General features: G+C 38.8%; 63 protein-coding genes (1 of these 63 running past the window's edge). 5 read left to right on the top strand and 58 right to left on the bottom strand.

Translation table 11 applies throughout. The annotated features are described in order from the left end of the window. Positions 1 to 416, top strand: the 3' portion of a protein-coding gene (locus BM102_RS02490; protein WP_044934793.1) for an ABC transporter permease. The gene continues 373 nt to the left of window position 1, outside the view; 416 of the gene's 789 nt are visible here — the last part of the coding sequence; the start codon falls outside the window, past its left edge; it ends in the stop codon at positions 414 to 416. After that, positions 413 to 1480: an ABC transporter substrate-binding protein gene (locus tag BM102_RS02485; protein WP_090478641.1), complete on the top strand. Its 1068-nt coding sequence runs from the start codon at positions 413 to 415 to the stop codon at positions 1478 to 1480. Before BM102_RS02490 ends, BM102_RS02485 begins: the two co-directional genes overlap by 4 nt. Here BM102_RS02485 and BM102_RS02480 read toward each other — a convergent pair. The 19 genes from BM102_RS02480 to BM102_RS02390 form a co-directional block, all read right to left on the bottom strand. Beyond that, on the bottom strand, positions 1477 to 2112 hold the full coding sequence (locus tag BM102_RS02480) for a DUF5688 family protein (RefSeq protein ID WP_143085453.1): 636 nt from the start codon (positions 2110 to 2112) through the stop codon (positions 1477 to 1479). The two genes, BM102_RS02485 and BM102_RS02480, sit on opposite strands and share 4 nt — an antisense overlap. Before the next feature lie 141 nt (positions 2113 to 2253). After that, positions 2254 to 3933: a DNA repair protein RecN gene (gene recN / locus BM102_RS02475; protein ID WP_090478639.1), complete on the bottom strand. Its 1680-nt coding sequence runs from the start codon at positions 3931 to 3933 to the stop codon at positions 2254 to 2256. Between the two features lie 57 nt (positions 3934 to 3990). Then, positions 3991 to 4443, bottom strand: coding sequence for an arginine repressor (gene argR / locus BM102_RS02470; protein ID WP_044934804.1), 453 nt, complete (start codon positions 4441 to 4443; stop codon positions 3991 to 3993). After that, positions 4444 to 5289: an NAD(+)/NADH kinase gene (locus tag BM102_RS02465; RefSeq protein WP_090478636.1), complete on the bottom strand. Its 846-nt coding sequence runs from the start codon at positions 5287 to 5289 to the stop codon at positions 4444 to 4446. Beyond that, the gene (locus tag BM102_RS02460; RefSeq protein WP_033154266.1) at positions 5289 to 6086 is read right to left on the bottom strand and encodes a TlyA family RNA methyltransferase; all 798 of its coding nucleotides are present in this window, start codon (positions 6084 to 6086) and stop codon (positions 5289 to 5291) included. The genes BM102_RS02465 and BM102_RS02460 overlap by 1 nt, the downstream gene beginning before the upstream one ends. Position 6087: 1 nt before the next feature. Beyond that, the gene (gene dxs / locus BM102_RS02455) at positions 6088 to 7947 is read right to left on the bottom strand and encodes a 1-deoxy-D-xylulose-5-phosphate synthase (RefSeq protein ID WP_090478633.1); all 1860 of its coding nucleotides are present in this window, start codon (positions 7945 to 7947) and stop codon (positions 6088 to 6090) included. Positions 7948 to 7955: 8 nt separating this feature from the next. Further along, positions 7956 to 8849, bottom strand: a complete 894-nt coding sequence (locus BM102_RS02450; RefSeq protein ID WP_090478632.1) for a polyprenyl synthetase family protein — start codon at positions 8847 to 8849, stop codon at positions 7956 to 7958. Between the two features lies 1 nt (position 8850). Then, positions 8851 to 9081 carry an exodeoxyribonuclease VII small subunit gene (xseB, locus tag BM102_RS02445; protein ID WP_090478628.1) on the bottom strand — a complete coding sequence of 77 codons (231 nt, stop codon included), beginning with the start codon at positions 9079 to 9081 and terminating at the stop codon, positions 8851 to 8853. Between the two features lie 8 nt (positions 9082 to 9089). Further along, positions 9090 to 10298 (bottom strand): exodeoxyribonuclease VII large subunit, encoded by a 1209-nt coding sequence (xseA, locus tag BM102_RS02440; protein WP_090478626.1) that lies wholly within the window; start codon positions 10296 to 10298, stop codon positions 9090 to 9092. After that, positions 10298 to 10720 carry a transcription antitermination factor NusB gene (gene nusB / locus BM102_RS02435; protein ID WP_090478623.1) on the bottom strand — a complete coding sequence of 141 codons (423 nt, stop codon included), beginning with the start codon at positions 10718 to 10720 and terminating at the stop codon, positions 10298 to 10300. The genes xseA and nusB overlap by 1 nt, the downstream gene beginning before the upstream one ends. Positions 10721 to 10827: 107 nt before the next feature. Next, positions 10828 to 11205 (bottom strand): Asp23/Gls24 family envelope stress response protein, encoded by a 378-nt coding sequence (locus tag BM102_RS02430; protein ID WP_044934828.1) that lies wholly within the window; start codon positions 11203 to 11205, stop codon positions 10828 to 10830. 41 nt (positions 11206 to 11246) lie between these two features. Beyond that, a complete protein-coding gene (gene surE / locus BM102_RS02425; RefSeq protein WP_090478621.1) occupies positions 11247 to 11966 on the bottom strand; it encodes a 5'/3'-nucleotidase SurE in 720 nt (239 codons plus the stop codon). 63 nt (positions 11967 to 12029) lie between these two features. Beyond that, positions 12030 to 12524, bottom strand: coding sequence for a preQ(1) synthase (gene queF, locus BM102_RS02420; protein WP_044934834.1), 495 nt, complete (start codon positions 12522 to 12524; stop codon positions 12030 to 12032). 14 nt (positions 12525 to 12538) lie between these two features. After that, positions 12539 to 13225, bottom strand: coding sequence for a 7-cyano-7-deazaguanine synthase QueC (gene queC, locus BM102_RS02415; protein ID WP_044934837.1), 687 nt, complete (start codon positions 13223 to 13225; stop codon positions 12539 to 12541). An 11-nt stretch (positions 13226 to 13236) separates the two neighbouring features. Then, a complete protein-coding gene (gene folE, locus BM102_RS02410; protein ID WP_090478618.1) occupies positions 13237 to 13809 on the bottom strand; it encodes a GTP cyclohydrolase I FolE in 573 nt (190 codons plus the stop codon). A gap of 12 nt (positions 13810 to 13821) precedes the next feature. Beyond that, a complete protein-coding gene (queE, locus tag BM102_RS02405) occupies positions 13822 to 14490 on the bottom strand; it encodes a putative 7-carboxy-7-deazaguanine synthase QueE (protein ID WP_090478615.1) in 669 nt (222 codons plus the stop codon). An 8-nt stretch (positions 14491 to 14498) separates the two neighbouring features. After that, positions 14499 to 14918, bottom strand: coding sequence for a 6-pyruvoyl trahydropterin synthase family protein (locus tag BM102_RS02400; RefSeq protein WP_090478613.1), 420 nt, complete (start codon positions 14916 to 14918; stop codon positions 14499 to 14501). 193 nt (positions 14919 to 15111) lie between these two features. Further along, positions 15112 to 15870 (bottom strand): SDR family NAD(P)-dependent oxidoreductase, encoded by a 759-nt coding sequence (locus tag BM102_RS02395; RefSeq protein ID WP_090478610.1) that lies wholly within the window; start codon positions 15868 to 15870, stop codon positions 15112 to 15114. A gap of 11 nt (positions 15871 to 15881) precedes the next feature. Then, entirely contained in the window at positions 15882 to 16910 is a 1029-nt protein-coding gene (locus tag BM102_RS02390; protein ID WP_090478608.1) for a glycoside hydrolase family 5 protein, read from the bottom strand. A 186-nt stretch (positions 16911 to 17096) separates the two neighbouring features. Between BM102_RS02390 and BM102_RS14150 the strand changes: the two genes are divergently transcribed. Next, positions 17097 to 17504 carry an SHOCT domain-containing protein gene (locus tag BM102_RS14150; RefSeq protein ID WP_242942893.1) on the top strand — a complete coding sequence of 136 codons (408 nt, stop codon included), beginning with the start codon at positions 17097 to 17099 and terminating at the stop codon, positions 17502 to 17504. A gap of 48 nt (positions 17505 to 17552) precedes the next feature. Here BM102_RS14150 and BM102_RS02380 read toward each other — a convergent pair whose 3' ends face one another. The 4 genes from BM102_RS02380 to BM102_RS02360 all read right to left on the bottom strand — a co-directional run bounded on the left by BM102_RS02380 (position 17553) and on the right by BM102_RS02360 (position 21465). Next, the gene (locus BM102_RS02380; protein ID WP_090478602.1) at positions 17553 to 18665 is read right to left on the bottom strand and encodes a hypothetical protein; all 1113 of its coding nucleotides are present in this window, start codon (positions 18663 to 18665) and stop codon (positions 17553 to 17555) included. 150 nt (positions 18666 to 18815) lie between these two features. After that, positions 18816 to 19766 (bottom strand): DnaJ domain-containing protein, encoded by a 951-nt coding sequence (locus tag BM102_RS02375; RefSeq protein WP_090478599.1) that lies wholly within the window; start codon positions 19764 to 19766, stop codon positions 18816 to 18818. 452 nt (positions 19767 to 20218) lie between these two features. Beyond that, on the bottom strand, positions 20219 to 21157 hold the full coding sequence (locus tag BM102_RS02365) for an IS3 family transposase (RefSeq protein WP_143085452.1): 939 nt from the start codon (positions 21155 to 21157) through the stop codon (positions 20219 to 20221). After that, on the bottom strand, positions 21091 to 21465 hold the full coding sequence (locus tag BM102_RS02360) for a hypothetical protein (RefSeq protein ID WP_090478594.1): 375 nt from the start codon (positions 21463 to 21465) through the stop codon (positions 21091 to 21093). Before BM102_RS02360 ends, BM102_RS02365 begins: the two co-directional genes overlap by 67 nt. A gap of 799 nt (positions 21466 to 22264) precedes the next feature. Between BM102_RS02360 and BM102_RS02355 the strand changes: the two genes are divergently transcribed. Further along, positions 22265 to 22651, top strand: a complete 387-nt coding sequence (locus BM102_RS02355) for a DUF1284 domain-containing protein (protein ID WP_090478592.1) — start codon at positions 22265 to 22267, stop codon at positions 22649 to 22651. 55 nt (positions 22652 to 22706) lie between these two features. Here BM102_RS02355 and eno read toward each other — a convergent pair whose 3' ends face one another. The 15 genes from eno to BM102_RS02280 all read right to left on the bottom strand — a co-directional run bounded on the left by eno (position 22707) and on the right by BM102_RS02280 (position 36532). Then, the gene (gene eno, locus BM102_RS02350; protein ID WP_044937917.1) at positions 22707 to 24005 is read right to left on the bottom strand and encodes a phosphopyruvate hydratase; all 1299 of its coding nucleotides are present in this window, start codon (positions 24003 to 24005) and stop codon (positions 22707 to 22709) included. A gap of 216 nt (positions 24006 to 24221) precedes the next feature. Then, positions 24222 to 24815: a nitroreductase family protein gene (locus tag BM102_RS02345; protein ID WP_090478591.1), complete on the bottom strand. Its 594-nt coding sequence runs from the start codon at positions 24813 to 24815 to the stop codon at positions 24222 to 24224. Between the two features lie 15 nt (positions 24816 to 24830). Next, positions 24831 to 25301: a flavin reductase family protein gene (locus BM102_RS02340; RefSeq protein ID WP_090478589.1), complete on the bottom strand. Its 471-nt coding sequence runs from the start codon at positions 25299 to 25301 to the stop codon at positions 24831 to 24833. A gap of 469 nt (positions 25302 to 25770) precedes the next feature. Further along, entirely contained in the window at positions 25771 to 26208 is a 438-nt protein-coding gene (locus tag BM102_RS02335; protein ID WP_090478587.1) for a GatB/YqeY domain-containing protein, read from the bottom strand. Beyond that, the gene (locus BM102_RS02330; RefSeq protein ID WP_143085451.1) at positions 26198 to 27778 is read right to left on the bottom strand and encodes an ABC transporter ATP-binding protein; all 1581 of its coding nucleotides are present in this window, start codon (positions 27776 to 27778) and stop codon (positions 26198 to 26200) included. The genes BM102_RS02335 and BM102_RS02330 overlap by 11 nt, the downstream gene beginning before the upstream one ends. Beyond that, positions 27775 to 28479: an energy-coupling factor transporter transmembrane component T gene (locus tag BM102_RS02325; protein ID WP_090478585.1), complete on the bottom strand. Its 705-nt coding sequence runs from the start codon at positions 28477 to 28479 to the stop codon at positions 27775 to 27777. Before BM102_RS02325 ends, BM102_RS02330 begins: the two co-directional genes overlap by 4 nt. Beyond that, positions 28479 to 29069: an MptD family putative ECF transporter S component gene (locus BM102_RS02320; protein WP_090478584.1), complete on the bottom strand. Its 591-nt coding sequence runs from the start codon at positions 29067 to 29069 to the stop codon at positions 28479 to 28481. The genes BM102_RS02325 and BM102_RS02320 overlap by 1 nt, the downstream gene beginning before the upstream one ends. Before the next feature lie 18 nt (positions 29070 to 29087). Continuing rightward, the gene (locus BM102_RS02315; protein ID WP_090478582.1) at positions 29088 to 30824 is read right to left on the bottom strand and encodes an ABC transporter ATP-binding protein; all 1737 of its coding nucleotides are present in this window, start codon (positions 30822 to 30824) and stop codon (positions 29088 to 29090) included. Then, positions 30817 to 32604 carry an ABC transporter ATP-binding protein gene (locus tag BM102_RS02310; protein WP_090478580.1) on the bottom strand — a complete coding sequence of 596 codons (1788 nt, stop codon included), beginning with the start codon at positions 32602 to 32604 and terminating at the stop codon, positions 30817 to 30819. The genes BM102_RS02315 and BM102_RS02310 overlap by 8 nt, the downstream gene beginning before the upstream one ends. 31 nt (positions 32605 to 32635) lie before the next feature. Next, positions 32636 to 33244 (bottom strand): TetR/AcrR family transcriptional regulator, encoded by a 609-nt coding sequence (locus BM102_RS02305; protein ID WP_177194883.1) that lies wholly within the window; start codon positions 33242 to 33244, stop codon positions 32636 to 32638. 150 nt (positions 33245 to 33394) lie between these two features. Beyond that, on the bottom strand, positions 33395 to 34159 hold the full coding sequence (locus BM102_RS02300; protein WP_090478576.1) for a class I SAM-dependent methyltransferase: 765 nt from the start codon (positions 34157 to 34159) through the stop codon (positions 33395 to 33397). Between the two features lie 590 nt (positions 34160 to 34749). Next, complete coding sequence (locus BM102_RS02295) at positions 34750 to 35049, bottom strand: hypothetical protein (protein ID WP_044937901.1); 300 nt, start codon at positions 35047 to 35049, stop codon at positions 34750 to 34752. Positions 35050 to 35072: 23 nt separating this feature from the next. Continuing rightward, a complete protein-coding gene (locus BM102_RS02290; RefSeq protein ID WP_044937899.1) occupies positions 35073 to 35342 on the bottom strand; it encodes a hypothetical protein in 270 nt (89 codons plus the stop codon). A gap of 17 nt (positions 35343 to 35359) precedes the next feature. Then, complete coding sequence (gene gloA2, locus BM102_RS02285; protein WP_090478574.1) at positions 35360 to 35743, bottom strand: SMU1112c/YaeR family gloxylase I-like metalloprotein; 384 nt, start codon at positions 35741 to 35743, stop codon at positions 35360 to 35362. A 51-nt stretch (positions 35744 to 35794) separates the two neighbouring features. Then, the gene (locus BM102_RS02280) at positions 35795 to 36532 is read right to left on the bottom strand and encodes a YdcF family protein (protein WP_090478570.1); all 738 of its coding nucleotides are present in this window, start codon (positions 36530 to 36532) and stop codon (positions 35795 to 35797) included. 94 nt (positions 36533 to 36626) lie between these two features. On the opposite strand from BM102_RS02280, the gene BM102_RS02275 reads away from it, so the two are divergent. Beyond that, the gene (locus tag BM102_RS02275; RefSeq protein WP_090478567.1) at positions 36627 to 37781 is read left to right on the top strand and encodes a hypothetical protein; all 1155 of its coding nucleotides are present in this window, start codon (positions 36627 to 36629) and stop codon (positions 37779 to 37781) included. Positions 37782 to 37826: 45 nt separating this feature from the next. Here BM102_RS02275 and BM102_RS02270 read toward each other — a convergent pair whose 3' ends face one another. The 20 genes from BM102_RS02270 to BM102_RS02175 form a co-directional block, all read right to left on the bottom strand. Continuing rightward, positions 37827 to 38372 carry an NAD(P)H-dependent oxidoreductase gene (locus BM102_RS02270; RefSeq protein WP_090478564.1) on the bottom strand — a complete coding sequence of 182 codons (546 nt, stop codon included), beginning with the start codon at positions 38370 to 38372 and terminating at the stop codon, positions 37827 to 37829. After that, positions 38369 to 39106: an AlkZ-related protein gene (locus BM102_RS02265; protein WP_090479061.1), complete on the bottom strand. Its 738-nt coding sequence runs from the start codon at positions 39104 to 39106 to the stop codon at positions 38369 to 38371. Before BM102_RS02265 ends, BM102_RS02270 begins: the two co-directional genes overlap by 4 nt. Positions 39107 to 39158: 52 nt before the next feature. Beyond that, positions 39159 to 40349 carry a C-type lectin-like domain-containing protein gene (locus tag BM102_RS02260; protein ID WP_090478561.1) on the bottom strand — a complete coding sequence of 397 codons (1191 nt, stop codon included), beginning with the start codon at positions 40347 to 40349 and terminating at the stop codon, positions 39159 to 39161. Between the two features lie 369 nt (positions 40350 to 40718). After that, complete coding sequence (locus tag BM102_RS02255) at positions 40719 to 41672, bottom strand: DUF4037 domain-containing protein (protein WP_090478558.1); 954 nt, start codon at positions 41670 to 41672, stop codon at positions 40719 to 40721. A 34-nt stretch (positions 41673 to 41706) separates the two neighbouring features. Beyond that, entirely contained in the window at positions 41707 to 42108 is a 402-nt protein-coding gene (locus BM102_RS02250; RefSeq protein WP_090478555.1) for a hypothetical protein, read from the bottom strand. Between the two features lie 33 nt (positions 42109 to 42141). Further along, positions 42142 to 42615: a hypothetical protein gene (locus BM102_RS02245; protein ID WP_143085450.1), complete on the bottom strand. Its 474-nt coding sequence runs from the start codon at positions 42613 to 42615 to the stop codon at positions 42142 to 42144. A 38-nt stretch (positions 42616 to 42653) separates the two neighbouring features. Next, positions 42654 to 43175: a macro domain-containing protein gene (locus BM102_RS02240; protein WP_090478549.1), complete on the bottom strand. Its 522-nt coding sequence runs from the start codon at positions 43173 to 43175 to the stop codon at positions 42654 to 42656. Positions 43176 to 43215: 40 nt separating this feature from the next. Beyond that, positions 43216 to 43698, bottom strand: coding sequence for a flavodoxin family protein (locus BM102_RS02235; protein WP_090478546.1), 483 nt, complete (start codon positions 43696 to 43698; stop codon positions 43216 to 43218). A 98-nt stretch (positions 43699 to 43796) separates the two neighbouring features. Beyond that, on the bottom strand, positions 43797 to 44663 hold the full coding sequence (locus tag BM102_RS02230; RefSeq protein WP_177194882.1) for an Rpn family recombination-promoting nuclease/putative transposase: 867 nt from the start codon (positions 44661 to 44663) through the stop codon (positions 43797 to 43799). 103 nt (positions 44664 to 44766) lie between these two features. Next, positions 44767 to 45330 (bottom strand): NUDIX hydrolase, encoded by a 564-nt coding sequence (locus BM102_RS02225; RefSeq protein WP_090478539.1) that lies wholly within the window; start codon positions 45328 to 45330, stop codon positions 44767 to 44769. Between the two features lies 1 nt (position 45331). Beyond that, positions 45332 to 45673, bottom strand: a complete 342-nt coding sequence (locus BM102_RS02220; protein ID WP_090393816.1) for an arsenate reductase family protein — start codon at positions 45671 to 45673, stop codon at positions 45332 to 45334. Between the two features lie 498 nt (positions 45674 to 46171). Further along, positions 46172 to 46456 (bottom strand): hypothetical protein, encoded by a 285-nt coding sequence (locus BM102_RS02215; protein WP_090478536.1) that lies wholly within the window; start codon positions 46454 to 46456, stop codon positions 46172 to 46174. A 103-nt stretch (positions 46457 to 46559) separates the two neighbouring features. After that, positions 46560 to 47840, bottom strand: a complete 1281-nt coding sequence (locus tag BM102_RS14230; RefSeq protein WP_177194881.1) for a hypothetical protein — start codon at positions 47838 to 47840, stop codon at positions 46560 to 46562. Positions 47841 to 47979: 139 nt separating this feature from the next. Next, positions 47980 to 48396, bottom strand: a complete 417-nt coding sequence (locus tag BM102_RS02205; RefSeq protein WP_090478534.1) for a hypothetical protein — start codon at positions 48394 to 48396, stop codon at positions 47980 to 47982. A gap of 210 nt (positions 48397 to 48606) precedes the next feature. After that, positions 48607 to 50433, bottom strand: coding sequence for a DUF1998 domain-containing protein (gene drmB, locus BM102_RS02200; protein ID WP_177194880.1), 1827 nt, complete (start codon positions 50431 to 50433; stop codon positions 48607 to 48609). Position 50434: 1 nt separating this feature from the next. After that, positions 50435 to 53500 carry a DEAD/DEAH box helicase gene (locus tag BM102_RS02195; RefSeq protein WP_090478528.1) on the bottom strand — a complete coding sequence of 1022 codons (3066 nt, stop codon included), beginning with the start codon at positions 53498 to 53500 and terminating at the stop codon, positions 50435 to 50437. 2 nt (positions 53501 to 53502) lie between these two features. Beyond that, the gene (locus BM102_RS02190) at positions 53503 to 54837 is read right to left on the bottom strand and encodes an ATP-binding domain-containing protein (protein WP_090478525.1); all 1335 of its coding nucleotides are present in this window, start codon (positions 54835 to 54837) and stop codon (positions 53503 to 53505) included. Between the two features lie 88 nt (positions 54838 to 54925). Further along, complete coding sequence (tnpC, locus tag BM102_RS02185; protein ID WP_090478522.1) at positions 54926 to 56530, bottom strand: IS66 family transposase; 1605 nt, start codon at positions 56528 to 56530, stop codon at positions 54926 to 54928. Between the two features lie 269 nt (positions 56531 to 56799). Further along, positions 56800 to 57162, bottom strand: a complete 363-nt coding sequence (gene tnpB / locus BM102_RS02180; RefSeq protein WP_072919712.1) for an IS66 family insertion sequence element accessory protein TnpB — start codon at positions 57160 to 57162, stop codon at positions 56800 to 56802. Further along, positions 57152 to 57532, bottom strand: a complete 381-nt coding sequence (locus tag BM102_RS02175) for a hypothetical protein (RefSeq protein WP_090478519.1) — start codon at positions 57530 to 57532, stop codon at positions 57152 to 57154. The genes tnpB and BM102_RS02175 overlap by 11 nt, the downstream gene beginning before the upstream one ends. Between the last annotated feature and the right edge of the window lie 139 nt (positions 57533 to 57671).

Below are 57671 nucleotides of genomic sequence, written 5' to 3'. Positions count from 1 at the left end.
CATCACTTGGAGAGTTTTCAGTTGTACTTGCTCATATAGCATTTTCAGTTCCATACGTTATTTTCAACGTTTTGCCAAAGCTTCAATCTATGTCTGATGCCTGCTACGAAGCAGCTATGGACTTAGGAGCCACACCTTGGTATGCATTTTGTAAAGTAATTTGGCCAGAAATCTTCCCTGGAGTGCTTTCAGGATTTTTGATGGCATTTACAATGTCACTTGATGATTTCACAATCACATACTTCACAAAGGGAGCCGGAGTCAACACCCTTTCAACTATGCTTTACACAGAGCTTAGAAAAGGTATTCAGCCAGAGCTTTACGCCCTTTCAACTCTCCTCTTCCTTTTGGCATTCATTATGCTTATAGCAACAAACTTTAAAGGTTCTAAAAAGGAGGTATCAGCTAAACGATGAAGAAAAAGCTTATTATTATCTGTAGCCTCCTGTGTCTCACTTTTACAAGTTGCTTTTCATTTACAGCTTGTGGCAATGATGCAGCCAGCGATGACACATTAGTTGTTTTAAATTACGGTAAATACATTGAGGCTGATGTTTTGAAGCGTTTCCAGAAGGAAACAGGAATCACTGTTAAATACGAAGAGTACGAATCAGTTGAGGATATGTACGCTAAATACAAGGCCGGATCAATCAATTACGATGTAATCTGCACTTCCGATTACATGATCGAAACACTTCGTAAAGAAGGCGAGCTTATCCCAATCGATTACAACTCTCTTCAATACTACGAAAACATTGACCCAACCATCGTCGAAGCATCAGAAGCTTTCGACCCAACTCACAAATACACTGTCCCTTACTTCTATGGTACGGTAGGTATTCTTTACAACACTGAAAAGGTTGATGAAGAAACAGTTAGCAGTTGGAATTGTCTTTGGGACCCAGCATACAAAAACCAAATCGTTATGATTAACTCACAACGTGATGCATTTATGGTTCCACTTAAGCTTCTTCAGTACAACATCAACACCACTAGCAAGGCTGAGCTTGACGAAGCATTCGATATGCTTTGCAAAGAAAAGCAATATGTTTACGCTTATCTAATGGATGAGACATACGAATGTATGGTTTCAGAAGATGCTGCAATGGCTGTATGCTACTCTGGTGAAGCTGCTATGGGTATGGAATACAATGACAAGCTTGCTTATACTGTTCCAAAAGAAGGTGGCAACCTTTGGATTGATTCATGGTTTGTTCCACGTACCTGCAAGCACTATGATGCAGCAATGAAATGGATTGATTTCATGTGTGAGGAAGAGGCAGCCACTGAAAACTTTGAATATGTTTGGTATGCTACCCCAAATCTCACAGTAGCCGCCAACGAAGACGCTGAAACACTTGCAGATGAAACAGTATTCCCTACTAAGGAAACTCTCGCTCGCTGTGATTTATACAACGCCTACGATGACGAAACATTAGACTACACTACTACTCTTTGGAAAAAGCTTAAGGCATATTAGATTATGCAAATAGCGTTGTTCTCTAAAGAATAATAATACAAACTGTCAGATAGAATATCTCCTTCAGGAACTTCATTTTGATTAACCATCGAAATCATTTCCTTTAGGTCATCGATTCCTATCTGGCAGTTTTTCATTTCTCTATAAATCAAAACCTCATGGACTGAACAAGGTATGATGAATATATTTGAATTCATCTTTTCAGCAATATCCTTAATCACATCCTTATATAAAATTGCAGATGCACCATATGTCCCCAAGCGATTAGATAACACCTGGAGTGGAATAAATCCATCCTCTATTGCGGCAGCATCATACATATCTTCTGCTCCAGTAATTTCTGCAATGGTCGAAAAAATACCCTGATATTTAAGCCCTAAAATACGCTGAGTATTAATACTTGCATTGTTCATCAAATCAGTAACGCTAAGTCCAAGCATAAGCATATGCTCATTATTTAGCATGAACCCCTTAAACTGCTCCTCATTGTCACTTGGGAATAAATAATAAAACACAATAGCCAAGTCCAAATATTCCACATGCGGTACAGTTTCTAAAAGCTCCTGATTTTTTTCCTTGTTCATGAGCTTATATATAATACGAGTTTTAGCCTCCTCAATGTCCTTAAACATAAGGGCAAAATCAATTCGATCAATATTAATTTTTTCAGTAATCATAATTAAATGATATAAAAAGTATTGGGATTTATATAAAGAAAAAATGATCCGCATGTTTCCATGCGGATACTAATATATCAAGATTCATTTTTAAAATCAAGCTTTATTTTTATAGCTGTTTGCCAACTCTTTCATTTCCCTGGCGTTTGTAAGCACAGCCTCTGTAATAGCGCTACCACCAAGCATTCTAGCAAGCTCTTCGATAGTGTCGTTGTCATAGAGCTTTTTAATACCGGAAATGGTATGGCCCTGCTCGACGTTCTTTTCAATGAGGAAATGCGTATCTGCCATTGCGGCAATCTGTGGCAAATGAGTGATACAAATAACCTGATGCTTGTCTGCTACAGTAGAAAGCTTCTCAGAAACAGCCTGGGCTGTTCTACCTGAAATACCCGCATCAATCTCATCGAAAATAAGAGTATCGATTCCGCCGCCTGAAGCAAGAACAGTCTTGATTGCAAGCATGATACGGCTCATTTCACCGCCTGAAGCAATATCCTTAAGTGGACGAAGTGGCTCACCTGGGTTTGTGCAAATCATAAACTCACCACTATCAAAACCATCAGCTGTGTAGTGATCAAGCTTTTTAAGATGCATTTCGAATTCGGAATTGAGGAAGTTTAAATCGCTCATGGCTTCCTGCATCTTTTTAGAAAGCTCTGCTGCGCTCTTTCTGCGGATATCAGAAAGCTTCTGACAAAGGTCATCAAGCTCCTTTGTAGCAACATCAACCTTGTGCTTTAATTCTGCCAGGTATTCATCAAAGGATTCAAACTTCGCTTTCTTTTCCTGACGAGCAGCAAGCTCCTCTAATACAGCCTCGATTGTAGTACCGTATTTGTCTTTGAGTCTGTTGATTTCATTGAGACGAAGCTCCACCTCGTTGAATCTGCCAGCATCAAAGGATGCATCAGACATGTAGCTTGAAAGCTCTCTGTTGAAATCCGAAATAATGCTATCTGCATCATTGAGCATTGAAAGAAATTCTGATGCTCTATCATCAATTCCTTCTATATATCGTATATCCGATATTGCAGAACTAATAGCATCTGATACACCGCCATCTCCTGCCATAGCTTCATGAGCTCTGCCAAAATATTCCATAGTGCGGCTAAAGTTTGAAAGACGCTTATACTCATCCTCAAGCTCTTCATCCTCACCAATTTTTAAATTAGCAGATTCGATTTCATTTATCTCATGCTCCAAAAGAACAATTTCTCTTTCCTTTGAAACATCACTCTGCTTTGCTTCCTCAAGCTCCGCAGTAAGTGCTTTATAATTCTTGTAAGATTCAGCGATTTTATCTTTTAAATCGCCAATTTCATTTTTAGCAAATTCATCTAAAAGCTCCATATGGCGCTTTGTGTTAAGAAGTGACTGATGTTCCTTCTGTCCGTAGATATCGAGTAACAACGCCCCAACTTCTTTCATCTTTGCAGCTGGAACCTGTTCACCATTAATCTTTCCAACGGCGCGAGATTCAGTGATTCTTCTAGACATAATCACCTCATCATCGTATGGCTCCACGCCCATTTCTCTCAGAGCTTCCTTTGTGCTTTCATCATTGATAAGGTACACAGCTTCCACAAATGCCTCAGAATCAGCATCACGAAGGAAATCCTTTGATGCCTTGTCTCCAAGACTTAAATGAAGTGCTCCCAAAATGATAGATTTACCTGCTCCGGTTTCTCCCGATAAGATATTAAGCCCCTTAGAAAAAATAATCTCCTCTTCATCAATAAGGGCTAAGTTTTTAACGTGCAAACTAGCTAGCATTTAATTCTCCTTTTCTATGCCCGCGTTTCTGTGTAAAAGGATCCTTGCACCAACCTTTTATTTCTCGATGATTCGTTTTAGTTTCCCCATTAAAACGACAGTATCATCAATGCTTCTGACAGCGCACATAATAGTATCATCACCGGCAATTGAGCCAACTATTTCTGCAAAATCCATATGGTCTAAGGCAGCCGCAACAGCCATAGCCATACCTGAAACAGTCTTGACAACTAAAATATTCTGGGCGTTGTCCATTGAAACAAAACCATCCAAGAAAATACGAATGTACTTCTCATTCATATCGTCCTCGGTAGTTTTGTATGCTACGTAACGAAGCTTGCCAGCTGCATCAGCAACCTTTGTCAGCTTCATTTCGCGTATATCTCTGGAAACTGTAGCCTGTGTGGCGTTAAATCCAGCTTCCTCAAGGCGAGCTGTAAGCTCCTCCTGAGTTCCTATTTCATTTTTTACTATTAACTCTAGTATCTTTGCCTGTCTTTCAATCTTCATTTAAATCTCCTGCATCCTAGCTCGAATACGTTCCAAGAAATTGACGTTTTCTAACATAACCATGTTGGATGTAATCTTTGAACGATGGATTTTTAAAACTTCACCCTTTTTGAGGATTTGTCTAAGTGTTCCATCGTAAATAATGTTTGCTTTTGGATCGTCCTCTTCGTGACGAGCCTCTATACTAACTTCAACCTCATCATTTGAGGCCAAAATAATGCTACGGGAATTAAGTGTATGAGGGTTAATAGGAGTCAAAACAATACAATCTGCATGAGGACTAACAATAGGACCGTTAGCAGAAAGATTGTAAGCAGTTGAACCTGTAGGTGTGGAAACAATAAGACCATCACAATTGTGGGAATACAACTGAATTCCGTTGACCTTGACTGTCAGGTTTAAAACAAAAAGCCCAGCAGCATCAGATGCAACTACAATATCATTAAGAGCTCTAAAACAATTGTCTGCATCGCTAGAACAATCTCCTTCAAGCATCATTCTCTCATCTATCTTATAATTGTCGCTAAGTAATTGATCTAAGCAGTGCTCAACATTATCAACTGTCATATCGCAAAGATAGCCCAGGTGACCGCAATTAAGACCAACGATAGGCACCTTGCGATTTGTAACATTCTGAGCAACCCTAACAACAGTTCCATCACCACCAACAGTAATGATGCACTCAATATTGTCATCAACTGTTACCTGTGTTTCAGAGCTATCCGGGCAAGTGTCTAAATCGAGAATGCACATTCCACCATGTGCCGAAATATAATCACGAATAATGTTAATATATTTTTCATGTAAATCACTAAAAGATCTTGCAACAATTAAGAAATTCTTCATTATTTGTCTAAGCTACCATGTGCAGCTGCTACTGTTGCAGCAACATCAATAGCATCCCCCTGTTTTTCCTGTGTTGATATATGAATGAGGTATTCTATGTTTCCTTCTGGTCCTTTAATTGGGGAATATTCCAAATGGAGAACATAAAAACCAATTTCTTTTACAAAATCAATAATTGTATTAATAACTTCTTCGTGAACAGCTGGATCACGGACAACGCCCTTCTTTCCAACCTTTTCACGTCCAGCTTCAAACTGTGGCTTAATAAGACAAACCATTTCAGCATCATCCTTAAGAAGTGCCTTTGCTGGACCAAGTACCTTTGTAAGACTGATAAATGATACATCAACTGAAGCGAAATCAAGCTGCTCGCCGATGTCCTCTACAGTGACATATCTGATGTTTGTCTTTTCCATGCAGACAACTCTAGGATCCTGACGAAGCTTCCAAGCAAACTGTCCGTATCCAACGTCTACAGAAAATACCTTTGTAGCTCCATTCTGAAGCATACAATCAGTAAAACCACCAGTAGATGCGCCGATATCCATGCATACCTTTCCATCTAAGGAAATATCAAAGTGAGTCATAGCCTTTTCAAGCTTAAGACCACCACGGCTAACGTATTTCAGCTGCTGTCCGTGGATTTCGATATCTGCATCTACATCTATTTTAGTGCCTGCTTTGTCCTCTCTGTTTCCTTTAACGAAAACATTGCCTTCCATAATCATGGTCTTGGCTTTTTCACGAGAAGGAGCAAACCCTCTATCTACTAATACTATATCAAGTCTTTCTTTCATATTACTTTCCTAATTTTTCTAATATACGCTGTGTAATGGACTCTGCATCCATGCCAAGCTCTTTAAACAGAAGTGTAACACTTCCATGTCTAACAAACTCATCTGGAACTGCTATTTTAAGGACCTGACCATTATAGCCTTTGTCATCAAGATAAGCCTGAACCTGCTGGCCAAATCCTCCGGTAATAACATTTTCCTCTAATGTAACGATTAAATCGTATTCATTTTTGATTTTATCCAGATATGCCTGATCAAGCGGCTTTGCAAATCTAGCGTTGCAGATACCTGCATCAATTCCATGAGCCTTAAGGAGCTCTTCCACTTCCTCAGCCTTCTTTACCATGGAACCAAGAGCAAATAGCATTACCTTTGACCCAGCCTTTATCTCCTCGGATTTGCCAAGGACGATTTCAGCTCTATGCTCCTTTAATCCGCAGTATGCCTCGCCTCTAGGGTATCTGATGGCGATTGGGCCATCATAAGCCACTGCAAATTTCATCATATCTGAAAGCTCCCATTTATTCTTTGGAGCCATCACTGTCATGTTTGGCATAGATGTAAGGAATGAAACATCGAATATACCCTGATGTGTGCTTCCATCTGCGCCAACAAGACCTGCTCTATCAATTGCAAAAATCACATGAAGATTTTGTAAGCAAACATCCTCAAGGATTTGGTCGTATGCACGCTGTAAGAATGATGAATATACGGCAAAAACAGGAATGCGACCGCCCAGTGCCAATCCGGCAGCAAATGTAACTGCATGCTCCTCAGCGATTCCAACATCGAAGAATCTGTCTGGGAACATATTTCTGAAACGCTTTAATCCAGCCCCCTCTGCCATAGCTGCTGTAATAGCAACAACTTCTGGGTTGCGATCTCCCATCTTACGCATTACAGTTGAGAAAACATCTGTGTATCCAGGGTTTGGATTGCGCATTGGAAGTCCTGTCTCGATTTCAAATATATCTGTACCGTGGAATCTGGATGGATGACGCTCTGCTGGCTCGTAACCATTACCCTTTTTAGTAATGACGTGAACAAGCACAGGTCCATTGATACCCATGGCCATATTGAATGTCTCCATCATGGCTTTAATATCGTGGCCATCAACCGGGCCAAGATACATAATTCCTAAATCCTCAAAAACCATATTAGGAACCATAAGAGACTTAATACCATTTTTAGTGCTACGAATCTTTCTAATAATGCGCTCACCATTAGGCCAGCTTTCCAAAGATGATAACACGTTGTTTTTCAAGCCAACGTATTTTGAGCTGGTACGAAGACGCTCAAGATTGGTAGACATGCCACCTACGTTTTTAGAGATGGACATTTCATTATCATTAAGTACGATAAGGAAATTAGACTTCTTTAAACGAGAAGCATTGTTCAATGCCTCGTAAGCAAGGCCACCTGTAAGAGCTCCATCACCGATAACTGCGCAAACCTTATAGTCATCTCCCGCTAAATCCCTTGCCATGCAATAGCCTAAAGCTGCAGACAAAGATGTAGAACTGTGACCTGTATCAAAACTGTCGCAAGGACTTTCTACTCTTTTAGGGAAGCCACTGATTCCATCGTACTGACGAAGATGATCAAATTCATTTGCTCTACCAGTAAGAATCTTGTGAGTGTATGCCTGATGACCTACGTCCCAAACAAGCTTGTCCTTTGGAAAATCAAGAAGCATATGAAGAGCAATTGTAAGCTCAACAGTTCCAAGATTGGAAGCCAAATGACCACCAGTCTTTGATAGATGCTCAATAAGAAAGCTTCGTATTTCTGCAGGAAGAGCTAAAACTTCTTCCTCTGTTAAATTCTTTATATCATTAGGTTGCTTTATTTTTTCAAGAACCATAATCTATTTTAATTGTCTCTGTAGACAAGGTATTTAAGTAGCTCATTTAAAAACTCGTTGTGATTATCTAAGCTATTAAGTTCTTCAACTGCCTCGTCTGTAAGACGCTTTACCTCTTCCTTGGATTTTTCTATACCTGCAAATGTAACGTAGGTACATTTTTCGTTTTTCTCGTCTGAGCCAATTGGCTTGCCAAGCTTTGCTTCATCTCCTTCGATATCAAGGATATCATCCTGAATCTGGAAGGCCATGCCGATTTTGCCTGCCACGCTCTCAACAAGAGAAACCTGTTCTTCACTGGCGCCAGCCAAAACCGCACCTATCATCATAGATGCTTCAATCAACGCACCAGTCTTTAGCTCGTAGATGAAATGAAGCCTGTCCTCTGTCATGTCTAGCTGCTTCTTTTCAGCCTCCACATCTACAACCTGGCCACCAATCATGCCAAATACTCCGGCTTTTCTGGCTAGAATGCGCATTGCCTCTGTGACGCGAACCACATCAACATCTGCATCGTAAGCATTTAATGCAGTCTCGAAGGCGTAGTTCAAAAGAGCATCTCCTGCAAGTACGCCCATTGCCTCACCGTATGCTACATGCACAGTAGGCTTGCCACGGCGAAGTGCGTCATTGTCCATTGCTGGTAAATCGTCGTGAATCAACGAATATGTGTGAATCATTTCGATGGCAGCCATAAATGGCTCAATCACATCGCCAGTGCCACCGAAAAGCTGAAATGTCTCGTTCATAAGGATTGGACGAAGGCGTTTACCGCCTGCTGTAACCCCGTATTCCATTGCATCAAATATGATGCCCAGTAATCCCTCTACATCCGGCAAAAATCTGCAAACAACATCCTGTGCAGACTCTGCTCTTACGCTAAGTTCGTTTTTAATGTCCATTTTACTCAACCCCTTCAAACACCTCAAAGCCGCCATCTTTACTGATTGCCATGACAGCTTTTTTAGTCTGTTCTATTTTTGAATTAGCTTTTTGAAGCTCTTCCATTCCGCTTTTGTACAAAGCAAAGGATTCATCCAAAGTGACATCTGATGATTCCATCTTTGTGATTATCTCATCGAGAGCCTGAAAGCTTTCTTCGATTATTGTCTCTTTTGTTTCTTTTTCTGCCATACGTGCTCCTATTTATCCTTTGAAATGCTGGTGATTTGGCTCTCCAGCATACCATCCTTTACTCTGATACTAAGGCTATCTCCAACGGAAAGATTTGATACGCTATCAACCTTTTTTCCATCAGGACCCGTAACATAACCGAAACCAGAAGCCAATCGCTTGGCTGGTGAAAGGCCATCTAAACGGCCTGAAGCTGCAATCAAACGACTTTCGTAGCGCTCTATTTTGGCGTTCATCAAGCTGTTGAGTCTGTCGTAGAGATGATTCAGCTTGTCCTGATTTGCTTTTATTTTGTTCTCTGGTCTGAGAGATTGTAATCGTAGTTTGTAGTTCTCAAGCTGAGAAGTGATTGATGAAAGCTTGTAATCCAATGTGCTGTTGAGCCTATCGGAATATCGCTCTACTGTTCTGGCAAAATCCTCGTAAACAAAATTAGCCAGCTCTGCTGCTTGAGAAGGTGTAGCTGCTCTTTTATCTGCAACAAAATCTGCAATTGTGAAATCTGTTTCGTGGCCAACGGCAGATATGATTGGTGTGTTGGCCTTGAAAATAGCTCGTGCTACCGGCTCCTCGTTGAAAGCCCAAAGGTCTTCGATGGAACCACCACCACGACCTAGGATGATAACATCCAGATTTAACTCATCCAGGCAATTGATTCCGGAAATGATGGAAGGCACTGCCCCCTCACCCTGAACCTGAGCTGGATAAAGAATCAATTCTACAAAAGGATTTCGTGTCTTAGATACTCGGATGATATCGTGAACAGCCGCTCCTGTAGGAGCTGTGATGATACCGATTCTCATAGCGTGGCTTGGAAGTGGCTTTTTGTACATTGCATCAAACATACCGCTTTCTTCAAGCTCCTGCTTTAACGCCTCAAAACGCTGATATAAATCGCCCACACCAGCCAGCTCTATCTCGTTTGCATACACTTGATATCTGCCGGCAGCCGCATAGATTCCAACATATCCAGTGACCACAATCTGGTCTCCGTCCTTCATGTTGAACTTCAACCCTTTTGCTCGCTTGCCAGCAAACATTACACAAGAAATAGATGATTTATCATCCTTCAAAGTAAAATATATGTGCCCTGTATGATTGTACTTGCAATTAGAAACCTCCCCTGATAAGGAAAGGTTTCCAAGCATAAAATCATCAGAAAACATACGCTCAATATATGTATTTATCTGAGATACACTATATACATTTTTATTCATTATACTAATTTAGCAAGTGCTCCATTAACGAATCCAGCAGAAGAATCTGTGCCGAATTCATCAGCAAGTGAAACTGCCTCATTGATAGCAACACCAACAGGAAGGTTTTCGAATTTGATTTCGTATAAAGCAAGTCTGATAAGTGTTAAATCAACCTTTGCCATACGTGTAGTCTTCCAACCATCAACAGACTTGTTAATAAGCTCGTCGATTTCTGGAAGCTTAGCAATGATATCCTCAGCCTTTGTCTTGATATACTCTTCATCCTCAGCTGTCTTGTTGTTCTTAGCAAGATCCTCTGCCTCTGCATTGTCACGGCCGCCAAGGAATGTGCTGATTACGCTATCCATATCCTCTGCATCATGAAACTCATTCATAAATACAGCCTTAAATACTTCTTTTCTAATTTCATGTCTATTCATAAATAAAAACTCCTGAAAATCTAATAGTTTAGACTAATATAGGGTGCTACTCGAGATAGCACCCCATAATTATACATTAATATGCATAAAAAATAAATAAATCCTGATTAATTGTTTCCTGCTACGCTAACAGTTGCGATGCGGATATCTACAGCTGTAACTTCAAGACCTGTCATAGTCTCAACTGCTGATTTAACCTTTTCCTGAACCATGCCTGAAACCTTTGGGATTTCGTAGCCATACTTCATATTGATAGCCATGTGTACTGAGATTTTGCCTGGCTCGCTATCTACTACTCTGATAGCCTTTGCAAGCTTTCCCTGACCAGCCTTTGAAATAGTTTCAGATGTAAGGTTGCCTGCAAGTGACTCAACACCATCAACCTCAACTGCACCAAGGCCAGCGATAATTCCAACAACCTCTTCAGAGATGTTTACACCGCCATCGCCATTAATATTTATAACAAAATTCTTGTTCTCTGCCATATCTGCCTCCTAAAAATCATAGAAAAACTATCGTAATTATATCAATAACCTACATTATTTACAACCCCGACAGACACATAGTTATTAAGGATTGCATCAAAGTCTGTGCCCTCCTCTGCAACCGGTGTATAGCAGCCATTTACCATGTATCTGACGCCGCCATCATCAAGGTTTTCCACCACATCGTAGCTATCTTTATAAAACATTCCTCGGGAAACTTTTCTTTCATATAATATGCCTTGGCAATCCGATAATTCACATCCTGGGAAGTTGACATTATGAATCATTCCAGGTGCAAGTGGTTCCGCCAAAAGCTTCTTTAAAACCTGCTTTATATATTTGTCAGTTACCTGATGACAATCACAAGCCCCTTCCGAAAGGGCTATTGCGTGATACCCTTGGAATGCTCCCTCAAAGGCTGCTCCGCAGGTAGCTGAATACTGAATATCCGAAGCGCAATTGTATCCATAATTAATTCCTGAAAGTACTACATCCGGACGCTCAGGCATAACGCTTAAGCCGCCAACTCGAACGCAGTCTCCAGGTGTGCCACTGCAAGAATATGCAAAAACACCCTCTACAGGAAATTCCTCACATGGGTAAACATCAATGGAATTATGAAGGGAAATACTGTGGCTTGCTGCACTTCTTTGGCTTTCAGGTGCAACCACCCAAACCTCACCAAACTCCTTAGCTGCTCTGGCCAAACGAATAATTCCATCTGAATTTATACCGTCATCATTTGTAATTAGTATTCTCATAAAAATCTCCCAGAAATAAAATAAAGACAGACTATCTGTCTGCCTTTAAATTTATCATATTTATTATCTGTTATCTACTTTTTCTGGATACATATCGTGATTGAAAAGTCTGTCCTCTGCAACCTTTTCCCACTTAGTTCCTGGCTTACCGTAGTTGCAATATGGGTCGATAGAGATTCCTCCTCTTGGAGTGAACTTGCCCCAAACTTCGATGTACTTAGGATCCATAAGCTTGATTAAATCCTTCATGATGATGTTTACGCAATCCTCATGGAAATCACCGTGGTTTCTGAAGCTGAATAAGTAAAGCTTTAATGACTTACTCTCTACCATCTTTTCACCTGGCACATAAGAGATGATGATGTTTGCAAAATCTGGCTGGCCAGTGATTGGGCAAAGTGATGTAAACTCTGGACAGTTGAACTTTACAAAATAATCGTTCTCAGGATGCTTGTTAAGGAATGTCTGAAGCATCTCTGGTGCGTAGTTGTCTGGGTAAACGTTGTTTTTATTTCCTAAAAGTGTAAGTGTTCCTTCTTCTTTTCTGCTATCTGTCATAGTAGACCTCCTAATTAATTCTCATACTCGATTGGATCTTTGATTCCGTTTAATTCAAATGCTGCAATTCTGTCGATACATGTACCGCACTTGCCGCATGCCTTATCGTGGCCTTCGTAGCATGACCATGTAAGCTCATAAGGAACGCCAAGCTCCATACCAAGCTTTACAACACCGGCCTTATTCTTATTGATAAATGGAGCCTCGATTGTAAGCTGCTTTCCACTTCCTTCGTAGATGGCTGTGTTCATTGCATTGTTGAAATCGCTAGAGCAATCCGGATATGCGTTACCAGCAGCATCATCAGCATGAGCACCATAATAGATTTTTGAGCATCCCTTAGAAAGTGCAATTGCTGCTGCGCTAGAAAGGAATAATCCATTTCTAAAAGGCACATAAGTGCTTACTGGCTTACCATTCGTCTTTTCAAGCTGTTTGTCATATGACTCCTCAGGAATCTCACCATCAGAATGCTGAAGCAATGTGCAATCACTAAACTGGAACATTGTAGATAAATCAAGTGTGATATGCTCCACTTTGTAGTATTCACAAACTGCATCTGCAGCCTTAATTTCTTTATCGTGACGCTGACCATAGAAAATAGAAAGTCCCACCACGTTTTCATGTCCATATTCTTTTACTGCCAAGGCAAGACAAGTTGTGCTGTCCAAGCCTCCGCTAACAAGTACTAAAGCTTTCATTTCAATTCTCCTTATAATAATCTCTGAAGTAAATCTCTGTCAGTCTTGAAACGACCTCTTAATGTCTGTGTATGAGTCTTTGCACTGGCATTTTTGATTCCACGTGCTGTCATGCAGCTATGGCTTGCTTCGATAAATACAGCCACATCCTCAGAACCTGTAACCATCTGGATGATTTCTGCAATATCGTTGCCGATACGTTCCTGAAGCTGAAGACGCTTTGCAGCCATATCAGCGATACGTGCGATTTTTGAAAGGCCAATTACCTTGCCATTTGGAATGTAGGCAACGCTGACCTTCATATCATACATAAGCGCAAGATGATGCTCGCAATATGAGAAAACTTCAATGTCCTTTACAAAAACAAGATCCTGATTAGTTTCATCGTAATAGTCCTCATCAAAGGTCTTGTTGAACATCTCTGCAATCTGTCCGTTTGTGTAATTCATGCCCTCAAAAACTTCTTCGTACATGCGAGCAACTCTATCAGGAGTCTCCTTAAGACCTGCTCTTTCAGGGTCATCACCAAGGGCAATAATAATATTTCTAATGCTTTCTTTAATAAGCTCTTTATTTATAGCCATGACTTTCCTCTCTTAAACGCCTCGTTTATTTGGATCCCAAATAAATTTGTGAAGCTGTAACTGCAATCTTATATCATTTCTTTTGTGGTCAATCAGATAATCAACCATATCTGCTGGCTCAATTCGTCCAAACACAGGACTAATCAAGCAAGTACATTTATCGGAAATACGATAATCATCAACAATCTTGCAAACCTTATCAAGCTCACTTACATCAGAGCAAACAAACTTGACTGTGTCCTTTGCTGTAAGAACATCAAAGTTTGAAAGAAGCATTTTATCTTCCATTCCCGAACCTGCCAGCTTGTAATCAAGAGTGAATGCTGGCGGATTATCTATACAAGCAAATGGGTGTATATCAACACTTCCATTTGTTTCTATCTCAACAAAAATATCAGGGTTTTCAGCAAATGCCTTCAGCAAATCAATAACATGTGGCGAAAGAAGTGGCTCACCACCTGTTAGGGTAACACGCTTCACGCCAGTAGAGATGACGTAGTCCACAATCTGTGTTTCTGTCATTTCCTCTGCAGGTGCATCGGCCGTGCAAGCCCATCTGGTGTCGCAATAGCTACAGCTTAGATTGCAGCCACGAAGTCTGATAAACACTGCAAGCTCTCCTGCATGCTGGCCTTCGCCATTTATACTTACAAATTTTTCTACTACATTAAATACCGACATAACTCCTCCTACTTGCTATAGCTTGCGCAGTTGTTTGGAGTTTCGTATACAGTTACTTCAGCAACCTCAAAGCCGTATTCCTCAAACTTCTCATAAAAATACTTTGAAAAGTTTTCTGCTGTAGGTCTGAAAGGAACCACTCTCATAAGGAAGTCTTCGTCCTTGAGAGCTGCAACAGTTGTCTCCTTTAGTGATCCTTCTTCATATATAAATGAGTGATCAAAGAAATCTGTCTCTTTTTTGAGAGCATTTTTTACATCACCAAAATCTACAACCATGCCTCGCTGCTGGCCTTCAGCCTGAAGCTCATTAGCCTTTATTTTAAGAATCACTCTCCAGCGATGACCATGAAGATTAGAACACTTACCTTCGTAGCCACTCAAAAAATGAGCGCCGTCAAATGATGCTTCTGCAGTTAAATAATACATTGATTTCCTCCGGAAACAGGACCTGATTTTCTCAAAAAGAAAAGGCTGTAGATGCGCACCTACAGCCTAATTGATTTCATATAGAAAAAATTAGTCCTGGTTTTGTTTAGGGACAGGATGGTACAAACGAACTGTCCTATTTAATTATTAAAGCCTCTGTATGATAAACCCATACTTGAAAAAATGCAACCCTTTAGCCAAGTTTCTTTTTCTGCTGATGGCCTGTGAGCTTGACGAGAATTGGAATTGGTAGCAAATGCTGGAAAGCCATGGCAAGTCTCATACCAAAGCCTGGCACGATAATTGTTTTGCCTCTATCCATTCCCTTCAGCGCTTCTGCTACGCATTTTTCTGGGCTGATTCCCTTCAATGCAAAAACTACATCTGCTCTGTCATTGAACTCTGTATCTACAGGCCCTGGGCAAAGAGCTGAAACCTTTACCTTTGAGCCTTTTTCCTTGAGCTCTACTGCAACAGCACGAGTAAGGCTTGTGACATAGGCCTTGCTTGCATAATAGCCAGCCATGTATGGGCCGCCCGGAAGAAGACCTGCTGATGAAGCCACATTTAAAATCTGACCAGCACCATCTGCATCCATCTTTTGAAGAATTCCTTTAAAGAGGATGTGCATAGCAACATCATTGACCTTTATCATAGAAACTTCTCTATCAATATCTGTTTCAAGGAATGAACCAGCCACACCAAATCCTGCATTATTGATAAATACATCGATGCGCTCCTCCTTCAGCTTATCAAGAAGGGCAAAGCATTCCTTTTTCTTGCTAAGGTCACCTGCGATTATTTCCACAGGAACATTTACCTGCTCTGCAAGTTCATTAAGTCTGTCTACTCTTCGTCCTGTGACAATCAGTCTGTAGCCTCTGTCTGCAAGTCTTTTGGCAAACTCAAGGCCGATGCCTGATGTTGCTCCTGTAATAAGTGCTGTCTTCATTAAGCCTCCTATTAAATCATTTTCAAAATATCGTCTCTAACGGAAGCCATGTGTTCATCTTCGATACCGAAATCCATCTGTCTGAAGCTCCATGCTGCACGGCCAATGCCATACTCATCGAAGCACTTGCAAATCATTTCGTACCATTTCTTGCTGTCCTCTGGAGATGCAAGATTGATAACCCCAAACTCTCCACAATAAAGAGCAACGTTTCTTTCATCTGCCACACGAACGGCTTCCTTTACCAAGTCTCTAAAGAACTCTATTCCAATTTTATCATTCTCATTGTAAGAATCAAAGTTAATAGTGAAGCCTTCAAGATTGTTTCGAGTATTCTGCTTGTACTCCTTGTATGTAACATCAAATGGCATTCTGAAATCATTGTCCATTGTAGGAATCCAATATGCACCCTGATGTGTGAAAATCAGTGGCTCATAGCAATGGAAATTATAAACGATATTTTCATCATAAGGTGGCGCAATGTCTTTAAGTGATTCAATTGCGTTGTTGTAATATCCGCCGATGAGAATCTTAATGTCTGGTGCATACTTTCTGATACGCTCCACACATGTGCGGGAAATTCTATTCCATGTATCGCAGTATTCCTTCTTAGTAACCTCGTTTAAAAGCTCAAAGCTAAGGCGATCAGAATACTTTCCAAATCTCTTTGCGAACTCTTCCCAAAGAAGATAGAAACGCTCCTGATATTCTTCATTTTCAAAGAAGCCAGTCTCTGCCTCTCCCTCATCAAAACTAAAGCCTGCTGTTTTGTGCAAATCAAGAACCATGTTCAATCCATTTTTGCCAGCCCAGTCGATTGCGTTTTGAAGATACTGGAAGCCATCTTCTTTATAGTCCCCTGCGCCGCGTTCTACAAGCTCGTAATCTACAGGAACTCTGAAATGATCCATCCCCCATTTCTTGATTGTCTCAATGTCTTCCTCATGAATAAATGAATCGTAGTGCTCCTTTGTGTGGACGCACTGAGATAGCCAGCCTCCCAGGTTGATTCCGTGGATATAACCTTCAAATGTTTTCATAATATCCTTCTCCTTATATGTTATTAAACTAGTTATATTCTAATAAAATGAGGGATTTTCGTAAACGTTTAAGTAACTGAAGACATGATATTTTTCGTAATTGGTAAAAATATTAAATTATTACTGACTCAGCTTTTAAAGAGTGATACAATAATTGACAGATATTTTAAATTAGGGAGGAAAGATATGAGTAATTTTTCAGCAGCAGAGGAAATCCAAAAGTATAAGGATTTGCTTGACCAAGGAGTTATCACAGAGGAAGAATTTGAACAAAAAAAAGCTGATTTGCTTAATGCAACACCTATCACAACTAGCTCATCAGCAAGCATGAGCGCACACACAACAGGTATTGTTGCATACCTTACATGGATTGGATTCTTAATCGCAGTTCTTGTAGGTGATCGTGAGGGAGCTAAGTTCCACATCAATCAAGCTCTTGTAATCAACCTCTTCTTCTTCGCTTGTGCTATTCCAGTACTTGGATGGGTTTGGTGGATTGTTATGGTTGTTCTTTGGATTATGGCATTAGTTGGTGCTTGCAATGACGAGCAGAAACCAGTTCCTATTCTTGGTGGAATTAAGATTCTTAACTAAAACAAAAAGGGTACGTACCAATAAGTACGTACCCTTAATTTTTATCATTTAGAAATCTGATAAAGCAGTAAATTCAAGATCTGTGTAATCCTCTGAAGCAGCTTCTCTTGAATTAAATTCATCCTCGGTAACATTTTCCCATTCATCTTCCATGTAGCTTATGAACCAAGGCTGATCTTCATTTGTATAAGCATCGATTTTGGTGCCCCACTGATACATCAGTTCAGAAGAGTTTGGCTCCATGCAATATACAAGCTTGCCATTTTCAAGTGCGCCGCTTGAATACTCATTTACAATCATACCTTCGCTATAAACATAGAATCTATTGCGGGCTGTTCCAGAAGCAACGAGTGCTGGTTCGCCATCTACCATTGTGTAGATATCGTAGATAGAACCTCTCAGCTCGTCATCAACAAGTGTGCCTACGAACAATTCGTCGACGCCATCTTTATCAGTATCGTAGTAAGCAATACCTATACCTGAAGCACCATCTGTCTGACCTATGCTGTAGAATTCTGGGCTCATGCCATTCTCTTCAAGCTTAGATGCATCCCATCCTTCATCAAGTGCAGTCTGATATTTTGCAACGATATCACCATAAAGGTCTTCGCCCTTGGTTCCTGCAAGATATTCAAAAGTTGCACCGTTAACACCGGTCATGTTAGCAATAACATCCTCCGCTGTATTGTATAGCTTTTCGAAGTCCTCTGGCATCTCTGTGTATGTTTCAAAATCCCATTGAACTTCAGTTGCATATCCTAATACAACCTCGTATTGCTTTCCATCTGCATCAGTAAGTTCACCCTTTTTAACATAAGGGCCGCCGTAGAACTCTGGTGGCATCTCTCTTGCCCATATCGTATATGCCATACCATTGTAACCAGCATCTCTTGACTCTTTGTGATAAAGAGTAATCTGCTGATCCTCAACCTCTGCCTCATATACGCCTTCAAGGTCGGCAGGCATTGTGATTGAAAACAGAGAATTTGAAAGAACCTCTCCTGTCTCAGCTGCTGTGGCATTATTCTCTGTTGTTTGTGTCTCTGATGATTCCGCCTCCCCTGCAGTCTCATTATTAACACTGTTATCAGCGTTGTTCGCTCCACAAGCCGAAAGTAGCAACATAGAGCAAATTAATATTGAAAATACCTTATTTTTCATTTTGTTTCTCCTCATTTAATTAGCTTTGTGCACATCTGCTCCTAACATAATAGCACAACAAAATTTACATACTAGTGGTATAAGTAAAAGTTCACTGTTATTTCATACTTTCTGATATTTTGAAATTTCTGTTATCGCATTTACGATATATTAGAAACCTTCGTGAGCATACTTATCTAATAATGCTTGTATTTGATTATTGGTACTTTCTACAGCCGATGTTTCAGTTGGCAGAATCCTGATCCACAAGTCTAAATCAACGTACTTATTGCCTCTACGTGTTTTCTGAATATCATCTACCACTACCATTTTCACCTGTGCTTTCTTCTGCTCAAAAAGCGGGATGACTACATAGTAAAGTCTGTCATCCTTAAAGCTTAGGTAGCCTATAATCTCTCCCACCTTATTTCTAAGAAACAGCCTGTGATTAGAAACGCCCGCAGGATAAAGCATACTGCCAGGCTTTGGTGGAGTTGCACCGGGTTCCAGCTCTACCATAGCATTCACTTTATAAGAATCTGCTTCCACAAGTGCCAGTTCATTTAAGGTAAGCGTGCTATCAATAAATTGGCCGGTTAAAAGGTACGTGATATCCGCCAGGTATTTTTGCTTAATTATCTCTGGCAATTCAAAGAAAAGTGAAGGTCTGGCATTGTCTAGAAGCTCTTTACTGGTTTCATATATGCTCTTTAAAAACATTGCAAACTCTTCATCCTTAGTCCATATGTACTTACCTCTAGCGATTTCGATAGTGCCTAAGTTGTTCCCTTCAAAATCTTCCACCTCATGCAGGATTGGCCTTGCACAAAAGGCGTTCTTGTTTTCCTTTGCAGACCAAGGCCTGTGCTTAGGACGCGATGTTCTTTTTGTGGTGCTGCGATTCGATTTGTTACTTTGGTTTCCAGAATTGGTTGTGCTGTCGGCATAATCCTTCATAATCAGCTCATAGGCTGTATTAATCTTTGCCGCCAGCTTACTATCATCAGAATCGCTATTATCCGGATGATGCTCATGCATCAGCTTTCTATATTTCTTTTTTATCTCACGCTTATCCTCGCTGCCATCCAGCCCCAGGATTTTACGCGCTTGGCTTTTGTTCATGTGGGTGCTCCTGTAGTTCTGTTTTATATTGAACCAATTATAAAAGATATTCTAATTCATTACTTTATAAATGAACATCTTTTGTTTCAACCTGCTAGACACATCATATCTGCCAAGTTATTTCAGTCAAGGGCAAGCCTTCGGAGCTTCGCTCCCTTGACTTCATAACTTTTGGCAGATACATGTTAGTCAAGCAGGTTTGAAACTTGGACTGTGGCAGAGCCGCAAGTCTATGAGTAGGTGGCGACATGCGGATTGGAGCTTTCTGCAATACGGCGTGTCTGTTTTGGAGGCCAGAGACACGCGCTTTTGCTATAACTTCAATTCCGCGTGTCAAGTTTCCACTTCCCAAACACGCCGTTTTACATTTTCTCTCTTTTGGCGTGTCTTTTCTTCCTCTTCCAGACACGCCAATTCATACTTTTGCACTAGTCAAGCAAAAGTAGACAGTTTTACGTGTTTTTACACATAGTTTCTCCACTGTAATACTCTCGATACTGTTTTGGAGTCAGATAACTCAGAGAGTAGGCAGGGCGTTCTTCATTGAAGAACACTATGTAGCTGGCAATGTCTTTTTCAATGGTGGCATTGCTTGTTATATGTAGATCACTAAATATCTCTGCCTTAATCCAACCATTAATCGCTTCCATAGCAGCATTATCAGTAGGAGTTCCCGCACGGGACATAGAGTGAATTATGTTATAAAGTGGCAGTATTTCATTAAAGTTTTTAGATGCATAAACGGACCCTTGGTCGGTATGCAGAATCATCTGAAGGTCAGGGTATTGAGATTTGATATTTATAAGCTCATTAAGGCCGCTGATATACGTTCTTCTATCTCCACGCTTTGATGACAATGAATAAGTAAGAATCTCATTGTTCCATAAATCCATATAAAGTGTTAGCTCATAGTAAACTCCACCAAGACAGAATGCGGTCATATCGCTTACAACACATTCCATTGGACCATTGATATTCATGCCACTTAATAAAAGATTTGGAAATACTTTGTATGGATCTCCTGGCTTTTTGTATCTATAATGCTTTGCAATACTTGTTATCCCAGCCGCTTTACATATCCTGTGAGCGCGTTGATCAGACATAATGAGACCTGTATCAAGTCTTATTTTTGCATTAAGCCAACGGTATCCGTGAGATGGATACTTAGCATGATATTCTTTGAACACAAGCATGTCACTGACAAATGATTTCATTTTGTCAGAAGGATGCTCAAGGCGCTTTTTCCACTTGTAAAAGCCACTACGGTTAACATCAAGTACCTTACATAAATGTTTTACAGGGAACTTGCCAGACAGTTCAAAAATTATTTCGTATTCTTGTTGTTTAAAGAAATGAACTCCTTGTTTACACCAACTCCTTTCACTTCGTATCCTTTTTTTGCTCGCAGTTCATTTGCTTTGGTTTTGATAAGTTCATCAATAAGTTCTTCTTTAGACATTGCCATATATGCATCAATATCAGCCTCTTTGGAAGAAAGCTCAGTTATGTTGCTGCATTTAGATTTTTTTCCATTGATTGTTGTAGATGTAGGAACCCCAATGGATTCTTTATAAGCTCTGATGCTTGTATCCAGAAAAGTTCCTTTACAACCATATTTTTCCATTGCCTCCGCTCTGGTTAATTCATGGTTATAAATCTGGCGTCCTATGTCTAATTTTTGTTCTTTAGAGTATCGCATATAGCACCTCGCTGTCTTTGATTATGTAAACAAGAATACTTTTATAAATAGATGTTACCTTTATAAAATACAGATGTCTACATAATGCGTGTAGTGTCTACTTTTACGTTACCACTTCACTTTTTCTATTTCCGCGTGTTTTTCTCTCTTCTGTTAGACACGCGTTTTCATCATTTTCACTTTTCCGCGTGCTTTTCACCCTTCTAGAAGACACGCAGATTTTCACTTTTCCTACTTTCGCGTGTCGCTGGTCCCTTGCTCCGACACGAAGATTCCTCTATACTCCATTTCTTCGTGTCGAAAATCTCTTCCTTCGACACGTAAATTACTTAAATACTCTTTTTTTCGTGTCTATCGCATCGCTTTCTGACACGAAAATTTGACCATTCTTCTTTTTTACGTGTCTTTCTACTCTCTCATAGACACGAAAATCTCAGGATTTCACGATTCTTCGTGTCTTTCCGTTCTTTTTCAGACACGTAAATCTCAGGATTTCTCAATTCTTCGTGTCTTTCTGCTTTTTTGTAGACACGAAAATTCAACATATCTCCTGTTCTTCGTGTCTCCAGGCCTTCCCCTGGTGTTCGTGGCTTTGCCACAGTCCCATTTTCAAACCTGCTTGACTACCTCATATCAGTCAAAGGAACAGGGTCAAGAGGCGAAGCGCCGAAGGCCTTGCTCTTGATGCTGGGCCGTAGACTGATATGCTGTGGTGTAGCAGGTTGAAAGAACAAAAAAGGCAATTCTGCCAAAGCCTTTACATTGTGCTATACTAAAAATCCTAAAGGGAGGAGGCATCATGAGCAAAATACTTAGACCACACCACGGAATGTGCTTTCAATTCTATGAGGGAAAGGGATATAGCGAGGATTTCACTGATCATATGGGGCGCATCATTTATGAGATGGAGGAAGATCCAACTCAGCTGATAACACTGAAGGTTGAAACTGATATCGTCTGCAAGAACTGTCCTAATAACGAATCTGGCATATGCACTTCACAGGATAAAGTTCGTAAATACGATAATGAAGTTTTAAAGGCATGCGGAATTTCCAATGGCGCCGAGATAAAATACCAGGACTTCATCTCAACTGTAAAAACAAAGATAATTGATACTGGTCTTAGAGCTGAGATTTGTGGTGACTGCGGATGGAATTACATCTGCGAGAAATCCAATAAAGAATAATAAAAAGCAGGTTTACTCGAAAGTGAGAAACCTGCTTTTTTAATGCAAATAGGAATTATTTTACATTGAATGCCTTGATTCCTGGGTAAACTGCTGCGCCACCGAGCTGCTCTTCAATTCTAAGGAGCTGGTTGTATTTAGCAACACGCTCTGTTCTAGAAGGAGCACCTGTCTTAATCTGGCATGTGTTCAAAGCTACAGCTAAGTCAGCAATTGTTGTATCTTCTGTCTCACCTGAGCGGTGTGAAGAAATTGCTGTGTAGCCAGCCTTATGAGCCATCTTGATAGCCTCAAGTGTCTCTGAAACAGAACCAATCTGGTTGAGCTTAATAAGGATTGAGTTACCGCATCCGTTCTCGATACCCTTTGAAAGACGCTCTGTGTTTGTTACGAAAAGATCATCACCAACAAGCTGAACCTTATCACCAATCTTGGCTGTCATCTTCTTCCAGCCTTCCCAATCCTCCTCATCAAGACCATCTTCGATAGAGATAATTGGGTACTTGTCTACAAGTGCTGCCCAGTGATCGATAAGCTCATCTGTTGTGAAGTCCTTGCCTGACTTTGGCTGATGATAGAAGCCCTTGCCTTTTTCTGACTTCCACTCGCTAGATGCTGCATCCATAGCAATCATGAAGTCCTTACCTGGCTCAAAGCCTGCAGCCTTGATAGCCTTCAAGATAACTTCGATAGCTTCATCATCATTCTTAAGTGAATTTGGAGCGAAACCACCCTCATCACCTACAGCTGTAACATCTCCCATCTCCTTAAGAATAGCCTTAAGTGCGTGGAATACCTCTGCACACCAGCGTAAGCACTCGCTAAATGAAGGAGCGCCAACAGGCATAATCATAAACTCCTGTGTATCAACAGCGCTATCAGCGTGAGCACCACCATTCAAAATGTTCATCATTGGAACTGGAAGCTTAGTGCCCTGAATACCGCCAAGGAATCTGTAAAGAGGAATATCAAGTGATGTAGCTGCAGCTCTACAACAAGCAATTGATGTTGCAAGGATTGCGTTTGCACCAAGGTTTGACTTATCCTTTGTGCCATCTGCCTTAATCATAGCTGCGTCGATTGCATAGATATCAGAGGCATCCATACCGCAAATTGCATCTGCAATAGGTCCGTTGATATTTGCAACTGCCTTTGTAACACCTTTTCCTAAGTATCTGCCTTTATCGCCGTCACGAAGCTCAAGTGCCTCGAACTCTCCTGTAGATGCACCTGAAGGAGCCATTCCGCGTCCAACTGTTCCATCAACAAGTGTGACCTCGCATTCAACAGTAGGATTTCCTCTTGAGTCGAGGATTTCTCTACCAATAACCTTTTCAATTTCTAAGTAATCCATAACTATCCATCCTTTCACATGAATTTGTTTTTTAGAACTCCATATTGTTAAGGCAGGTAGCAGCTGCACTTAACAATACAAAAAGGAGTTCCGCAATGATTTACACACAGTTAGACCTCGCTAACTACAAGTAGATTAACAGAACTCTTTATCATATTCAAGGATATTTAGCTCACCTTATTGAGCATTTTTCTCAATAAAAGTAAATGTATTTAATTACTCTACCCAGCTTACTGGATTTCCTTTTCTTTCAAGAGGCTTGCGAGAAGGAAGTCCATCTTCGCTATCAGGATATCCGAGGATTAGGCCGCCGGTGATTGTCTCGTCCTCGCCTAAGCCCTTTTCAATCATGAACTTTCTGATGGCTTCATTTTCATCAAGCCAGTGAAGCTGATTGATCCAGCATGAACCAAGATCAAGTGCATTTGCAGCAACCATCATATTTTCAAGGGCGCAAGCGCTATCTGCCATAGCATTGCCATATCCCTTGCGATTTGCTGTCACTATAAACACAGGCGCATTGTAGCAAAATACGTAGTTGTCAGTTTTAGCTGCATTAATAGAGTTTTTGATAGAAATGTATGTGTCTTCTGTAATCTCCATCTTTGCAAACTCTGATTTAACTAGATCCTTTAATTCATCAAGGACAGCTGAATCCGTAATTACGATAAAATGAGTTGTCTGGCTGTTAGATCCGCTTGGCGCAAATCTGCCTGCCTCAATAACCTTTTCAATAAGCTCTCTTGATGGCATTTCCTCAGTGTATTTTCTGGTGCTTCTTCTAGAAAGAATGGCTTCTAATGCTTCCATACATCTACCTCCAAATTATAGAATAGCAACAACTTCTCCAACATACATGTCATGCTGAGCCTCATTCTCATAAAACTGCTTTGCAATCTCTGGGATCATATTCGCAGGCTCAAGTCTCTGGCAAATCATCTTTTTGCAGACAAGTGTAACCTCTGCCTCTGCAAATGTAACGCCATTTTCTACTTCCTTTGGAGTAAGGCCAGATTCATGAATCTTGTCCATATCACGACCGGATTTTGAACCAAGGACTCCCAAAGTCTTTTTGCATTCTTCTGGATAAAAGCTAACAGTGAAATAATCGTTGTCCTTCATAAACTCATTTGTGTAGCGAGATGTTCTCACGTAAACTGTAGCAACTGGCTTATTCCAAAGAGTTCCCAGACCACCCCAGCTAATTGTCATAGTATTAAACTTGTCCTTATCCCCTGCAGTAAGCAACGCCCACTTTCTATCGTACTGCTCAAAAATGTTTGTATTAAACTCCATAAGTAATTATCCTCCTTTTATTGTACGCAATTAATATAAAACAATAGTACTGTTTTATTACTAATAATTCTAGGTGAGAACTGCAATTTTAATAATTTCTTTATTATTGCAGTTAGTAAATAGGAGTTATGTATCAGTTCAAAAATAATGATATCTTACGTTATTGTAGTTCAAAGTATTTAGATATTTTATTGCTTAATCCATAGATATAAATCTATTTTTGAAAATCAAAAGTATTAAAATACATTATATTTAATTTTTAATACCAAAATTCCCCTTTAAAGCATATGTTCAAAATGCCCCTAAGTATTAAAATTCAAATATTACTGAATTTAATACCTTAGAGGCATCTTTTCTTCTACATTGTTAAATATTTGTATAAAAATAATTTTTCATCAAGTATTAATATTAAAAAATTATCTTTTTTAATACTTTTGCCCAACAAATCCATGAATTCCAAGCAAAAAACTTATTTGCAAAGCTCAGCCACAATCATATTGATGGCTTTTCCGTCTGCCTTGCCCTTAAGAGCTGGCATAACTTCCTTCATGATTGCGCCCTTGTTCTTAGAAGCAAGCACCTCTGCGAAGTTTGCCTGAAGGAATGCGCGAATCTCGTCTTCGCTCATCATTACTGGAGCATACTCTTTGATTACATCATATCTAAACTGGTACTCTTCCTTTAAATCTGTTCTCTCAGCAGGGCATGTGTCGAGCTGCTCCTTTGCTGTCTTTAATGACTTGAGAATAACCTGATCTACCAAATCATCTGCAATGTTATCTCTAGTGCCAGCGTCGATAGCGGCCTTCTTTACATCAGAAACCAATGAAGAAATAGCATCTTTTCTTGCCTTATCTCTTGCCTTCATTGCTGCAACCATGTCTTTTTGTAATGTTTCAAACTGCATTTTCATTATCCTCCTCTAATCTATTACCTAGATTATAGTCCTTATCAATGCGTAAATCCATGGCGCAATTACAGAAATCTGAAGAAACCACCTTGCCATCATCTATTCGGATGATGTGATTGCAGCAAAGCTCGATTAGCTCTGGATCGTGGGTGGATACTAACACAGTACTTCCGCTGGCAGCCAGCTCCTTCAAGAGCTCAGCCACTTTCACCATATGAGAATAGTCCAAGCCTGATGTTGGCTCGTCAAATAAAAGAAGCTTTGCCCCTGCGGCTATGGCAGATGCAATAGCAACTCGCTGCTTTTGACCTCCGGATAAAGCCATGGGATGTTTGTCTTTGAATTCAAGCAGCCCCAATCTCTCAAGGATTTCATTACATTTTTCGGTATCCTTTTCTTTCATCGAAAGCATCACTTCAGCTTCTACGCTATCTGTAAAAAGCTGATGATTCACATCCTGCATAACGAGATAACTTATATTAGTCAAATCCTTACCATGATACTTTTTATTGCGATAAATGATTTCTCCTGTGCAGTCCTTTTCCAGGCCGCAGAGACATCTAAGAAATGTAGACTTACCTGTGCCATTTCTTCCAATGACACCTATCACGTTTCCCTTTGGCAGATTAAGCTCAGGCAGATTTAGATTTAGAATATCCCCATCCTCAGCCGATAGCTTTTTCTTCCAGAAAATGTATGGCCTTCTTTTATATGTAAAATAAAAGTTTTTCAGCTTAATAGAATTCCCATAATCGCTAAAATTTCTCAGTGCGCTCTGACCTGAAGATATGTCACTAAACTTGTCTATATATTTCTCTTCGATTTTCACTGGCCTAAGCTTTAGACTTCTTATTTGCGAATCCGTAAATGCGAAGAATTCATCTCCATTGTATTCGCCGGCAATCTCCCCATTGTCCATGTAGATAACTCGGTCAAGCAAATCCTTCAAGTACCATAATCTGTGCTCCGAAATTACGATAGTCTTGCCTTCACTCTTCCATTTGACAATTTCATTTTTCAAGTCCTTGATAGCGTCCCAATCCAGATTGGAAGAAGGCTCATCCAGAAGAATAACATTTGGCAAAAGTGCCGACACTGAGCCACAGGCAATCTTTTGTTTTTCGCCGCCTGACAAATCAAAGAGGCTTCGGCCCATGAGTTTTTCCAGATTCATATCCTTTACGACCATGTCCTGTCGTCTTCTGATTTCATCAGGATTTAATCCAATATTTTCTGGTCCAAATACTATCTCTCCATCGGTATCAACCGAGAAAAACTGGCTCCTTGGATTTTGAAAGACAGTACCTACCACACCTGCCAAATCATAGAGCTCAGTGTTTTTTATTTCATGTCCATCCACAAGAACTGTACCGCTATAATCACCTGGATAATAGTGCGGTATCAAGCCATTGATAAGCCTGATAATGGTAGTCTTTCCTGAGCCAGATGCTCCACACAAAAGTACAGTTTCACCTTGTGCTATGTTAAGAGAAACATTGTTTAGCAGGCCTTCCTCTGACCCCTTATATTGAAAACTTACGTCTTTAATTTCGATTATATTCTTCATAATAAAATGTACTTATTCAAAACAAAAATAACTGTTGCGATTGAAAACAAGAGTATCAAAATCCAGTCAAAAACATGTAACTTAAGTTCCACAACACTGGTTCTTTTAACTTCCCCTCCAAGTCCTCTGGTGATGGCCGCTGCCGACAATTCGTCACCGATGTTGACGCATGAAAATAACAGGGGAATCATTCTGTATTCAACCATTTTCGCTGCATTGCCGCCTGCCAGTGATATTCCTCTCATCTTCATGGCATCCCTGATAGAACCATATTCCTCTTTGATGGTTGGGAAAAATCTCATGACCACTGCAAGAGAGATGGTGATGCCATCTGGAACATGCATTTTCTGCATTGCCGCCATAAATTCATCTATCTTTGTAGAATGAATTACATACCAGGCAGTAATGAATGCAGGTAAAAACTGTGCAATAATACCGCAATAACCTGTCAATAATGCCCTGATTAGTCCTGTTGATTCCGATGATAAGAAATAGAAAGTCAGAATCAACGCACTTATATACAGCGCAAAGAAACGCAATGCGCTGGCATAGCGTTTCTCTGCAATAAGAAGTGCGATAGGCACCATGGTAGTTAGAATTCTAAGACCCCACAAAAATGGCGTGGTGGCACTCATCAAAACAATGGCAGATACCACAAAAATCATATAAATTTTCGTTCGTGGATCTAGCTTGATTTCCATTAAACAATTCCCGCCTTTTCAAAATGTTTCTTTACAACTATTTTCCCGATATATGAACCGATGTATCCAAAAATAAGGCAAAGGATCAAAAGAACCCATATAGTTTTGCTGTTGATTGCTCTAAACAAACTGTCTGTGTATTCTGCTGAATAGCCCTCTTCTAGAAGGGATTCTCTATAAGAATTTGCAGTCACAATTACAGGAAAATAATTGGCGCAAATCCACAGGCAAAATACAGCATAACTAATGGAAATCATTTTGAACTGTTTGTAATCTCCGGCTTTTGCAATAAAATCGGCAACTACACCCGCCAGAATGATAAGTGGTGCTCCAAGGAATCCCATTCCTGTAACAAACATGATGATTGCAATTAATACTGACATAATTGTAATCATTCCAAACTTATCTACCTTGCTGTAAAAAAGCATCATAGGGATAGAGCCAACAATAGGAATCATCACGACATATGACGCTACGATGTATGGGTGAATGAAACCAAGGATGCCACATGCAAACTCCACTACAAATACAATTGCTGTAAAAATTCCTACTGTAATAAAATCCTTTGCTGTCAATTTTTTCTTATCCATTTTCTTCCTCCAGTTTAATTAAGCAATCTTCCAGCTTACAGCCTTCTTGCGTCCGCTAACAAAATTCTTGTAAATGCCATCCACAGCCATGAGCTCGTCGTGCTTTCCCTGCTGGACAATCTTGCCCTTATCGATGACCAGGATTTGATCTGCGTGACGTACAGTTTTCAGTCTATGGGCAATCATGATGATTGTCTTTTCTCTAGTAAGATTCTCGATTGCCTCAGTCAATTCCTTCTCGTTTTCAGGATCCACGTTGGCTGTTGCCTCATCCAAAATGATGATTGGTGCATCCTTCATGATGGCTCTGGCAATGGCAATTCGCTGTTTTTCACCACCTGACAATGTGGCTCCGCCCTCGCCAACCAATGTCTCATAGCCATCAGGGAGTGACATGATGAAATCGTGGCAACATGCTTTCTTGGCTGCCGCTATAACTTCCTCCATTGACGCCTCTGGACGGCCAAATCTGATATTGTTTGCAATGGTATCCTCAAACAAATAAACTCTTTGGAACACAAAGCTGAAATTCTCCATCAGAGAATCGAAGCTGTAGTCCCTTACATCTCTTCCGCCAAGTGTGACCTTGCCGGATTTCACATCCCAAAATCTTGCAATAAGGGATGTCAGCGTAGTCTTGCCACCACCGGATGGGCCAACGATAGCTGTAGTAGTTTTTTCTTTAATATCAAGGGTCACATCGTCGATGATAGTCCTGTCCTCATATGCAAAACTGACATGATCAAGATGAATGTCGCGGTTTGAAGGATGAATATCTTCACCATTAATATCCATCTGCTCAACTTCCATAATCTCATTTACCATATCAACGCCTTTTCCAATGATTCTGATAAGAGCTGTGTAAGTTCCTGCCAAATCAAGGGACTCAAAGATGATGAATGCACAAAGCATCATTGTGATGCAGTATGTGAGCTTCATGGTGCCATTCAGATAAAAAGCAATTGATGCGCCTGCAATTACAACTCCCGCAAGCTTACAGATAAGCATCTGCACGCCTACCAGAGGAATGGCTGCAACCTCTGCCTTGATATCAGCCTTTGTTTTTCTTTCGATTGCTTTATTGAGCCTTGCGTTGTTCATGGCGATAATGTTGTAGTTTCTGATTTCTGCAATTCCCTGGATGAACTCAAGAATTACGCCAACCATGTCCTTATCTGACTCAATTTTCTCGGGGGCAACCTTCTCTACGCTCTTGTTTGTAAACTGATTGAAGATAAAGAAAATCAGGATAACAGCAATACATATCAAACCGATTCGCACGTCAAAAATAAACATACCAAGGCTTACGATGAGGGTTGTAATTGTGCCCTGCATAACTAATATTATTGCGCGGGTTGCAATGTCTCCTGTCTGTTCCAAAGTGTTGGTGGTGACAGATGTGATATGTCCCAGGCTTGTATCATTAAAATATCCCATTGGCAAATATCTGAGATGCTCGCCAATTTCAATTCGCTTGCCAGCGCAGGTCCTATAGCCGCCTTCTGTAAGAAGCATCTGATAGAACCTATTTATAACCATTTTTCCGACAGTGCTTAAGAGCATAAATCCCATTACAAGTAAAAACGTATTTACGGTAATGTTATTATTCACAATGGCATCAATTGCAAAATAAGCTGCAGGAATCTTCATGCCAGCAAAGAATGCATCTATAACACCTAATGCAATTGATTTATAAAACTTTTTTCTGTTTTCTTCATTACAGAATTTGAAAAATTTCATCAGAATTTTAAGCATGAGCGGCCTCCCTTCTAGCTTCAGAACCCATAACTGAATCCACTCTGTCATCGTCCTTCGACATGGTGTGAGCCTCCCACATATTTCTGTAGAGTGGACAATCAGCTAGGAGCTGTGCATGAGTGCCTTCTGCCTCAACATTTCCCTCATTAATAACGAAAATCTTGTCCGCATCAATGATGGTTGAAAGTCTATGAGCAATAACGATAAGTGTCTTGCCCTGTACCAGCTTTGCCACGCTTTCCTGTACCAGCGCTTCGTTTTCTGGGTCCGTATATGCGGTAGCCTCATCCATAATTACAATCGGTGCATCTTTGAGCATTGCTCGTGCTATACAGATTCTCTGTCGCTCTCCCCCTGATAGATGTCCGCCTGCGCCACCAACTATGGTGTCGTAGCCATTTTCAAGTCCCAAAATAAATTCATGGCATCCAGTAGCTTTCGCTGCAGCGATAACCTCTTCATCTGTAGCACAGGCCTTGCCCAGTCTGATATTTTCCATTACAGACATATCAAACAGATAGTTGTCCTGGGCAACATAAGCAATCTGGCTTGTGTAATAGTCAAGCGGAAGTTCCTTAATATCCACTCCGCCAAAAGTGATGGTTCCTTCATTCACATCCCACAGTGAATCGATGAGACGGGCAATGGTGCTCTTGCCTGAGCCAGAAGGTCCTACAAAAGCATTAACCTCGCCTTGCTTGATATCCATATTCAAGCCGTGCAAAATTTCCTTATCCTTGTAAGAAAAATGCACATTTCTGAGAGTAATATCAGAGCCCACCGGCTGCTTTGTAAGAGTGTCAGGTCTCACCATATCTTCTCTTTCAATAATCTCTGTAACCTCTCCAAAGATTGCCTGCATTTTCATAATGTCATCCATGTATGAGAATGCAATCATCAAAGGTCCCATGAGACCTGCCGAAAGAATAACTGATGTTATGAAATCCTCTGGTGTCATGCCACCATTTTTCACTAAAAGTAACCCAATTGGGAGAACTCCAAGGAATGTAGCTGGTGTGAAAGCAAAGCTTCCCGCCTGGAACCAGATACATTTTCTCATCCAATTGATGAAGCAATCTGCACCTTCCTTTGCAGCAAGCACGAATTTTTCATAAGAACTTCCCGTCTTGCCAAAGGCTTTGATAACCTCGATACCATTGATATATTCAACAGCTGTATCATTCAAATATTTAGTTTTTTGTATCGTATATTCGAATTCACCCTGACTTTGGGCCATCATACCAGCCACAAAACATAAACCGATTGCAACTGAAATGAGATTTGCTAAGCCCATGCGCCAGTCCAAAGCAAGAATGTAAATGAACATGACTATAGGCAACAAGATATTTGCTGTAAACTCAGGCACAATATGAGCCAAAGTTGTTTCCATAGAATCAACGCGCTCTACAATAATATTTTTGTAGGCACCACTGTTGTCATCCAAAACCGAACCAAGTGGAATAGTTGAAAGCTTCTTGCAAAGTTGAGTTCTTATTCCGCCCAATACGTTGAATGTGGCAATGTGGGACAATGTTGTAGATGTTGAGTGAAGTGCAACTCTAAGGATCCAACATAACGCCATCATCAAAATCAGTGACATGTAATGGCTGAAATCCATATCCTTTGATAAAAGCATTCCAACAATCTTAGCAATTATCAAATATGGAATAAATGACATGGCTACACCGATAATAGCAAGCAGCACACTGCCGATGTAAAAACTTTTCTTTCTCCCTGCAAAATGAATAACCCAGGAGAACGTACTTTTTTTCTTCATAAATTCCTCCTTCTGGCAAACAAGAACAAATTTAGAAACCTAAGAATTTTCTCCAACCTTCTTTAAAGAATCTGGATATTGTATCGCAATAGTGAAGGGCCTGCTCGTATGTGAAATCATGATGAACCATCTCCAGCATTGCTGTGTATTGCGCGCTTAAAAGCAAATGCATCTCATTTTCATCAACTGAATTTACTAGCATACCTCCAGCTTCAAGCTCATCTTTGAAAGCCAGCGTAGCTTCCTGCACCTTTGAGACAATCGTATGAAGATAATTCTCATATTTCGTGCCCTCGTTTTTGCAAAACAAAAGCTTGTGTGCATCAAAATTATCGTAAATAAGCTTAACGATAATCTTCGCCTGATCCTCATCTTCCCACATGGCTTCAACGCCATCTTCTCTAGCAGTGCCCACCTGCCTTGCCTCTTCTGTCTGGCATAATCCTTCCCAAGCACTAACAGCAGGCTCAACTACAGCATCAAAAATCTCCTCTTTGTTAGCATAGTGCCTGTACAAAGCGGTGGCTGTAATACCTACTTTACTTGCGATTTTTCTCATGGAGGCATCCTTATAGCCCTTCTCCATGAACACTTCCATTGCGGCTTTTAAAATTTGTTCCTTAGTTTCTTTGGTTTTCACGTGAATTCCTTTCAAAGTTAACACTGTTAACTTGTTAGTTCCGACTAACATTATAGTTAGGTATAGCTAACTTGTCAAATAGTATCTAAAAAAATTATCATTGCCATCAAAAAAGCGAGGCATTTAGCCTCGCCCTTTTTAATATCTATCCTATTTTCTTCCCATAAGAATTGCGGAGCCGCTCAGGCCCATCCATACTGACTCCCATTTGCTCATGAACATTCCATTTGTTGTATCTACAAGCTTTACTTCTTCATACCCCATATCCTTCAGTTTTTTAACAAAACTTTCCATATCACCATATTTGCTTTTAGACATGATGTCATGAATAGCGAATGTTCCACCCTTCTTGAGAGTTCTTAGTGTCTCTAAAAGAATTGCCTGCCTATCTTTGCTAGGTATATTGTGATAAACATAGTTGCTTGTTACTGCATCAAATGTTTCATCTGGAAAATCTAGAGAACAAGCATCTCCCTGCTTGAATGTGGTATTATTTACTCCCTCAGCTATTGCATTGTTATCGCAGAGCGACTTGCTAAAGGATGCATATTCCTTACCCCATCTATCAATTCCAGTGATTTCAGCTTCAGGATTTTTCTTTGCACATGCAATACTCAGCGCACCGCTTCCACAACCAACATCAAGACATTTTCCCCCTGCTGGAATGCTGACATATGAAGAGACACCATTTATTATTTGTTTTGACATCTGTCGCTTGCCATCATATGAGAAAGCTCTATACATCAAATACATCCATATGCTACACAATAAAAATATCACTGTTAGTGCCAAAAAAACTTTTCCCAATGGTGTTCTGTAAAAAGTAAAGTACGTCAGCACAAGGAAAAATACTGATACAGTCTGCACTCCCAGAATCATTCCCTTAGGCATCCAATTTTTGTAATCTGGTTTCATATTACCCTCCACTCTTAAATAGTTTTAATTTGATTACATAATACTACTTTTAGTTAGGTATGTCTAACTCGAATTATAAGTTATTAACATTTGGCTTCTGGAGGCAGGCTTTAATTGATGTAAATAGTATCATGATTAAGCTCTGGAGAGATGATTATGAGAATTTTAATCATTTTTTATGTAAAAATGAGCTATGACATGGTTTAAAGAACGATATCTCAAATTCTTTATATATTTTTATGTCTATTTAATGGATAAGCGACCTCTCTCCCAACTTAAAAGTATTAAAACAGCCTTAATTGAATTTTTAATACCTGATTTGTCCTGGCCCCCTTATATTCACAATGTCTCCAAGTATTAAATATTTAAGTAACTTTGTTTTAATACTTTGAGGTGATTTATAAATACACAACCTGTAGCTTTTATCCATAAATAACAAATCATCGAGTATTAAAATTGAAAAATACTCCCTTTTAATACTTTTAAATTGAAAAAAGTATATTTTGGACAGAAAACGACAACAAAAAAAGGCGAGGCCTCAGCCTCGCCATACAATATCAGAAAAACAATAGCAAGGCTAAATGCCTCGCCTAATCAAAATCCTGTTCTACATCAGCAATAGCGCATTTGCCGCAAACCTGGCCGACGAATTCTTCCATGTAGAAAAACTCACCATCAAAATAGGAATCAAATTCCTTAATGGCGCCAGCCAAAGTAAAGGCTTTGCCACAATCCTTGCATTTCCTCATAAGAGACATGGCAACTTCGTCATCCTCTACTTCGTAGTCGTCATGCTCCATGTCGCCCTCTTCATAGCCTTCCAGCTTATGAGTAGCTAAATATTCATCCGATGGCTTAAGCTCTCCATCTATCTCTGAAAAAAATCCCATAAATATTTATATCTCCATTCTTTCTACATCCAATTATAATCGCCACCGGTGACAGCTAATGAAAGAAGTGCGTCCATACGCTCAACCTCTTCTTCGCCTCTAACAACCTGCAAAAGCTTTGCTGTTTCCTTGACCACTGGCATTTCTTCATCTGGTCCAATTTCCATATCTGGCTCCTTGCCACAGTAAGGACAAACCAAACTTGGACCAACCTGAACTGATAAAAATCTGTTAGCACATTCTGAGCATTCATAAAAGCCTGCTAATTCTGTGCCGTCTGGAACATAATACATAAAACTAACCTCTCTATCTATTCATGTAATTCTAGTGGTAATCCATCTGGATCAAAAAAGAATGTCATTTTTTTATTTGTAAATTCATCAGTCCTGATGGGCTCGCATTCGATTCCAATGGCATTCAATTCATTTACCGTATTTACGATATCATCAACTACAAACGCTAAATGCCTAAGGCCACAAGCTTCTGGATATGATGGTCTTTTAGGCGGATTTTGAGGTGCAAAAATCTCCAGTTCAGTTGACTCATTTATCCTCAAATCTAGCTTCCAATCGTTCTTCTGAGGCCTAAAATTTTCTCTGATGATTTCAAATCCTAGCTTATTAACATAGAAATCCTTGGACTTTTCATAATCAGAAACAATTATAGCCACATGATGTATCATAGATAAATTCATAATAAACTATTCCTTCTTTAAATTAATAATATAACGATTATATACTATCTTCTAGAAAATATCCTTCAAAATCCCAAAAGTCTCCCTCACCATATTGTTTGGAAGATAATGGTATTCTGTGAAAGCAGCAATGCCCATCACATCAGCATCGGTGTAGCGCTTTGCAATCATCACTCCTCTGAATACATGGAAATTGTTTGTGACGATGCCGATTTTCATATCAGCTGATACCTCCACAAGATTCATCGCATTGCTGATATTTTGATCAGTATCTCGTGACTCACTTTCAACTATTATTCTATCTTCTGATATGCCTTGTTCAATAAGATAAATTTTCCCGCCTTCACCTTCGGAGATGGATTCGTTGACGCCCTGGCCGCCTGTAACAATTACCTTCGTGTCAGGATTACTATTCAAATAATCAACCGCAGAATCAAGCCTTGCCTTATAGACTATACTTGGTCCCCAGTCTTTCATCTGCGCGCCCAGGACAATAATGTAATCTGCACCGTTCTCTGCTTTTGAAAAGAATTGAGTGAGTATACATCCCTGGCATATGATGAAGATGGAGATACCTATAGCGACAATAATTCTGAAAACAATTCTTATCGCTTTAGGTACTTTGGGCCATAAGTTTTTCTTGTCCATCAGATACAGTAAGCCAAAAAATATAGCTGCTAAGACCCATATAATAAATGAAAATGTACCACTTCCCACCATATAAACAGCAATTGAATACAACGCTGAAAGAATGGCTAAAAGTGCATAAACTAATCTTAATTTATGCATTACTCTTCCCTTTCGAATAATTGAACTTTCCCAACGTATGTACTAAGCTTTATATAGATTATATAGATATCACTTCAAAAGGGGAATAATAATAATGGAAACTTACAACACAGAAGAACTACAATCAACTGGCGATGGCGCCCGCCTTGCCGCCAAAACATTGCTGGTGTCCCGTATCATAAAGCTCTACGGCGCAGCAACATTATTCCTGGTATATTTCCAAATATTCTATAGGCACTGGGATTACCTGCAACGATGGATATACAGCTACTCCCGCATTCTACTTGGTGTGGCAATCGTTCTGTTTTTTGCAGGCATCGACATCGCCTATATTTCTCATAGCATCAACAAAGCCTACCGCCTTAGCAGGCCTGACCTAATCGACTTCTACCACGATTTATCGAAGCACCTGCTCATAAACATCATCCGTGGTAAGGAGCAAACCAAGGATGAAATTGCTGCAAAGCTTCCCGATAATGCAAGAAAGAATCATCCTTTCAAATTGCTGATAATGTTCTGGATCTTCGCTTTTAGCATCGGCTTTATAGGCGCGCCATACGACAACTATTATTGGTTCGGATTTCCGAAAATCGCAGTAGGCATCGCCGCCCTCATATCCACGGTGGGCCTAACTCTGATTATCCCAACAATTGTGGCTATGATTGCATACATCATATCTTTGAAAAAGACTGACACAGCCAAGCTCTCAAAGCTGCAAAAAGCCCTGATTATAGTGATTACTATCCTATCATTTGTACCAAACTACATTTGGCTTTACGATGCAATAAACTTTGGATTCGACTTAGATTCAAGCTCAGATGAGGCTGTTGAAGACACAGAATACATCCCTTCGTACGAATCAGATTATCAGGACGATAGCTCCCAATATATGATTGACGACTCCGAAGAGTATATGGACGACGTCACCATCATGAATCACATGATAATCCTTTGTAACTACCTGGTTAAAGAGGACGTCATATCCGATTTTTCCGTGGAGCTAGACTTCAACGCCAAAGGCTATGTAAAGGGCACCGTCGCCCGCGACGACGACTATGTTTACGTGCTGTATGACAACGGCATAAAACAAGACGACCAAGGAAACGACTGCCTCGAGCTCGTGCTTGAAGCAGAGCCATTGGATGAAGACGGCAATTCCCTTGGCCAATCCGAAGCTTCTCTAAAGGGCTTTTATTTAGTGAACGCAGAAACTAAGACTGTAATCGACGAGCACAAAACCCATTGGTAATTCCAACAAAAAGGCGAGGCCAAAGCCTCGCCTTCTTTATATATTCTACAACCTGTCCACAGCTTCTTTTAAAATTGCCTTTTCATCAGCGCCGTAGATATCTAGCCCAGTTGCTTTAATCAATTCTATATCCTTTATTCCATAAAAATTTTCTGCTAGGGATTTTATATATCCAAATCCGAATTCTTCCGGAACATAGGTACCACCTGCTGTCATTACGTAATACAGCTTACTTGCTTTGCATAGTCCTTTTGGGATGCCTTCTGGAGTATACTCGAAAGTAATCCCAAGGACATTTATGTGCTCAATATACTGCTTAAGCACAGCTGGAAAAGATAAGTCCCAGTAAGGTGCAGCAATAACAATTGTCTCTGCCCTTGCAAATTGCTTGGCCAAAGTAAACATCTGATCATCAAAATTACGCGAAGCAATAAGAGAATCTCTTTTCTTTAAGAAAGCCTCATCGGTCTTTGGGAAATCAATATCTTCAAGCTTTACTTCTTCGAAATCACCTAGCTTAGAAAGCAAAGCCTTTGCTAACACTTCTGTTCGCGATTCTTCTCTTACACATGCATTAATAAATAAAATCATACTCTTATCACTCCCCGTAAAATCTTTCTAATCTGTTTTTCAGTTGCTATAGGATATACTTCCATAATATGCTCAGCTATAGCTTTTCCAGATTCTTCCGGATTCATACTATATAAAGATGCCACGTGGTCACGCCCATAGATATTTTCAGGCTTAGTATATATGGCGATAGGCCAGCCATAAGCTTCGCCTATTTTGTTCTTGCGTTGCCTAAAATCACGTACTGTAAGATATGTCATCATCTGAAGGTCAGTGATTGTACCATCAAAGCCTTTTTCGCCGCCTTTGCCAAAGCCTGCTTTTTGTTTCAATTCATTAGAATATATTTCATCACAGATTTCTAAAACATCCATAACTTTCTTTTGGCGTCTTGAAGCTTTTTCATCATCCCATAGAGCATCAAAATCATAGCCATCACGCCTGTAGTTAGCAAAAAATGGAAACCATTCCTTTGAAATAAATCCAGCTTTCTTATTGAAAAACTTACCATAGGCAATGTCACCACGACGTGCTATAATTTCTCTCCATTCCCATGGATCAAGTGTTGGATTGCCACTCCACCAATATTCGGGAACTGTGCGCTCTTCTAGTGAAAATCCGGGAATTTCATTCTTAAATAGAGGCAGAAATCCAATTTCATTTATATATTCAATTGCTTCATCAACTGTATGTAAACATTCTGGATCATCCCATTCCACTCCATACATTACCCATGTACCATTTTCATTAGGCATTAATTTAATATCCCCCATTCTAACCCATCAAAAAAGCCCCAAGGCAGGCCTCCTACTCATCATATTCAATCACATACCCTACATGGTCCTTATATTTAGGCACACTTTCAGCTATATCATCGGGCGCAAAATATAGATACAGTCCTGATGAGCCATACATTAAAAGCCCAGCCTTGCCATCGTATACGTCCCACTCAGTTTCCTTAAATGATGAATCATAATCAGGATCATTCCTATACTCATAATCATACGAAGAATACGTATTTACGTTTTCCCCAGAAGGAAGAACCCAACGATCATTCATGAATTCATCTCCAACCCATTCACACTTCCTAAAGGCGATATAAAAGGAATTGTCAGTCATATTTTCTTTTTCTATAAGTTCCTGGACTACTTCTAGTTCCTCATTACAGGTAATTGTGGCCAGATATCCGCCCTTGGCCTGCGCCTCATCAAAGGCTTCCTGCCATGATACATTTTCCTTAACCAATTCATACCGATGACCATATGAACTCCATTTGCCGGTTTGTAGTATCGCACGAATCTCGCCAAGCTGATAATAATCATCTGGACGCTCCAATAAGTCTATATCTATATACGATGCGATATTGCTATTAAATTCTTCTTTTGTAACTTCTTGACCTTCCCATTCATATGTATAGTTAATACTACTTTTCTCTGACTCATCTAGACTCGATAACCGTTCACGTTCTTCATCAGACATATAATATAAACCCTCGGCTATTTGTGTAAATTGGCCATTTTCCAATTTAGAAATATATACAGGATAATAATCCATGTGGCCAGTATCAGTATATAATAACCCAGTTTCAGGAATGTATTTCGTGCCAATACGACTTAGCACATAATCAACAACCTCACCATCATAATAAGTTGCAATTAGCTCTCCACCTGCTTCAACATTTGTATCAATCATAAGCTCAGGTATATCATCGTCATCCAAATAAATAAGAGTATAGTCCCAAGTGTTCAAAGTCTCTTCTTTATTAGAATCATCTGAACCAACTTCCATATTGTTAATATAATCCAAATATGCCTGGCCCCACTCAGTAGGATATTCTCCCACACTTTCTTCAGCTACCTCATTCCCCTCAGTATCTTGAGCCTCTGTAGTAGATTCAATTGTCTCAGAAATATCCTCTTCATCAGAAATAGTCTGCCCACAGCCAATGAGCAGACTACCAATTATTACGCAACTTAATACATTTCTCATTCTCATCATGTTTGCATTCTCCCTTTTGTCCATCTTATTGTACCATTCCTTCTGCCATATTTTCCTCTAAAATCAGGAAGAAAATTGAAATCCTACGGTTCAAATTTCAAATAGGACTTTTCACCCGTAGGAAAATGAGAAAAATGACCCCTAGTGTGTATTATCTCAATGAATTTCTATAAATTACAGCCAAATTATTAGACTTTCTATAAAATGTGTATATTAATTAATAATACCTCAGCCCTGATTACCTCAAATCTCCCCAAATCCTACGGTTCAAAATCAAATTTTTAATCAGCTGCCCGTAGGATTTGAAAATCAATCAAAAAGTTATGCCACACTGGCATAATAATTCATATAATCCATCTCCCACATTGTTTATTTCCCCTTATAAATCTTCAATATTTCATCGATATATATTTCCAAGTAAGAGTCGCCACCTTCTATCAGCTCGTTTTTCTTAAGAAGCTCAACTATGGCTTTTGCTATTTCTTCAGCAGTAGCTATCACCTTATCTTTCATATTGATGCTTCTAGGATTATATGTATTATATCTCCATGCTGCATCATCGCTTACAGTAGAAGCAAGCTTTTTGACAAGCATTGCATACTCGCCCTCATTATCTAGTTCAGATAAAGCTCTATAAGTCCATTTATAATATGGCGCAAATTTTCTATTAAGCAAAAAGTAAAGCTCCATAGCTGCCTCAAGGCCTTTTGCTCTACAAAGCTCCGCCGCCACTATATCATTTCTAGTCATGCATCTAGCATAATTCACCTGAAGAGCTGCTGAAAACTGATGAAGCTCATTTACTATTCTTCTTCTCCAAATGCTATCTGGGTAGTAGCTTAAAAGAAGATTCCTGAATCTTGTAAATTCACCCAAATCGTCTCTAAAGACCTCTCCATTTGTTGCTGTAGCAAGACAACTGTGTTCTATATTAAGCCAATCATTTTCCGCAAGAATACAGTCTTTAGTGTTGCAATCAATATAAAGAATGTTTGAGTAAAATGACCTTATAGTCATAACCCCTCTTCGCTCTTGAAGTCGTTCTGTAAGCTTTTCACCACCATACTGCATAGCAAGCTCATTATATGCTATAGATAAAAGGCATCCTATTTCATCAAAGTCCTCGTCGGTAAGCCATAGGCATACGCCAGTACCAAAATCATGATCACGAGACATATAATCATCATAACCAAAACAATCTGAACCTTCGCCAACTAAGCCTACCGCTATTCTTGATTCATATTTAGGAAACTTTTCATGTATCATAGGAGCCACATGATTCTCATAAAACCGGCGACTCTTTTCAAATTCTGTGTTTCGCATTATCTTTCCCCTGTAAATTGATTACGTTTCTGAATTATTCCTCCACGCCATCTAGCTGAATAATCGAATCTTTCTCTACAGCAGTAACAAAGCTATAGCTTTCTATTGATTCAATGAGGGAATCTAACTGCTGGTCATTAATTGTATCTTTTATAGACAATGCATATCCAGATATCACATCGTACTTATACATAACCTCAAGGTTATAAGCATTACAAAGCTCTTGGATTTGCTCATCAGTGGTTCCTTCTTCAACCATTACTATCAAAGAAGACATGCTGTATTCCTGAACTGGCTCTTCTAGCTCTGGTACCTCAACCTCTATCTCTTCAGTTGGAGAATAAATTGGTTCATTTATTTCATCTTGCTCTGCATCTTTACATGCCATTAAACCAATTGAAGCAATACATAATGTGATAATAATCAATCTTTTCATACTATTATCCTCTACTTAGACGTTCCTATTATCCTAATTCCCCCGAACAATTCTAAAATATGATGGACGTTTCTTCAGATACTTAATTCTCACCCTGCCATGTCTTCGATTATTAGCTTCATGATCAGAAATATATTTGATATATTCCCTGTTGTTAACAGTATATTTAATCTGAATGTCCTTGTATTTCCTGTATTTTCTTGCTGTTCTAGGATGAGAACCGGGAACCACATATTCTTGGTACCTTTCTTCATGTCCTGTAAGTGTAGCATGTGTATATTCCCAATTAGATGCCTTACTTGTATAAATATTCCAGCAACCCACGTACGCGGGAATCACAATCCCTACTACAATTACAACTGCTAGTACAACAATTCTATCAATTAAATCGTCGGTTCTTCGGTATGTAACGTAATCTTCTATGAGTACGTATCCAAATGTCAAAAGGCCAAAATCCAAAACAGCTAGCAGTAAAAACGCACATAAATTGCCAAATTTATTTCCCATATTAACTACTCCCACTTCTTCCATATTTACAGTATTTCCTATATTTGCGCCTCAGCTGATTTCATTTCACTACTTGTAAAAGCACAAAGTGATACATCCACGTCATAATCTGGATAATCCTTAGTGAAGCTCTCGTATGCTCTCTTGCATTGTTTAGCTGACTCTCCAGGAGCATCTGCTAAACTACCGCCAAATATTCCTGAACTTATTAAAGGGAATGAAATACTATGAAGACCATTATCCTTAAGAACAACCAGCGAATTGTAATAAGCTTCAAATAATTCCTTAAATGCTTTTGGAGTAGCTCCAAAATTTGGACCTACTGCATGAATTATATATTTACAATTAGTCATGTTAAAAGCTGGAGTAATAGCTGCTTCACCATCATTTAAAGGTGGATTGCATTTATCACAAGCATCTGATAGTTCCCTCATTCCAGCTTTGCTAAAGATAACACCACATATACCGCCACCGGCAGCTAAATATCTATTGGCAGCATTAACAACTGCATCAACCTTTTGGTCTGCACATGATCCATTTATCAATTTTAAGCTGCTCATAAGACTATTCTCCTTCTACTGCTTTTCTACATTTTTCACCTTAAAAGATTTCCTTACAAAAATCTTCTATTTTTTTATCATTATCATCACTAGGCTTGTCCTTTGGATCAATAAGAATAAGTGTAGCAGCAAGCGAATCTATCCCAATGCTCTCCTTCAATTTTCCAAAAGCTTTCTCTGCACCAGCTCCACTTTGACATGCGAATGCTGCAATTCTCTTTTCTTTAATCCTAGGGTTCTCTTTTATAAATGTTCTAAGTGGTGGAGTAATATTGCTAGCCCAAACCGGAAAACCAAATACTATCTGCTCATAAGAAGCTAAATCTATAGAATATGGTTCCAAATCAGGAGTTTCTGCCATAACAGCACTCTTCCCACCCCAGAAGAATTTTGCAAATCCTTTTTCTGGATACTTTTTAACAGGAACTAATCTTAATGTATCAGCACCTATCTTATCCGCAATTTTTTTAGCAACAAAATCTGTATTTCCCTCATGGGAATAATAAATAATAAGTGTTTTCATGAAAAAATCCCCCTCATGTATTATTGTACCATTCCTAGCAGGCCCTGTAACTAAAACTAAAATCAGGAGGCAACTTATTGCCTCCTGATTTGTATTTTCTATAGCATTTTTAAATACTTGTCATAATTAGCACTGGTAATACCAAGATTGCTCATCGCTTCTTCCGCTGTGATGCCCATATTGTTCATTAAATTTTTTATAGAGCGCGCTATTCCTCGATCTTCACCTTGCTCAACGCCTTGCTTTATACCTATTTCTATGCCTTCTTCTCGACCTTGCTCCAAAGCCTCATGCCTTATGAGATCTTCCTCTTCCCATTTCTGCATATACCTAACACCTACTTTCTCGCTGGCCTTCACCCGCGCGACTCGCGCCTTAATCTTTTCAAGATTTGATGAGGCCATGATGTTATTGTTCTCTTCATCTTCATTATATTCAATGAATTTCATTAGCGCAATAAATTCAGGTGAAACTTCGCTAACATTTGTACCATGAGTGTTTATAAAAATACGCTTTGCTCCATCCTCAAGCTTTAATTCTGGATACTCCATGCAAACACTTTCAAAGGTGTAAACATACTTGCCTAAGCCAAACAAATCAAATGGCATAATCATAATAATGGTTGTGTTATTGATACTATTAAAATCAACTTCGCCTGGCGTCAAAAGAGACGAATCAATCAAAGCTTGATAGTACCTGGTTCTCTTAACCAAATCATCTCGCTTACCTTTTTGCATCTCCGTGTTGTAGATGTTGCACTTGTCATCCATTGCGAACACATCTACTCGGATTGAGCGGAGCCATGGGGCTGTCCTGAATTCCTTTTCAGTCTGTGCTTCTGTTAAAAGGTTGAGTTCCTCCTCTCCTAGGATGATGCGTAGCAGCGCCTCGTAAGCCTCACTGTCCTCCACCACTTCATCAAATAAAAATTTGTCCAATAATGTAAGTTCCTGTAGGGTCTTCACAATACTACCTCCTGTACCCTATATTATGTTCTAATTATACCGAACATCTTTTCGGAACACCAGTTCTATTTTGCACAAATTTTATTTTCTCAAGGGCTCTATTCTAGCTATTTTTCTCCACGTATTTACGAACTATCTCAAGCCCGCCCATAGGAACGCAGAACTTCTCATCCCTTGGTGGCTGGCATGCCTGATACACTTCCTCTAGGTCGAACCACTCTACACTGTCCAGCTCTTCCTTTTGAATGGTAAGGTTATCGATTCCTACCTCCTCGTCATAGACATAGACGAATGCAATTTCATTGTCCTTAAAAGGCTTGCCATGGAATTCCTTTTCATACTGAATTGGAAATGTTCCTGCAAAATGCAAATCATCTGGATCCACCTGGATGCCAAGCTCCTCCGACAATTCTCTAACAGCAGATTCCAATGGCTCATCTCCAGCCAGAATATGCCCAGCTGATGAAGTGTCATATCTGCCAGGAAAAGAATCCTTATTCATAGCTCTCTTCTGTAAAAGAACCTCTGTCTTATCTCCATTTTCACGAACCACCCATATGTGTGCTGTTCTATGTCTAATGCCCTCAGCATGCGCCTGTGATCTGGTCACTGTTTCGCCTGTAGGCTGCCCTTTTTCATCTACGATGTCAAATATTTCTTCTGCCATATTACTCCCACTTCTTCCATACATCAGGCTGATAGCCAAGTGTAGACTGCTTTCCATTTCTTACAACTGGAGTCTTGATAATCTGCTGTGATTCAAGAAGCTTCTCCAGCTTGTCCTCATCTGCAATATGCTGAAACAAAGCAACAGCATCCTGGTCCTTCGCATTTACGTTAACCATATTTGCGATACCACCATTAGCAGAAGCAACAGATGTAAGCTCTCCCTTACTCATGCCTTTCTCACGCATATCGATAAACTGATACTTAATGCCACGCTCTTTGAAAAAGCGCTCTGCTTTCTTTGTATCGTTGCACTTCTTGGTGCCAAAGATTTGTATATTCATAAAAATATTATCCGTCCTAGTTTTTATTTTTGTACCATTCCTAGCAGGCCCTTCCAGGGCCAGGTCTGCCCGAGCTCCACAGACCACTCGCTGACGCGAGTAAGGAAGGATTGTAATCGGCTTCGCCGATGGGCTTATAAATCGATTAAATTATAATTGATGTATATATTTGTCACAACCGATATGTTTTCATATATCCTTATTTTAAACAAAATAATATGTATGGAGACCGATGCACAATAGTATTAAATATACCTTCAATTAAAGGGTATATCTAAATCATCCTCATAAACAACAAAACAAAAAATTAGCTGCCATATTGGCAGCCATTGTAGGGAGAAATGATATAAAAAAGTTATTTATGATCGCTCTTGCGATGGTTGTTATATTAATCTCCAATTGCGTTTATATATTGGAAATAATGTGAAATTTAAATGAATTCTGGACTCTTGTTTTAAAAAGTAATCCTGCTGGATGCGTAATTATAACCTCCAATTTCTAATTAAAAGGTATTCCCTCTATAAAACCAGATTCACCTTCAACAAATTCTTCATAATAATCAGGCCATTCATCAAGGATTTCTTCTATTTCATCATCCACATGAAAATCTGCTGGCATAACTGTTTTTTCGATGATTTCCTCTTTGAAAATAGTATCAATATTATGATTAGCTGCACGAAGCTCCCTGTTTGTATAAGTCATTAGAAAATCCATTGCCTCTTCTTCATTTGTAGCTTCCAGTATGTATTCAACCGTTTCAGTCTGTCTAACTTTATATCTCATTTCAATACCTCTGGGAAATACTCCTTACACAATTGCTTGTTTCTTTGTAAGTATAGAATATCAAATCCTATCACGGTATATCGGACAGCTCAAAGCCTTGATTTTAGTCTTTAAGGTAAAAACCTTCATATTCATCATATTTTATTTGACCTCCCTGGCGTTTAGCTACGTCAAGTAAAGCTGTCCTGGAAACTGAATCTTCCAATTCATAAAAATCTGAAAGAGTAAATATTTCCTTACAAGTCCTTACAGCCTCAGATAGAACTGCTTTTGATACACTTCCTTCAAAATCATATATTTCACTTATAGTCAGAGTTTTACCTGATTCCAAAAATGATTTTAGTGATTTAGACAACGTCTTTTCTGTTACGTATCCATCCAAGGCAAACATCTCATCTGTTGAAAAAACATACCCTCTTTTTAATAGTTCCTCAGCAAATTCAGATGCAAGTGCCTCTGAATAATAGGACATGAATGCCATTAGTTCGTCCGCACCGAGATCTAAAAGGTTATCCAATGCGTACTTGCTAACTTTGCAAAATACTGAGTCCGATGACTCTCCCTCAAATGAATATAAATCTTCTTTCGTAATAGGTAGATTCAGATTTATCCATTCTAAGGCAATCTTATCAATTAATCTTTCATCCACCTCTCCGTAGAAGTATTCAAAATCCTTAAAATGTAAATCACCACCATGTGCTAATGTCTTTTGGGTGAGTGTCAGAATCAACTCATCATCATATATTCCTGCTAAAGCGGCAATTTGTTTTAACGTAAAAATTATACCTGACGCAGAAGATCTCTCTAAGATTATTTTTCCTGCTTCTTTGTACCAACTAATTTCAGCAAAATCTATTATCTCATCAGGATGTTCAAATCTCACCATTTCACGTGCGTATCTTAGGTACGTATTTTCATCCAAATGAGTATAATGATCATAGAAAAAATGCCAATTCATTGGCTTAGGAATAATCTTTTTTTCACGGTTTATATAATAGCCATCAGGATAGTATTCTTTTTCCAGCTTACTTTCGTCAACAGCATACCTTCCATACTGTACAATACCAGTTCCTACAACCTGATTTGTAAAGGCAGAACTATCCTCTACCTCATCTAAATCATCCTCATCATAGTCGTCATCTTCATATTCCTCATCGTCTTCGTACTCATCATCCCAGTCCTCTTCTTCGTCATCTTCATCTTCTTCATCTTCGTCATCCCAGTCATCTTCGTCTTCGTCATCTTGTTCAAATATTTCATCAAAGGTATCAACATCATGAATAAAGCATTCCTGTGCATCAAGTTCGTTAGGGTCCAAAACACCATCATGATTATAATCAAACATTCTGTCTGAACCGCCCCTAACTGGTCTTCCTGGAAACATGCTGCCCCCTCCTTTTCACCTGAAAAACATCCACATTTTACTTCTAACCAAGCACGATGATATAAAGCTTGTAATTTATTATCTTCTAAATCAAATAAACCCGTAACTGTTCTTGTCTAGAAATTAAAAACTTAACTTCTTAGTCCCACATATTTCCGCATGCATCACATTTGTATCTACTATGCAACTTATGAGAAAGAAATCCCCAAAAAGCCGTTGAAATAGCTTTGTCACCCCATTTAGCATCACGTACTTTATATTGACCACAATAAGGACATGGGTGTTCATAGTACGTTGTATCCCATGGAGCTTTTTGCGAGTTTCGGCTGTTAGCGTAGTTTTTGAATGAAGCATCTTTCTTCATTAAGTCATCCATATTCTCTGCTGTTAAAACATAGTAACATTCTTGACCACGTATTCTACCACCACATTCAGCATAAATACCTGTGTCATCAACTGCCAACGGCCCAATGTTGTACCATTTTCCCACAGCACCACAACTAGGACATCTATATGATTTTATTGCTTCTCGCATGTACTCATATGAATCATCCATAACTCACTTGCCTCCTAAAATATGGTCTTTCATTTTTTATGCATTACAACAAAGATTACTATTCTAAATAGTATCATCAAGATGTGATAAATATGTTGTAATGTAAATATTGATGATTATATGTTGTTCTGGGTAAAAAAAGAAGAACCTACTTATTGCAGATTCTTCCTTTACCGCCAAAATTCTCGACTACATGAAAAACTAATACTTTCAAATAAAATCACTCATAAGCCCTATTTCTGCATCGTCATATTTCCCAATAATTGAACATCTATCAAGAAGAGAATTGAACATTGTACAACTAGTCTCCGGAACTAAAGTGCATGCATAACATGCAGCATTATTTAAAGAATATAATCCTTGTCCATTAGATTCAGAACATATTGGATCATTTGAACACCATCTTGCTTTCTCAATTGCAGAATGAATTATAGCTGAAAGTTTATCCGTCTTTCCTTGTCTAACTAGACCACCAAAGCTTCCATCTGAGCTTGATGACGAAGTATATATAAGCAACCCACACATCCAATCATCAGCATCAACATATATTTTTTCCTTTATAGAAGAAGCATCATACCCACTCTCATAAGCCAGTTCACGCATCAACAAGTGGGAAAAAGTATGAACAGGAATGAATAACGGCGTAAAACGTCCATATCTCAAATACATGTGCTTTGCATCATATCGAGCCTTTATATCATCATACTTATACCGATTTCTATTCAGCCATTCTTGCATCTTGTCCTTATTAAATTCAATGAATATCCCCTCACCATTCATCTCTACAGCAGGCAACCAATTTTCACGATTTGTTGAAAGCTTAGCAATTTTATTTACACCATCTTCATTTTCATCTTCACCAAGAGCTTCAATTCTCCTAAAACCGGTAAGCACTTGAACTTCTCTTAATCTATTTACTAACTTAACCTGGTAAATATATGGCATTAATCCATTGGCAACCTGAACTGCTACTGTCTTAAAATAATAATCGTTTTGATTATTGCCAATAAAAGCTTTATATTCATCATGAATCAATGCATTTTCTGATTTCTCGGATGAATCATCTACTTTAAAAAATCTTCTCAGTACTTGCTCAAAATATGTATTAAAATCACATCCATATAATTCAGAAATATTCTGTTCTATGAAACTAGGTTGGATGAGAGTCTTAAGTAGATTAATATCTTGTGTAGCTTTTATAAGACCATTCAAAAACTCATAATTCTTATCTATTGCTAGTTCGACACCATTACTCCATGGCGGAATAGTAAGCGCTGATATAGTCTCAGAATAATATAAATTGTTGGAACCACGCATAATGGCGCGTATGCCTCTTCCGCAATTATCATTTACATCTTTTCCTAGCCATGGACTAAGTCCTCGACACTTCAGGCCAATCAGAGCTTCTTTACCTAAGCAATTCGCCATATTATTTTTTGCACCACAATTAACACATTCCAACAGTATACTCTCCAACCCACCAGAACTAGATGTGTGCTTGATTTTTAAAACAGGCTTATCACAAGTTTTTCCGACATTTTTATGTGTCCACCATACATAAGGGAATTCATCTAAATGACCACAGTCACAACTTACAACAAATCTTGATGGCAACAAATTAGTACCACAATTATTGCATTTTATTGCTTCAACATGATCTTTATCATTCTTATAGTTATATCCTATATTTTTAACATAATCGAGATTCCCGCAATTAGGACAATAATAGTATTCTGGAAACCTAATAATTGGGATTTTATAGCTGGTCTTATTAAATCCCATTGTCTTTTTTGTACTTATCTCGGTAGGCGACGCAGCCTGTACAAAAAATTCTTTACCTGTATAGTCCTCAAGGCGTTTATCATGTATTTTCATTTCGTTGGAAAAATTTTTATACCAAAGGTTTTGACCACCCATCAAACCTGAAAAATCGGGAAAATCAACCAATGATCCAATACCATTACTTGTTGTTATCTTTGACTTGCGAACTTCTCCAACATATTTGAAACGTTTTTTCTTGTCTAAAAAACCTGGCATTTTATTCCTCCACATCAACCTCTATCGAAGGTTCTACAGTCCTTAAAGAATTCATCATTCTGAAACGATTGTTTTCCATGTAATCTTCTTTATATAAAGTATTATCCGTACGTCCATACTTGTAATAGACTAAATCTGTAATACGTATTGCCTGACTTTCCCAATCTGATTCAATATTGTTTAATTCAATAATGACATCTTCAATCTCTTCTGGATCTACGCTTTCTACATAGTTAAGTATGTATTTACGGATATTTTCAAGTTCAGGCATATTTTTTCTATATTCGTAGGCATGATCATTGCTTCGTAAGACTGGTATTGTGTATCTTGCCAACATTATATAAAGAGCCTGTAAGCCTCTATCTCTTGCTCTATCCGAAAAAGGGGTTAACGTAGTTGGCTCTACGTATTTATAAAACGCTGCATGATATGGAATAAACTGTTCATAATGAGAACGATCTCTTGTTTTAGCGCCACTATACAATGTTACTACCAACCCCGGTGTTTTTCGCCCAACTCGGCTAGTTGCCTGTATATATTCTGCTGTCTTTAATGGTTGTCCTACAACTAACATTGTTCCCAATCTATCAACGTCAACACCTACCGAAATCATATTTGATGACATAATAAAATCATATGGTTCTTGATTTGAATCTTTTCGATATGGGATCATTAGATCATTCTGTATAAAATCACCTAATGAAGAACTATTATTTCTACTTGTAAGCTCGTAATACTTTGTATATTTGTCCTTTGCATTCTTTAAAGGATACATTGTAATGAATTTTTTGTCCTTCAAAAAGTTGTATCTATCTTGCACGTTATCGACAATTCTTACTAAGGATGAGCCTAACTCCTTAAGCGTATTAAAATACCCAGTTTCCGTCCAAAATGAGTCAACAACCTCATCAGAAAACCCAGCTTCTGTCAAATATCTTGAAGCAAAAAGAAGCGAACCCATGACCCTAACAAAAAAAGTGGCTGCAGATGCGCCTGATTGCATAATACCAAGATACTTTCTAGCTGGTTTATCTTCTCTTTTTGATTTCTCTGCAAAAAAAGAATCATCCGCACATATGCCTTGTGGCGGAAACTGCATACATTCAGCATTATATAAAGCTCTTACTTGATTCATAGCATTTTTTATTGTTGCAGTTGAGGCCACAATCTTAGGTCTGACTCCGTCTGTAGTTAGCAACTTTAATATCGCAGCTTCATATATTCCTGTCATTGTACCTAATGGTCCAGAAATAAGATGCAATTCATCCTGGATAATCAATTGAGGCGATATATTGTTTGTACCGGCATTGAACAAATCCGCAGCCTCTTCCTTAAATGCTAATTGAGCAAATTTGTCCACTGTACTAATAATAAAAGAAGGCTTATGAAAATAAATATCTTCATCGACAAGATGTATTGGTAATTCTTTTCCAAAGAAGCAGTTCTCATCAGAACATGCTATATGCATCCTCTTTTCCTTTTTATCTATATAATAATTACCAAATTCTATTTTCTTTCCGCACCAAGGGCATTTTTTTATTTGGGCTGGATTTGAATATGATGAATTATTTCTTTCCTTCAAAAATTTATCTGCTTCATCTAGACTATTTGGAGTAACAGATTGTCCAACCCAAAGACCAATAGAGAACGGTGTTTCTCCTAAATTATATTTATCTCTAATTATTTCACAGGAACAAATTAAGGCTGCTGCTCTTTCAAACTGTTGCAATGAAAGTAATCTGAGCGTGTATCGCATAATGATAGAAACATGTTTTACATCATTTCTTTTATCACTTAATCTTTCATAAAAAAGAGTGAATGCAGCTATACCTAAATATGCTTCCGTTTTACCTCCACCAGTAGGAAACCAAAGTAAGTCAACTATTTGCCTTTCATCGCTATCTTTTTCAACTATAGATTTCAACTCTAAAAGAATAAACGCAAGCTGAAAAGGATACCATTTAACACTATAGTCGGCTCCATTAACATCTTTAGTCCTTTGATAATACATTGCTTCATTAGCCAACTTAAATGCCTTTAATGCTAATGGGTTATCTAATACTTCAATTGCATCTAATAACCTTTTATATACCTCTTCACATTTAGCTATATTTCTCATAGCTATCTCAGAAGAAGATTTATTTTTAAGCTCCTTAATCCAATCGTTATATTTTGCAAATGCTGTTTGTAACCCATCAGCTATCTCAGAATACTCTGCTTCACTAAGTCTTTTTATGGATAAAATATCTTCATTGAAACAATCTGCTGGTTTCATCTGAAGAACCTCATATTCAGGCAGAAAATCTGTAAATATTTCATTAACTTCGTTACTGTCATTTAAATGCCAATCAACAGCGCAGCCATGCCCACTTGCATAACTATTATAACCTGAATAAAGCATTTCTAACTCATTGGTTTCATCATCTATATGTTCCAATGTACTTTGCTGAACTTCAAGAAAACAATCCTTATTTTCAGTCCTAACTATCATTTGAGGTTGGAAATATGTTTTAGGCGATAAATTCTCATATCGCATGTTCTCAACATGCGCATCATTTAATAAAGTAATCATCAAGTGGCGATTGTCATCAATAATACTTTTTATATCCCTAATTTGAATATATAAATCTTCATCGATCTTCTTTTTTAAAACCTTATCTTTCGAAATACTATTAAGATCAATTGGTAGCTCTATTGAATGTGATTGTCTTTTCCACTTGTGTGTGTCATTATCTTCTTCATCCAATACTTGAGTATAATTAGCATAATTACACTCCAAATTAATTCGTTCAACATTTTTTGCAACACTTATAGACATCCCCATGGCAGACTGATAAAACTGATTTGCGAGCAAATCAGTATCATCTAAAAAAGGTGTATCCTCATCCTTAATTACCTCTCCATCATCGCTTATTTTCTTTATATCTTTGGGATATAATTTGCCTACAAGATAATAATTAACTGGAGCCTCATCTATAATTTCATCCTCTGCTAAAGGTCCCAATAAATCTTTTTTTAATATCTCAATTATCTTATTTCTAGCTTCATAATATTCAGAATAATCCATTTTTACCCCTCAAAATATGCTTTCGCTGGACCAGAAAACATTACATAATTAAAAATTCTATTTTGCGAATATGAATTATTATAGTCAATCAATCTTCGTTCAAACGGTTCCAGAAATCCATCTTGAGAACCTAAAAATGTGTAAATACCATCAACATATAATTCGCCTAATCGACGTGGTAGCTTATTTACACCGTAAATTCTTAGAACGGAATCCGAAAAATATTTAGACATTCTTCCTATGGTTTCCCCGTTAACGGTAGTAATTTCATATATGTTGTCATTATTGAGTATCAATTGTATTTCATCCTGCTCATGCATTTTCTTTATTGCTTTTTGTGCATGATCCATAGTGATGGAATCTTCAAATATATAGTTCTCAGGAGAAACATCTGGCTTATAATTACTATCATCATTCTCTATGCATACATACTCGAGAACATATTGTCCTTTTATCTTCTTAAAACGATAATCTCTCCTTGCTTTTTTATGAAGTTTCCAATAAATATTAGGTGAATATTTCCTAATCTTTTCCTTAGGTCTAGTCAAAGCGACATACAATACTTTGTCTTCATCCAAGTCATTCTTATTTTTAAATATACTAGAATCAAGAATTACACAATCATATTCCAAACCCTTAGATCTATGGATATTTGAAACAAATACATTCGTTTTCTCAACTTGTTCCATATCCTTGAAAATCGAATTGTTCAAAGTAAGTCCCATAATTAATTTTTTTATCGGTATAATTGTATCTCTTGTATTTGAGCATTTTTGGAATTCTTCCCATACTTCATTACAAGATATATTAAAATCTCTTAACAGAATTTCATCTTCCATTAGTTGTGAAAGGACGTCTTTTGAAATTGCCTGTTCATTATATCCACCTAATAAGAATCCAATTAGTTTAGAGTAAGCATTTTTATCATTATGTAATACATATTTATTAGGTATGCCTGCTTTAATTAATCTATTGGAAACAAGTTTAGCGTCTATATTGCGTCGTTGCATAATACAAATTGACTTAAAATTAGTATCTTCAATTAGTTTTTTTAACTCGTCTGTGTCTACTATCTCTTCAATTTGTTCTCCGATTTTAATTCTATTTTCATTACAAGCATATAAATCTTCATCCAAAATAGCTTCTCTATATGGAGCAGATAAATCTTTTAAAACCTTATTTTGACGATGATTAACCTTATAGGAAACAAATTCTGCGTAATCATTCAACTTAGAAATAACATTTTTGTAGAAATTATCTGCTGAGATATTTAATCCCGCTGTATTGTTGTCATTAAGATAATTATATATAGATTGGCATGTATCACCCAAAAGCAAAATAGGAACTCCCTGTGCTTTACATGCGTCGTAAACGGTAAACCATCCGTACCTTTCTAAAATTTAGCCGCGCCCGCAGGCGCGACGATTACTTCACTGGTTTTCTACATTCACTTGGAAGTTCATCTGACCAAGGAAGTAGCTTATCCATAAAACTTCTATCTGTATCATCCAGATGCTCTGGAATTACAGTAAGAAGATGTTTGAAATACTCATAAGGTTTTAGGTTATTAGCTTTTGCTGTTTCAGCAATGCTGTAAGCAATGGCGCTAGCTTTTGCTCCAGAGATTGTATCAATCATAACCCAGTTTTTCTTTCCGATGCAGAATCCACGGATTGACTGCTCAGCAGCGTTGTTATCCATAGGAACTTCACCATCTTCAAGAAATACTTTTAGATACTGCTCCTGGTTGATTGAATACTGTAATCCTTTATGAGTTTTACTGTTAGCTAATACACTTGGTTCAACTTTATGAACCCACGCAAAGTAGGCCTCAACCAGAGGCTTGACAGTAAGCTGTCGATGTTCGTATCTTTCGGCTGGAGAAAGGTCACTTAGCTTTTTCTCTTCGCGATAGATAGCTTGAATCATCTTCAAAGCTTTATTCGCTGTACAGGATTTCTGTTTATCCTTCGGTGTAGCCTTTAAGGCTTCATCGAATCGGCGCCTTGCATGCGCCCAACATCCTGCTATTGTCAGGTCGTCACGTTCCTTTTCAATGGAGTGATAAACCTGATAGCCATCTGTCACACAGATGCCTTTGAAATCCTTGAGAAAATCTCTTGGATGATCGGACTTTCTAGTCCGCTGGTAATCATAGATTACTATTGGCTTATCCTTGTACATCTTACCTGTTCGATAAACCCACATGTAACTCTTAGATCCAGCATCTCGACCATCCTTGTTAACTAAGCAAGGAGTTTCATCAGCTTGTATTACATGATAGTCATACAAATGCTCATGAAGATAATCGTAAAAGACTGCTAAGTATCTGTCAGCACACTGGATAACCCAGTTAGCCATCGTTTGACGTGATATGTTAATACCAACTCTGTTGTATTCAGCTTCAATACGATATAGTGGCATCGCATTTACGTATTTAGCATTGAATATACCAGCAACTGTACTGTCAGAGGCCATGCTATTTCTAAGTAGCTGCTTTGGATGATTAGCCTTAATCATTCGTTCTGATTTAGAACCAGAATAAACAGCCACATGGTGCTCCTCAACCGAGACAGAAGCAGGTGTATATTTATACCGCCTATAGATTTCATCAGGAAGACGCTTCCAGGTTTCATCACCAAAGAAGCTCTTAAGTTCTTCCTCAGTCATTTCATGAGGGATTTTTTCAACAGGAAGACCTTTTATATCTTCTTCCTTTTTGCCTTTTGATTTCTTACGAGTGACAGTGATAGTTTCTTCATTGTCATCTTCAAAGCAATCATCTACAAAGGCTTCAGCCTCATTGAAAATGATTTCACCATCTTCGATGGTAAATGATAGTTGGTTTGATTCATCAGATTTCTCAGATGAACGACCAAAGCGCTGACGATTCATATCAGCCATCTGTTCAAGCAGAAGCTGCATCTTGTTATCGATGGATTCAAGTTGCTCCTGCTGATTTAAAAACAGCTGTATTAGCATCGCTTTGTCAAAGTTATTCAGTTGTTCCTCTGTGAATTTAACTGACATAATCGCTCCATTTCTTATGGAACTATTATAGCTGAAATGCAGTGTTTACGCTAATTTTCAGCGTTTTGGCATTCGTCATAATGCCTATGTTTGTAGGCTTCACAGAGCTTATATATGAAAGGCTAGTAACTAGCCATTTCAATTGATTTAATGGTATTTCCAGAGAAAATATGCCCACATATGAGCCTTATTCAAGGCTTTAAACAAGAAGAGAATCGCTTAAAATCAGCGTTTCCTGGGCGCTTAAAAATTCTCTGTTTTATACAAAACTAAACGATTTCTTTAGGCTCTTTGAGTTCTGAAATCGGATGTTTAGCGACTATAGTAAAACCACTCATTAACCTTTGATACTGTTCAGCTGAAATTGCTAGAGCTTCTGACTCAGTCCTAGGCCAGGCAAAAGCACCAACCTCAAGTCTTTTATAAAGAAGGAGAAAGCCATCGCCTTCCCATACAAGGCCTTTTATCTTGGTTGCTTTTCTTCCGCAGAACAAAAACAAGGTATCCTTGTCAAAAGGATCTAGGTTGAATCTTAGCTTTACGAATGATGCCAGTCCATCAATACCTTGGCGAAGATCAGTGTAACCTGTAGCAATGTATATCTTCTTAAAACTGGTAGTGTCATTGAGCATGGCTTATTGCTCCTATCAGTTTTAATAGAAACTCTTCAGAAATATCTTCTGATATTTCTATACGAGCATTGCCACAAATGATTGAAGCTACTCCATACGTTACTGGTTTTGGTTCAGCAATAGCAGGTGGTAGTTCAACAAAAGTCGGTTCACTAATAACCATCTGATTAGATTCATCTATAGACTGAAGCTGACCTGCGAAATAGTCCTGAACTCTACGCATGTGATCATAAAAGGTTGGTGGTTTAATATCGTGAATGGCACACCATTCACGAACTGTCATGTCTTTGGGTCTGGAATTGAAGTCTTTAACTTCTTCAACCCATTGCTGATAACGCATCTGTCTTTTTAAGGCAGCTGAATTATTCATATGAGTATCCTCCTGTATGTTCGGGTTTTATGACTTGTATGAGAACTATATCCATAGTTTCCATACAATCCATAGTTGTTATACAGAATTATCTCAAATCCGAACAAATGGAACGAGGTACTCATGATTTACCGTTTAC

Source organism: Pseudobutyrivibrio sp. JW11, from assembly GCF_900115355.1.
GTDB classification, from domain to species: domain Bacteria; phylum Bacillota; class Clostridia; order Lachnospirales; family Lachnospiraceae; genus Pseudobutyrivibrio; species Pseudobutyrivibrio ruminis.
The sequence above is the reverse complement of the archived record's forward strand: the minus strand, read 5'-3'. Positions and strand labels throughout refer to the sequence as shown.

Coding starts and splice junctions, on each gene's coding strand:
- BM102_RS02220 (WP_090393816.1), bottom strand. CDS start 45,673: ATGAATATACAAATCTTTGGCACCAAGAAGTGCAACGATACAAAGAAA.
- BM102_RS02375 (WP_090478599.1), bottom strand. CDS start 19,766: ATGAACAAAAGCCAAGCGCGTAAAATCCTGGGGCTGGATGGCAGCGAG.
- BM102_RS02325 (WP_090478585.1), bottom strand. CDS start 28,479: ATGGAAATCAAGCTAGATCCACGAACGAAAATTTATATGATTTTTGTG.
- surE (WP_090478621.1), bottom strand. CDS start 11,966: ATGAGAATACTAATTACAAATGATGACGGTATAAATTCAGATGGAATT.
- BM102_RS02290 (WP_044937899.1), bottom strand. CDS start 35,342: ATGTATTATGTTCCAGACGGCACAGAATTAGCAGGCTTTTATGAATGC.
- BM102_RS02315 (WP_090478582.1), bottom strand. CDS start 30,824: ATGCTTAAAATTCTGATGAAATTTTTCAAATTCTGTAATGAAGAAAAC.
- BM102_RS02360 (WP_090478594.1), bottom strand. CDS start 21,465: ATGCGATACTCTAAAGAACAAAAATTAGACATAGGACGCCAGATTTAT.
- BM102_RS02270 (WP_090478564.1), bottom strand. CDS start 38,372: ATGATTTTATTTATTAATGCATGTGTAAGAGAAGAATCGCGAACAGAA.
- BM102_RS02280 (WP_090478570.1), bottom strand. CDS start 36,532: ATGCATAAATTAAGATTAGTTTATGCACTTTTAGCCATTCTTTCAGCG.
- folE (WP_090478618.1), bottom strand. CDS start 13,809: ATGGCTATAAATAAAGAGCTTATTAAAGAAAGCATTAGAAATATTATT.
- BM102_RS02465 (WP_090478636.1), bottom strand. CDS start 5,289: ATGAAGAATTTCTTAATTGTTGCAAGATCTTTTAGTGATTTACATGAA.
- argR (WP_044934804.1), bottom strand. CDS start 4,443: ATGAAGATTGAAAGACAGGCAAAGATACTAGAGTTAATAGTAAAAAAT.
- queC (WP_044934837.1), bottom strand. CDS start 13,225: ATGAAAGCTTTAGTACTTGTTAGCGGAGGCTTGGACAGCACAACTTGT.
- BM102_RS02345 (WP_090478591.1), bottom strand. CDS start 24,815: ATGGAAGCATTAGAAGCCATTCTTTCTAGAAGAAGCACCAGAAAATAC.
- BM102_RS14230 (WP_177194881.1), bottom strand. CDS start 47,840: ATGTTTCCAGGAAGACCAGTTAGGGGCGGTTCAGACAGAATGTTTGAT.
- BM102_RS02300 (WP_090478576.1), bottom strand. CDS start 34,159: ATGAAACCAGATTACAAAAATTGGATGCCTAAGGGAATGATTCTGGGA.
- BM102_RS02225 (WP_090478539.1), bottom strand. CDS start 45,330: ATGGCAGAAGAAATATTTGACATCGTAGATGAAAAAGGGCAGCCTACA.
- xseB (WP_090478628.1), bottom strand. CDS start 9,081: ATGGCAGAAAAAGAAACAAAAGAGACAATAATCGAAGAAAGCTTTCAG.
- BM102_RS02395 (WP_090478610.1), bottom strand. CDS start 15,870: ATGAAGACAGCACTTATTACAGGAGCAACATCAGGCATCGGCCTTGAG.
- BM102_RS02255 (WP_090478558.1), bottom strand. CDS start 41,672: ATGCGAAACACAGAATTTGAAAAGAGTCGCCGGTTTTATGAGAATCAT.
- BM102_RS02195 (WP_090478528.1), bottom strand. CDS start 53,500: ATGGATTATTCTGAATATTATGAAGCTAGAAATAAGATAATTGAGATA.
- BM102_RS02265 (WP_090479061.1), bottom strand. CDS start 39,106: ATGCCTAATGAAAATGGTACATGGGTAATGTATGGAGTGGAATGGGAT.
- tnpC (WP_090478522.1), bottom strand. CDS start 56,530: ATGTCAGTTAAATTCACAGAGGAACAACTGAATAACTTTGACAAAGCG.
- drmB (WP_177194880.1), bottom strand. CDS start 50,433: ATGCCAGGTTTTTTAGACAAGAAAAAACGTTTCAAATATGTTGGAGAA.
- BM102_RS02335 (WP_090478587.1), bottom strand. CDS start 26,208: ATGCAGTTTGAAACATTACAAAAAGACATGGTTGCAGCAATGAAGGCA.
- BM102_RS02450 (WP_090478632.1), bottom strand. CDS start 8,849: ATGGACATTAAAAACGAACTTAGCGTAAGAGCAGAGTCTGCACAGGAT.
- BM102_RS02310 (WP_090478580.1), bottom strand. CDS start 32,604: ATGAAGAAAAAAAGTACGTTCTCCTGGGTTATTCATTTTGCAGGGAGA.
- BM102_RS02175 (WP_090478519.1), bottom strand. CDS start 57,532: ATGAATAATTCAGCTGCCTTAAAAAGACAGATGCGTTATCAGCAATGG.
- BM102_RS14150 (WP_242942893.1), top strand. CDS start 17,097: ATGAGTAATTTTTCAGCAGCAGAGGAAATCCAAAAGTATAAGGATTTG.
- BM102_RS02245 (WP_143085450.1), bottom strand. CDS start 42,615: ATGGGAAATAAATTTGGCAATTTATGTGCGTTTTTACTGCTAGCTGTT.
- BM102_RS02260 (WP_090478561.1), bottom strand. CDS start 40,349: ATGATGAGAATGAGAAATGTATTAAGTTGCGTAATAATTGGTAGTCTG.
- BM102_RS02485 (WP_090478641.1), top strand. CDS start 413: ATGAAGAAAAAGCTTATTATTATCTGTAGCCTCCTGTGTCTCACTTTT.
- BM102_RS02400 (WP_090478613.1), bottom strand. CDS start 14,918: ATGTATTATTTAACTGCAGAAGCATCATTTGACGGCGCTCATTTTTTG.
- BM102_RS02295 (WP_044937901.1), bottom strand. CDS start 35,049: ATGGGATTTTTTTCAGAGATAGATGGAGAGCTTAAGCCATCGGATGAA.
- BM102_RS02480 (WP_143085453.1), bottom strand. CDS start 2,112: ATGTTTAAGGACATTGAGGAGGCTAAAACTCGTATTATATATAAGCTC.
- BM102_RS02275 (WP_090478567.1), top strand. CDS start 36,627: ATGGAAACTTACAACACAGAAGAACTACAATCAACTGGCGATGGCGCC.
- queE (WP_090478615.1), bottom strand. CDS start 14,490: ATGTCGGTATTTAATGTAGTAGAAAAATTTGTAAGTATAAATGGCGAA.
- tnpB (WP_072919712.1), bottom strand. CDS start 57,162: ATGCTCAATGACACTACCAGTTTTAAGAAGATATACATTGCTACAGGT.
- BM102_RS02320 (WP_090478584.1), bottom strand. CDS start 29,069: ATGGATAAGAAAAAATTGACAGCAAAGGATTTTATTACAGTAGGAATT.
- recN (WP_090478639.1), bottom strand. CDS start 3,933: ATGCTAGCTAGTTTGCACGTTAAAAACTTAGCCCTTATTGATGAAGAG.
- BM102_RS02215 (WP_090478536.1), bottom strand. CDS start 46,456: ATGAGATATAAAGTTAGACAGACTGAAACGGTTGAATACATACTGGAA.
- BM102_RS02430 (WP_044934828.1), bottom strand. CDS start 11,205: ATGGCAGAGAACAAGAATTTTGTTATAAATATTAATGGCGATGGCGGT.
- BM102_RS02340 (WP_090478589.1), bottom strand. CDS start 25,301: ATGGAGTTTAATACAAACATTTTTGAGCAGTACGATAGAAAGTGGGCG.
- BM102_RS02355 (WP_090478592.1), top strand. CDS start 22,265: ATGAGCAAAATACTTAGACCACACCACGGAATGTGCTTTCAATTCTAT.
- xseA (WP_090478626.1), bottom strand. CDS start 10,298: ATGAATAAAAATGTATATAGTGTATCTCAGATAAATACATATATTGAG.
- BM102_RS02205 (WP_090478534.1), bottom strand. CDS start 48,396: ATGGATGATTCATATGAGTACATGCGAGAAGCAATAAAATCATATAGA.
- BM102_RS02460 (WP_033154266.1), bottom strand. CDS start 6,086: ATGAAAGAAAGACTTGATATAGTATTAGTAGATAGAGGGTTTGCTCCT.
- dxs (WP_090478633.1), bottom strand. CDS start 7,947: ATGGTTCTTGAAAAAATAAAGCAACCTAATGATATAAAGAATTTAACA.
- queF (WP_044934834.1), bottom strand. CDS start 12,524: ATGACAGATAGCAGAAAAGAAGAAGGAACACTTACACTTTTAGGAAAT.
- BM102_RS02235 (WP_090478546.1), bottom strand. CDS start 43,698: ATGAAAACACTTATTATTTATTATTCCCATGAGGGAAATACAGATTTT.
- nusB (WP_090478623.1), bottom strand. CDS start 10,720: ATGAATAGACATGAAATTAGAAAAGAAGTATTTAAGGCTGTATTTATG.
- BM102_RS02390 (WP_090478608.1), bottom strand. CDS start 16,910: ATGAAAACATTTGAAGGTTATATCCACGGAATCAACCTGGGAGGCTGG.
- gloA2 (WP_090478574.1), bottom strand. CDS start 35,743: ATGAATTTATCTATGATACATCATGTGGCTATAATTGTTTCTGATTAT.
- BM102_RS02380 (WP_090478602.1), bottom strand. CDS start 18,665: ATGAAAAATAAGGTATTTTCAATATTAATTTGCTCTATGTTGCTACTT.
- eno (WP_044937917.1), bottom strand. CDS start 24,005: ATGGATTACTTAGAAATTGAAAAGGTTATTGGTAGAGAAATCCTCGAC.
- BM102_RS02250 (WP_090478555.1), bottom strand. CDS start 42,108: ATGAAAAGATTGATTATTATCACATTATGTATTGCTTCAATTGGTTTA.
- BM102_RS02330 (WP_143085451.1), bottom strand. CDS start 27,778: ATGAAGAATATAATCGAAATTAAAGACGTAAGTTTTCAATATAAGGGG.
- BM102_RS02240 (WP_090478549.1), bottom strand. CDS start 43,175: ATGAGCAGCTTAAAATTGATAAATGGATCATGTGCAGACCAAAAGGTT.